General features: G+C 67.0%; 56 protein-coding genes (1 of these 56 running past the window's edge). 16 read left to right on the top strand and 40 right to left on the bottom strand.

Features of this window, described 5'->3' with window-relative positions:
• The 5 genes from VJ673_RS04700 to VJ673_RS04680 form a co-directional block, all read right to left on the bottom strand.
• Window positions 1–2,053, bottom strand: partial view of an efflux RND transporter permease subunit gene (locus VJ673_RS04700; RefSeq protein WP_324124882.1) — the 5' portion only. The gene continues 1,124 nt to the left of window position 1, outside the view; the window shows 2,053 of its 3,177 coding nt (coding positions 1–2,053); the start codon lies at window positions 2,051–2,053; its stop codon lies beyond the left edge, outside the window.
• A 1-nt stretch (window position 2,054) separates the two neighbouring features.
• Entirely contained in the window at window positions 2,055–3,596 is a 1,542-nt protein-coding gene (locus tag VJ673_RS04695) for an efflux RND transporter periplasmic adaptor subunit (protein ID WP_324124881.1), read from the bottom strand.
• Window positions 3,593–4,930, bottom strand: coding sequence for a TolC family protein (locus tag VJ673_RS04690; protein ID WP_324124880.1), 1,338 nt, complete (start codon window positions 4,928–4,930; stop codon window positions 3,593–3,595). The genes VJ673_RS04695 and VJ673_RS04690 overlap by 4 nt, the downstream gene beginning before the upstream one ends.
• A gap of 187 nt (window positions 4,931–5,117) precedes the next feature.
• Entirely contained in the window at window positions 5,118–5,453 is a 336-nt protein-coding gene (locus tag VJ673_RS04685; protein WP_324124879.1) for a copper-binding protein, read from the bottom strand.
• A gap of 45 nt (window positions 5,454–5,498) precedes the next feature.
• On the bottom strand, window positions 5,499–6,056 hold the full coding sequence (locus VJ673_RS04680) for a cupredoxin domain-containing protein (protein ID WP_324124878.1): 558 nt from the start codon (window positions 6,054–6,056) through the stop codon (window positions 5,499–5,501).
• A 153-nt stretch (window positions 6,057–6,209) separates the two neighbouring features.
• Between VJ673_RS04680 and VJ673_RS04675 the strand changes: the two genes are divergently transcribed.
• From VJ673_RS04675 to VJ673_RS04645, 7 genes are all read left to right on the top strand, one after another.
• Window positions 6,210–6,881, top strand: a complete 672-nt coding sequence (locus VJ673_RS04675) for a heavy metal response regulator transcription factor (RefSeq protein WP_324124877.1) — start codon at window positions 6,210–6,212, stop codon at window positions 6,879–6,881.
• The gene (locus VJ673_RS04670) at window positions 6,881–8,368 is read left to right on the top strand and encodes a heavy metal sensor histidine kinase (RefSeq protein ID WP_324124876.1); all 1,488 of its coding nucleotides are present in this window, start codon (window positions 6,881–6,883) and stop codon (window positions 8,366–8,368) included. Before VJ673_RS04675 ends, VJ673_RS04670 begins: the two co-directional genes overlap by 1 nt.
• Complete coding sequence (locus VJ673_RS04665; protein WP_324124875.1) at window positions 8,365–8,829, top strand: DUF411 domain-containing protein; 465 nt, start codon at window positions 8,365–8,367, stop codon at window positions 8,827–8,829. Before VJ673_RS04670 ends, VJ673_RS04665 begins: the two co-directional genes overlap by 4 nt.
• Window positions 8,830–8,863: 34 nt before the next feature.
• Entirely contained in the window at window positions 8,864–9,196 is a 333-nt protein-coding gene (locus VJ673_RS04660; RefSeq protein WP_324124874.1) for a hypothetical protein, read from the top strand.
• Complete coding sequence (locus VJ673_RS04655) at window positions 9,180–9,638, top strand: c-type cytochrome (protein ID WP_324124873.1); 459 nt, start codon at window positions 9,180–9,182, stop codon at window positions 9,636–9,638. Before VJ673_RS04660 ends, VJ673_RS04655 begins: the two co-directional genes overlap by 17 nt.
• A gap of 105 nt (window positions 9,639–9,743) precedes the next feature.
• The gene (locus tag VJ673_RS04650; RefSeq protein WP_324124931.1) at window positions 9,744–10,448 is read left to right on the top strand and encodes an AzlC family ABC transporter permease; all 705 of its coding nucleotides are present in this window, start codon (window positions 9,744–9,746) and stop codon (window positions 10,446–10,448) included.
• On the top strand, window positions 10,445–10,771 hold the full coding sequence (locus tag VJ673_RS04645; protein ID WP_324124872.1) for an AzlD domain-containing protein: 327 nt from the start codon (window positions 10,445–10,447) through the stop codon (window positions 10,769–10,771). Before VJ673_RS04650 ends, VJ673_RS04645 begins: the two co-directional genes overlap by 4 nt.
• Before the next feature lie 16 nt (window positions 10,772–10,787).
• On the opposite strand, the gene VJ673_RS04640 is transcribed toward VJ673_RS04645, so the two are convergent.
• From VJ673_RS04640 to VJ673_RS04615, 6 genes are all read right to left on the bottom strand, one after another.
• Window positions 10,788–11,699 (bottom strand): bestrophin family protein, encoded by a 912-nt coding sequence (locus VJ673_RS04640; protein ID WP_324124871.1) that lies wholly within the window; start codon window positions 11,697–11,699, stop codon window positions 10,788–10,790.
• A 123-nt stretch (window positions 11,700–11,822) separates the two neighbouring features.
• The gene (locus tag VJ673_RS04635) at window positions 11,823–12,284 is read right to left on the bottom strand and encodes a rhodanese-like domain-containing protein (RefSeq protein ID WP_324124870.1); all 462 of its coding nucleotides are present in this window, start codon (window positions 12,282–12,284) and stop codon (window positions 11,823–11,825) included.
• A gap of 107 nt (window positions 12,285–12,391) precedes the next feature.
• Window positions 12,392–13,033, bottom strand: coding sequence for a PepSY-associated TM helix domain-containing protein (locus tag VJ673_RS04630; RefSeq protein WP_324124869.1), 642 nt, complete (start codon window positions 13,031–13,033; stop codon window positions 12,392–12,394).
• Window positions 13,034–13,040: 7 nt separating this feature from the next.
• On the bottom strand, window positions 13,041–15,134 hold the full coding sequence (locus VJ673_RS04625; RefSeq protein WP_324124868.1) for a TonB-dependent siderophore receptor: 2,094 nt from the start codon (window positions 15,132–15,134) through the stop codon (window positions 13,041–13,043).
• 71 nt (window positions 15,135–15,205) lie between these two features.
• Window positions 15,206–17,332 carry a TonB-dependent receptor gene (locus VJ673_RS04620; protein WP_324124867.1) on the bottom strand — a complete coding sequence of 709 codons (2,127 nt, stop codon included), beginning with the start codon at window positions 17,330–17,332 and terminating at the stop codon, window positions 15,206–15,208.
• A 200-nt stretch (window positions 17,333–17,532) separates the two neighbouring features.
• Window positions 17,533–18,156: a nucleotidyltransferase family protein gene (locus tag VJ673_RS04615; RefSeq protein WP_324124866.1), complete on the bottom strand. Its 624-nt coding sequence runs from the start codon at window positions 18,154–18,156 to the stop codon at window positions 17,533–17,535.
• A 295-nt stretch (window positions 18,157–18,451) separates the two neighbouring features.
• Here VJ673_RS04615 and VJ673_RS04610 point away from each other — a divergent pair, with 295 nt between their 5' ends.
• Window positions 18,452–20,566: a TonB-dependent receptor gene (locus tag VJ673_RS04610; protein WP_324124865.1), complete on the top strand. Its 2,115-nt coding sequence runs from the start codon at window positions 18,452–18,454 to the stop codon at window positions 20,564–20,566.
• 35 nt (window positions 20,567–20,601) lie between these two features.
• Here the strand turns inward: VJ673_RS04610 and VJ673_RS04605 are convergent, their stop codons facing one another.
• Genes VJ673_RS04605 through VJ673_RS04595 form a run of 3 tightly spaced genes read right to left on the bottom strand, consistent with a single transcriptional unit; the run spans window position 20,602 to window position 24,319 of the window.
• Window positions 20,602–21,624: an XdhC family protein gene (locus VJ673_RS04605; RefSeq protein ID WP_324124864.1), complete on the bottom strand. Its 1,023-nt coding sequence runs from the start codon at window positions 21,622–21,624 to the stop codon at window positions 20,602–20,604.
• A gap of 11 nt (window positions 21,625–21,635) precedes the next feature.
• On the bottom strand, window positions 21,636–23,849 hold the full coding sequence (locus VJ673_RS04600) for a xanthine dehydrogenase family protein molybdopterin-binding subunit (RefSeq protein ID WP_324124863.1): 2,214 nt from the start codon (window positions 23,847–23,849) through the stop codon (window positions 21,636–21,638).
• A complete protein-coding gene (locus VJ673_RS04595) occupies window positions 23,846–24,319 on the bottom strand; it encodes a (2Fe-2S)-binding protein (RefSeq protein WP_324124862.1) in 474 nt (157 codons plus the stop codon). The genes VJ673_RS04600 and VJ673_RS04595 overlap by 4 nt, the downstream gene beginning before the upstream one ends.
• A gap of 93 nt (window positions 24,320–24,412) precedes the next feature.
• On the opposite strand from VJ673_RS04595, the gene VJ673_RS04590 reads away from it, so the two are divergent.
• Window positions 24,413–25,336: a LysR family transcriptional regulator gene (locus tag VJ673_RS04590; RefSeq protein WP_324124861.1), complete on the top strand. Its 924-nt coding sequence runs from the start codon at window positions 24,413–24,415 to the stop codon at window positions 25,334–25,336.
• Here VJ673_RS04590 and VJ673_RS04585 read toward each other — a convergent pair.
• The 15 genes from VJ673_RS04585 to hemP all read right to left on the bottom strand — a co-directional run bounded on the left by VJ673_RS04585 (window position 25,324) and on the right by hemP (window position 38,454).
• The gene (locus tag VJ673_RS04585) at window positions 25,324–26,727 is read right to left on the bottom strand and encodes a 4Fe-4S binding protein (RefSeq protein WP_324124860.1); all 1,404 of its coding nucleotides are present in this window, start codon (window positions 26,725–26,727) and stop codon (window positions 25,324–25,326) included. The two genes, VJ673_RS04590 and VJ673_RS04585, sit on opposite strands and share 13 nt — an antisense overlap.
• A complete protein-coding gene (locus tag VJ673_RS04580) occupies window positions 26,724–27,533 on the bottom strand; it encodes an FTR1 family iron permease (protein ID WP_324124859.1) in 810 nt (269 codons plus the stop codon). The genes VJ673_RS04585 and VJ673_RS04580 overlap by 4 nt, the downstream gene beginning before the upstream one ends.
• A gap of 30 nt (window positions 27,534–27,563) precedes the next feature.
• Entirely contained in the window at window positions 27,564–27,902 is a 339-nt protein-coding gene (locus VJ673_RS04575; protein WP_324124858.1) for a cupredoxin domain-containing protein, read from the bottom strand.
• A gap of 79 nt (window positions 27,903–27,981) precedes the next feature.
• Window positions 27,982–29,478 carry a carbohydrate porin gene (locus tag VJ673_RS04570; RefSeq protein ID WP_324124857.1) on the bottom strand — a complete coding sequence of 499 codons (1,497 nt, stop codon included), beginning with the start codon at window positions 29,476–29,478 and terminating at the stop codon, window positions 27,982–27,984.
• Between the two features lies 1 nt (window position 29,479).
• A complete protein-coding gene (locus VJ673_RS04565) occupies window positions 29,480–30,025 on the bottom strand; it encodes an iron transporter (RefSeq protein ID WP_324124856.1) in 546 nt (181 codons plus the stop codon).
• Between the two features lie 313 nt (window positions 30,026–30,338).
• Complete coding sequence (locus tag VJ673_RS04560; RefSeq protein ID WP_324124855.1) at window positions 30,339–31,760, bottom strand: efflux transporter outer membrane subunit; 1,422 nt, start codon at window positions 31,758–31,760, stop codon at window positions 30,339–30,341.
• Window positions 31,761–31,765: 5 nt separating this feature from the next.
• The gene (locus VJ673_RS04555) at window positions 31,766–33,751 is read right to left on the bottom strand and encodes a MacB family efflux pump subunit (RefSeq protein ID WP_324124854.1); all 1,986 of its coding nucleotides are present in this window, start codon (window positions 33,749–33,751) and stop codon (window positions 31,766–31,768) included.
• Entirely contained in the window at window positions 33,748–35,028 is a 1,281-nt protein-coding gene (locus VJ673_RS04550) for an efflux RND transporter periplasmic adaptor subunit (protein ID WP_324124853.1), read from the bottom strand. The genes VJ673_RS04555 and VJ673_RS04550 overlap by 4 nt, the downstream gene beginning before the upstream one ends.
• Window positions 35,029–35,252: 224 nt before the next feature.
• Window positions 35,253–35,669, bottom strand: coding sequence for an ExbD/TolR family protein (locus VJ673_RS04545; RefSeq protein ID WP_324124852.1), 417 nt, complete (start codon window positions 35,667–35,669; stop codon window positions 35,253–35,255).
• Window positions 35,669–36,430 carry a MotA/TolQ/ExbB proton channel family protein gene (locus tag VJ673_RS04540; RefSeq protein ID WP_324124851.1) on the bottom strand — a complete coding sequence of 254 codons (762 nt, stop codon included), beginning with the start codon at window positions 36,428–36,430 and terminating at the stop codon, window positions 35,669–35,671. The genes VJ673_RS04545 and VJ673_RS04540 overlap by 1 nt, the downstream gene beginning before the upstream one ends.
• Window positions 36,431–36,433: 3 nt before the next feature.
• Entirely contained in the window at window positions 36,434–37,090 is a 657-nt protein-coding gene (locus VJ673_RS04535) for an energy transducer TonB (RefSeq protein WP_324124850.1), read from the bottom strand.
• 171 nt (window positions 37,091–37,261) lie between these two features.
• Window positions 37,262–37,387, bottom strand: a complete 126-nt coding sequence (locus VJ673_RS04530) for a hypothetical protein (protein WP_324124849.1) — start codon at window positions 37,385–37,387, stop codon at window positions 37,262–37,264.
• 111 nt (window positions 37,388–37,498) lie between these two features.
• Window positions 37,499–37,975, bottom strand: a complete 477-nt coding sequence (gene bfr, locus VJ673_RS04525) for a bacterioferritin (protein ID WP_324124848.1) — start codon at window positions 37,973–37,975, stop codon at window positions 37,499–37,501.
• Entirely contained in the window at window positions 37,972–38,208 is a 237-nt protein-coding gene (locus VJ673_RS04520) for a (2Fe-2S)-binding protein (protein ID WP_324124847.1), read from the bottom strand. The genes bfr and VJ673_RS04520 overlap by 4 nt, the downstream gene beginning before the upstream one ends.
• Window positions 38,209–38,250: 42 nt before the next feature.
• Window positions 38,251–38,454, bottom strand: a complete 204-nt coding sequence (gene hemP, locus VJ673_RS04515; protein WP_324124846.1) for a hemin uptake protein HemP — start codon at window positions 38,452–38,454, stop codon at window positions 38,251–38,253.
• A 162-nt stretch (window positions 38,455–38,616) separates the two neighbouring features.
• Here hemP and VJ673_RS04510 point away from each other — a divergent pair, with 162 nt between their 5' ends.
• A complete protein-coding gene (locus VJ673_RS04510) occupies window positions 38,617–39,333 on the top strand; it encodes a fumarylacetoacetate hydrolase family protein (RefSeq protein ID WP_324124845.1) in 717 nt (238 codons plus the stop codon).
• Between the two features lie 19 nt (window positions 39,334–39,352).
• Here the strand turns inward: VJ673_RS04510 and VJ673_RS04505 are convergent, their stop codons facing one another.
• The 6 genes from VJ673_RS04505 to VJ673_RS04480 all read right to left on the bottom strand — a co-directional run bounded on the left by VJ673_RS04505 (window position 39,353) and on the right by VJ673_RS04480 (window position 46,493).
• Window positions 39,353–39,787, bottom strand: coding sequence for a hypothetical protein (locus tag VJ673_RS04505; RefSeq protein ID WP_324124844.1), 435 nt, complete (start codon window positions 39,785–39,787; stop codon window positions 39,353–39,355).
• 9 nt (window positions 39,788–39,796) lie between these two features.
• Window positions 39,797–40,960 carry a hypothetical protein gene (locus VJ673_RS04500; RefSeq protein ID WP_324124843.1) on the bottom strand — a complete coding sequence of 388 codons (1,164 nt, stop codon included), beginning with the start codon at window positions 40,958–40,960 and terminating at the stop codon, window positions 39,797–39,799.
• Window positions 40,961–41,027: 67 nt separating this feature from the next.
• Window positions 41,028–43,475: an EAL domain-containing protein gene (locus VJ673_RS04495; protein WP_324124842.1), complete on the bottom strand. Its 2,448-nt coding sequence runs from the start codon at window positions 43,473–43,475 to the stop codon at window positions 41,028–41,030.
• A gap of 25 nt (window positions 43,476–43,500) precedes the next feature.
• Window positions 43,501–44,880: a malonyl-CoA decarboxylase gene (locus tag VJ673_RS04490; RefSeq protein WP_324124841.1), complete on the bottom strand. Its 1,380-nt coding sequence runs from the start codon at window positions 44,878–44,880 to the stop codon at window positions 43,501–43,503.
• Between the two features lie 111 nt (window positions 44,881–44,991).
• Window positions 44,992–45,792: a prolipoprotein diacylglyceryl transferase gene (gene lgt, locus VJ673_RS04485; RefSeq protein WP_324124840.1), complete on the bottom strand. Its 801-nt coding sequence runs from the start codon at window positions 45,790–45,792 to the stop codon at window positions 44,992–44,994.
• A gap of 20 nt (window positions 45,793–45,812) precedes the next feature.
• Window positions 45,813–46,493 carry a YceH family protein gene (locus tag VJ673_RS04480; protein WP_324124839.1) on the bottom strand — a complete coding sequence of 227 codons (681 nt, stop codon included), beginning with the start codon at window positions 46,491–46,493 and terminating at the stop codon, window positions 45,813–45,815.
• Window positions 46,494–46,633: 140 nt separating this feature from the next.
• Here VJ673_RS04480 and ilvD point away from each other — a divergent pair, with 140 nt between their 5' ends.
• The 6 genes from ilvD to rhtB all read left to right on the top strand — a co-directional run bounded on the left by ilvD (window position 46,634) and on the right by rhtB (window position 52,214).
• Entirely contained in the window at window positions 46,634–48,484 is a 1,851-nt protein-coding gene (gene ilvD, locus VJ673_RS04475; protein ID WP_324124838.1) for a dihydroxy-acid dehydratase, read from the top strand.
• A 57-nt stretch (window positions 48,485–48,541) separates the two neighbouring features.
• The gene (locus tag VJ673_RS04470; protein ID WP_324124837.1) at window positions 48,542–49,936 is read left to right on the top strand and encodes an EAL and HDOD domain-containing protein; all 1,395 of its coding nucleotides are present in this window, start codon (window positions 48,542–48,544) and stop codon (window positions 49,934–49,936) included.
• A gap of 63 nt (window positions 49,937–49,999) precedes the next feature.
• Window positions 50,000–50,194 (top strand): hypothetical protein, encoded by a 195-nt coding sequence (locus tag VJ673_RS04465; RefSeq protein WP_324124836.1) that lies wholly within the window; start codon window positions 50,000–50,002, stop codon window positions 50,192–50,194.
• Window position 50,195: 1 nt separating this feature from the next.
• Window positions 50,196–50,498, top strand: coding sequence for a cell division protein ZapA (locus VJ673_RS04460; protein ID WP_324124835.1), 303 nt, complete (start codon window positions 50,196–50,198; stop codon window positions 50,496–50,498).
• Between the two features lie 270 nt (window positions 50,499–50,768).
• A complete protein-coding gene (locus VJ673_RS04455; RefSeq protein WP_324124834.1) occupies window positions 50,769–51,575 on the top strand; it encodes a sulfite exporter TauE/SafE family protein in 807 nt (268 codons plus the stop codon).
• An 18-nt stretch (window positions 51,576–51,593) separates the two neighbouring features.
• Complete coding sequence (gene rhtB, locus VJ673_RS04450) at window positions 51,594–52,214, top strand: homoserine/homoserine lactone efflux protein (protein ID WP_324124833.1); 621 nt, start codon at window positions 51,594–51,596, stop codon at window positions 52,212–52,214.
• Between the two features lie 18 nt (window positions 52,215–52,232).
• Here rhtB and VJ673_RS04445 read toward each other — a convergent pair whose 3' ends face one another.
• From VJ673_RS04445 to VJ673_RS04425, 5 genes are all read right to left on the bottom strand, one after another.
• Complete coding sequence (locus tag VJ673_RS04445; RefSeq protein ID WP_324124831.1) at window positions 52,233–53,150, bottom strand: metal ABC transporter substrate-binding protein; 918 nt, start codon at window positions 53,148–53,150, stop codon at window positions 52,233–52,235.
• Window positions 53,151–53,163: 13 nt separating this feature from the next.
• Window positions 53,164–54,033, bottom strand: a complete 870-nt coding sequence (locus VJ673_RS04440) for a metal ABC transporter permease (protein ID WP_324124830.1) — start codon at window positions 54,031–54,033, stop codon at window positions 53,164–53,166.
• Window positions 54,030–54,788 carry a zinc ABC transporter ATP-binding protein AztA gene (gene aztA, locus VJ673_RS04435; protein ID WP_324124829.1) on the bottom strand — a complete coding sequence of 253 codons (759 nt, stop codon included), beginning with the start codon at window positions 54,786–54,788 and terminating at the stop codon, window positions 54,030–54,032. The genes VJ673_RS04440 and aztA overlap by 4 nt, the downstream gene beginning before the upstream one ends.
• Window positions 54,785–55,033 carry a hypothetical protein gene (locus VJ673_RS04430; protein ID WP_324124828.1) on the bottom strand — a complete coding sequence of 83 codons (249 nt, stop codon included), beginning with the start codon at window positions 55,031–55,033 and terminating at the stop codon, window positions 54,785–54,787. The genes aztA and VJ673_RS04430 overlap by 4 nt, the downstream gene beginning before the upstream one ends.
• Before the next feature lie 46 nt (window positions 55,034–55,079).
• On the bottom strand, window positions 55,080–55,520 hold a 441-nt coding region (locus tag VJ673_RS04425; RefSeq protein ID WP_324124827.1), incomplete at its 5' end, for a Fur family transcriptional regulator.

Genomic DNA, 55,520 nt, shown 5'->3' with positions numbered 1-55,520 from the left:
TGGTCGCGAGGTCCTTGCCGAAGACCTTGACGCCGATCGGCGTGCGGATGCCGGTCGAGAGCATGTCCAGGCGCGCCTTGATCGGCATGGTCCACGAGTTCGCGACGCCGGGGAATTTCAGCGCGGCGTCCATCTCGGCGATCAGCTTGTCGGTCGTCATGCCGGGGCGCCATTCGGATTGCGGCTTGAGGTTGATGACGGTCTCGAACATCTCCAGCGGCGCGGGGTCGGTGGCGCTGGTGGCGCGGCCGGCCTTCCCGTAGACGGATTCGACTTCGGGGAAGGTCTTGATGATGCGGTCGGTGGTCTGCAGCAGTTCGCCCGCTTTCGTGACCGACATGCCGGGGAGCGACGCGGGCATGTAGAACAGTGTGCCTTCGTTCAGCGTCGGCATGAATTCGGCGCCGATGCGGCTCGCGGGGAAGATCGTGATCGCCATCGAGATCGCGGCGGCGATCAGCGTGAGCCAGCGATGGCGCATCACCCACGCGATGATCGGGCGGTAGAGCCAGATCAGCACTCGATTCACCGGGTTCTTTGCCTCCGGCATGATGCGGCCGCGGATGAAGAGCATCATCAGCACCGGCACGAGCGTCACCGACAGCAGGGCGGCGCCCGCCATCGAAAAGGTCTTTGTGAAGGCGAGCGGCGAGAACATGCGGCCTTCCTGGCCTTCGAGCGTGAAGACGGGCAGGAAGGAGACGGTGATGATCAGCAGCGAAAAGAAGAGTGCCGGGCCGACTTCCTTGCAGGCGCGGATCATCGCCTCGGCGCGCGCGGATTGCGGCGCGTCGTCGGGGACTTGTTCGAGGCGCTTGTGGGCGTTCTCGATCATCACGATGGCCGCGTCGACCATCGCGCCGATCGCGATCGCGATGCCGCCGAGACTCATGATGTTGGAGCCGAGGCCGAGTGCGCGCATTGCGATGAAAGCGACGAGGATGCCGATCGGCAGCGTGATGATCGCGACCAGCGCGCTGCGCACATGCATCAGGAACACGACGCAGACGACGGCGACGATCAGGCTTTCCTCGAACAGCGTGCCTTTGAGGTTTTCGATCGCGCGCTCGATCAGCGCCGAGCGGTCGTAGACCGGGACGATGGACGTGCCTTCGGGGAGTCCGGCGGCGATCTCGCTGATCTTCGCTTTGACGTTGGCGATGACTTCCAGCGCGTTCTGGCCGAAGCGGGCCATGACGATGCCGGAGGCGACTTCGCCTTCGCCGTTGAGTTCGGCGATGCCGCGCCGCTCCGCCGGCACCAGCTCGACGCGGGCGACGTCGCGCACGAGCACCGGCGTGCCGCCTTCGCTCTTCAGCACGAGGTCGGAGATGTCCTGGGCGCTACGCAGGTAGCCGCGGCCGCGCACCATGTATTCGGTCTCGGCCATCTCGACGACGCGGCCGCCGACGTCGCGGTTCGACGCGCGAATCACCTGCGCGACGCGGTCGAGCGGGATGCCGTAGCTCGCGAGCCGGTGCGGGTCGACCGTGACCTGGTATTCCTTGACGAAGCCGCCGAGGCTCGCGACTTCGGCGACGCCCTGCGCCTTCGTGAGCTGGTAGCGGACGTACCAGTCCTGCAGGCTACGCAGTTCGGCGAGCGAGCGGTCCTTGCCGGTGAGCGCATATTGATAGACCCAGCCGACACCGGTCGCGTCCGGCCCGATCTGCGGCGCGACGCCGGCGGGCATGCGTCCGGCCGCCGACGAGAGGTATTCGAGCACCCGCGAGCGCGCCCAGTAGATGTCGGTGCCGTCCTCGAAGATCACGTAGACGTAGGACGCGCCGAACATCGAGAAGCCGCGCACCACCTTGGCTTTCGGTACCGCGAGGAGCGCCGTCGTCAGCGGGTAGGTGACCTGGTCCTCGACGACCTGCGGCGCCTGGCCGGGGTAGTCGGCGAAGACGATGACCTGCACGTCGGAGAGGTCGGGCAGGGCGTCGACCGGGGTCTTCTTCAGCGCGTAGACGCCGGCCGCGGCGACGAAGAGCGTCGCCAGCAGGACGAGGAAGACGTTGCGGGCCGACCAGTCAATGAGGCGGTTGAGCATGTCAGTGGCCCTGGTGTCCGCTGTGGCCGGCAGCCGGTTCGATGCGTGTGATCGTGAATTCGCCCGGCACGCGTTGTTCGAATTCGAAGTGGATCGATTGGCCCGGCGCGATCCCTTTTGCGGTGTCGGCCGCCGCCAGGCTGAAATCCATCGTCATCGCGGGCCATTGCAGTGCCGGGATCGCCTGGTGGGCGATGCTGACCGTGTTCGAAGAGAGATCGATCGAGTCGATCGTGCCTTCGCCTGAATAGGACTTCGCGGCGGCGCCTGCGTCCTTGCCCGCAGTGAAGCTCGCGAGCGCGGCGCGGAGGTTGCTTTCAGCATCGATCAGGAAGTTGGCCGAGACGACGACACGCTCGCCCTCTGAGACGCCGTCGAGGATCTCGACATGCTCGACGCCGCGGCGACCAATCTTGACCGCCTTCGGAACGAAGCGGCCTTCGTCGGCGGCGAGGAGCACGACCTGACGTTCGCCACTGTCGATCACCGCGGAGGCCGGGACGGTCAGCGCCGAGGCGGCCTTGCCGGTGGCGACTTCGGCGTGCGCGAAGAGGCCGGGTCGTAGGAGCCCGTCGGGGTTCGCGAGTTCGAGGCGGATCTGCGTCGTGCGCGTCGCGGCGTCGATCGTCGGATAGAGGTAGGCGACCTTCGCGGCGAAGCTGCGTCCCGGGAAGGCGTCGAGCGCGACGGTTGCGGGCTGGCCGGGTTTGACGCGGGCGAGGTCGCGTTCGTAGACGTCGGCGAGCACCCAGACGGTCGACAGATCGGCGATACGGTAGAGCGCGTCGCCGGGCATGAAGCGCATGCCTTCGACGGCCTTCTTTTCGAGCACGATGCCGTTGGCGGGCGAGGTGAAGGTGAGCCGCCCGCTGCCGGCCTTGACGCCTTCCGGGAGTTTCATCTGCCAGTTCGACACGCGGGCGCGGGTCGCGTCGGCGAGACGCTTCGCCGATTCGGCGGCGGCGGGGTCGGTGGCGGCGTCGTGTTGCAGGCGTTCGGCGATCTGCAGTTCGGAGCCGGCCGACAGGAGTTCGGGGCTGTATACGGAGAAGAGCGCCTGGCCGCGGCGCACCGGGTCGCCGCTCGCGTTGACATGCAGGCGCTCGATCCAGCCTTCGAAGCGTGGCGCGACGTCGACAATCGTGCGTTCGTTGATCGCGACGCGGCCCACTGCGCGTACCGGCTCGTCGAGGGTGCGCAGTTCCGCGACGGCGGTCCGTACGCCGAGGGTCTGCAAGCGCGACGGGCTGACCGTGACCGCGCCCGCGTCGTCCTGACCGGCACCCGCGCCTTCGCCCTCGTAGACCGGGATGTAGTCCATGCCCATCGAGTCCTTTTTCGGAACGGGCGAGGTGTCTGGTAGGCCCATCGGGTTGCGGTAGTAGAGGATTTTTTTACCGCCGGCGTTGGCCGCAGCTGCCAGTGTGGAGGAGTCGGTCGGCGCCGCAGCGTGACCCGCGTCGCGCGTGCCGGCCCAATAGCCGGCGCCCAGCGCGAGGGCGACCGCGATGGCGGCGATGGAAAGTTGCGCGGCGGGTTTCACAGGGGTTCTCCGACCAGTTTTTCGATTTCGATGAGGGCCATGTGGGATTCGACGTCGGCCTGGAGCAGGCTCATGCGGGTGTCGACGAGCTGGCGTTCGGCTTCGAGCACGGCGTCGAAGTCGACGCGGCCGGTTTCGAAGGCCGCGCGGGTGGCGTCGCGCGTCGCCTGCGCCTGGGGCAGCAAGGTGCCGCGGATCAGGCGTCGGCTTTCCTGGCTGCTCGTGAAGTTCGCGTAGGCGGTGCCGATCTCACCGGCGAGCCGGGCGCCGGTGGCCTCGCGGCGCGCATCGGCGGCGGCGAGCATGTGCTCCGCTTCGCGCTCGCGCGCGCGGCGGGCGGATTGCTGCAAGGGGATCATGACTTCGAACATCAGGTCCCAGGTCTGCGCTTCGCCGCGGATGCGGTTGTTCGTCAGGCCCACGGAAAAATCCGGATAGCGGTCGGCCAAGGTGCGTTCGCGGTCGAGGCGCGCGGCGGCGATGCCGCGTTCGTCGGCGGTGAATGCCGGATTGCGGTCGCGGGCGCGTGTGACCAGGGAGGCCAGGTCCACCGCGGCCGGCACGGCGGGCGGTTCGATCGGTGCGGTGAGCGGCGCATCGGGAGCGCGGGCGAGCAGACCATTGAGGGCCGCGGCGGCGGCGCGCCGGCGTTGTTCGATGGCAACCTGAGCGAGGCGCTGGCTCGTGATCTCGCGTTGAGCGCGCAGCACCGCCTGCTGTGGCGCCAGGCCCTGGCGGTAGCGAGTGAGGGTGGCTTCCTCGAGACCGCCGAGCAGCGTCAGCGATTCACGGGCGAGCGCGGCTTCGCGATCGGCGGCGTAGTAGCGCAGCCAGGCAGTCTTGATCGTCGCAGCAAGGTCCAGCCAGGCGGCGTCGAGGCCGGCCGCGGCCTGATCGGCTTTCGCGGCGGCCGCGCGCGTCTGCAAGTCGCGCTTACCCCAGCCGGGCAGTTGCTGGATCACGCGGTAGCGCGTCTCGCCGACCTGGCCGGGGACCAGCGTTGTGTTGCCGCCGCGCATCCGATTCGTGAAATCCATCAGCTCGACCTGGACGTTCGGGTCGGGCAACGCGCCCGCCGATTCGATGCGCTCGCGCGCCGCGGCCGTTTCGGCGCGCTGGGCGGCGAAGGCCGGGTTGGTCGAGCGCGCGTATTCGAGTAGCGGGCCGAGGCTCGCGCCAAGCGGAGGCTCGGACGTCGCGAGGGCGGCGGGCGGGACCGGAAAGGTCTGTACGCCGTCCTGCGCCTGCGCAGAGGCAGCCGTAAGTGCCGCGGCGACGATCAGAAGTGGAACGCTGAGGCCGGGTCGGAAGGCCTCCGCCGTGGATGAGATCATCGTCGGTATCCCGTAACGCATTTCTTGTTCTTCCACGCGATCAAACCAGACGCGTCAGGCCCGCAGAGCGCAGCCCCCGAGCGGCGGGATTCCGCGCCGAGGCGTCCGCCCCGCGCCAACGAGGCGCGGAATCCCGCCGTTCGGGGGCGGGCCGAAGCTGGACAGAGCCCGCAGCAAACAGCGCCTCTTATTTGGCGACTTCGAGCTTCGTGACGCTGAATACGCCGTCCACACGTTCGGCGACGAAGCGGATCTTGTCGCCGACCTGGACCTTGTCGAGCGTCGCGGCGTCGGCGCGGAAAGCCATCGTCATCCCCGGCATGCCGAGGTTCTCGAGCGGGCCGTGGGCAATGGTGAGCTTGCCGGCTGCCTTGTCGATCTTGCGGACGGTGCCTTCAGAGGGCGTCGCAGGCTTTGCCGATTCCATCGCGGTGGAAGCATGATGGTCGTGGTTGCTCTGGGCGAAGACCGCGGGGGTGGCGATGCAGAAGCTCGCGGCGAGGAGGAGGGGCTTGATGTTCATGATGATGGCCTCGGAATAGTGATGGGGATTCTGCTGGATGCCGGCTTAGCGAACGACGGTCGCGCCGGTCTTGCGGTTGTCGGAAAGTGCGGCCGGCTTCACGTCGATCGTCCCGACCATGCCGGCTTCGTAATGGCCCGGGATCAGGCAGCCGAACTCGAAATGCCCCGCGCGATTGAAGGTCCATACGACCTCGCCCTTGCTGCCCGCCGGGACGTGCGCCATCCAGGGCTCGTCGTGCTCCATGTCCGGGAACTTCTTCATCAGCTCGGCGTGTTCGGCGAGCGCCTCGCGGGTGCCGATCACCATTTCGTGCAGCGTCGCGCCGTCGTTGTGGTGGACGATCCGCAGCGTGTCGCCCTGGCGGACTTCGATGTGGTCGGGCACGAAGCGCATCGCGTCGCTCATGTGTATCGTGATCGTGCGGGCAGTCTCTGCGGCGGACCCTGCGATCCCCCATTCCTGCTGCTCGCGCACGGTCGGCGCATCGACTGCCGAAGCGCTGTGCACGGCGCTGCCATGGGCGCCGGCAGCAGACGACGCGACGATTGCGCCGAGGGTGACGAGCGGAAGCAGGGAGTTGCGGGAGAAGACAGCGCGCATGGCGGATCCTGAGCTTGAGGGAATCTGTTCGGCATGATGCGGGAGGGCGGCGGACGCGAGGCTGACAGCGGGATTACATCTTTGTAATCTTCGGACAGGCGCATCGACGCGCAGGCACAATGCGTCGCGTAAAGTGGGGTTCCAGGGCCGGACATGAAGATCCTGATCGTCGAAGATGAAGTCAAGACGGGCGACTATCTCCGTCAGGGGCTGGTCGAGGCCGGCTTCGTCTGCGATCTGGTGCGCGACGGCACGGATGGCGTGCATTACGCGCTGACCGGCGACTACGACCTGATGATCCTGGACGTGATGCTGCCCGGTCTGGACGGATGGAGCGTGCTGCAGACGGTGCGCCGGGCGGGGCGCGAGTTCCCGGTGTTGTTCCTGACCGCGCGCGATCAGGTCGAGGACCGCGTGCGCGGACTGGAGCTCGGGGCGGACGATTACCTCGTCAAGCCCTTCGCCTTCTCGGAACTGCTCGCGCGCGTGCGAACGCTTCTGCGCCGTGGCAAGTCGAAAGAGCCGGAGGTGCTGCGCGTGGCCGACCTGGAGCTCGACCTGCTGCGCCGGCGGGTGACGCGCGGCGGGCAGCGCATCGATCTCACGGCCAAGGAGTTCGGCCTGCTGGAGTTGCTGATGCGGCGCCAGGGCGAGGTCCTGCCGCGCTCGCTGATCGCCTCCCAGGTTTGGGACATGAATTTCGACAGCGACACCAACGTCATCGAAGTGGCCGTGCGCCGCCTGCGCGCGAAGGTCGACGAGCCTTTCGAGCCCAAGCTCATCCATACCGTACGCGGCATGGGTTACGTGCTCGAGGCGCAGTGATGCCGCGCCTGTCGCTGACGCTGCGCTTGACCCTGCTGTTCGGCAGCGTGTGCGCGGCGGTGCTGCTCGGGCTCGGGGCCTTCATCTTGTCGGCGGTCGAGCGTCACTTCGAGGAAGGCGACCTCGTCGAACTGTACGGCAAGCTCGAACTGGTACGCTCGGTGATGGCGCAGGTGCGCGGCGAGGATGATTTCGCCGGCGTCGCGCAGCAGCTCGACAGCGCGCTCGTCGGTCATCACAGCCTGTCGATCGCGGTCGTGCGCGACGGCGGCGAGATCCTGTTCGCTTCGTCCGGCGCCGGCTTTCCGTCCGCGGTCGTCCGCGACATATCGAAGGCGCAGGTCTACCCCGGCGCGCGCGTGTGGGAGCAGGACGGGCACATCTATCGCGGCATCGTCGCGACCGCCGGGACCGGCATGTCCGGCGTGCCCGAGGTGAAGGTCGTGGTGTCGATGGACATCGAGCACCATCGTGCCTTCATGCGCGAGTTCACTCGTTCGCTGTGGCTGGCGGTCGCGATCGCGATCCTTGCGACCGGTGCCTTGGGAGCGGCCGCGGCCAGGGGGGGGCTCGCACCGCTGCGCAATATGGCGGCCGTGGCAGGGCGGATCTCGGCGAGTCGGCTGCACGAACGTATTCCCGTCGACGAGCTGCCGGGCGAGCTCAGGGCGCTGGGGGCCGAGTTCAACGCGATGATGACGCGCCTCGAAGAAGGCTTCCGTCGTCTGTCGGAGTTTTCGTCGGACATCGCGCACGAGTTGCGCACCCCGGTCAGCAACCTGATGACGCAGACCCAGGTCGCGCTCGGCCGTGTGCGCAGTGCCGACGAGTATCGAGAGGTGCTGTTGTCGAACCTCGAGGAATATGAGCGTCTGGCGCGAATGGTGGCCGACATGCTGTTCCTCGCGCAGGCGGACAACGGGTTGTTGCCGCGACCGGCGGAAACCCTGTCGCTCGCCGACGAGGCGCATGCGCTGGTCGACTTCTACGAGGCGCTGGCCGAAGAGAAGGGCGTGCGGCTGACGGTGACGGGCGATGCGCGGGTGCCGGGCGATCGCCTGATGCTGCGCCGCGCGATCTCGAACCTGTTATCGAACGCGCTGCGCCACACGGCGACCGGCGGGGCGGTGACGATCGTGATCGACATCGCCGACGACGGCATGGCGCGGCTTGCCGTCGGCAACCCCGGCGAAACCATCCCCGCGGAGCACTTGCCGCGGCTCTTCGAGCGCTTTCACCGCGTCGATCCGTCACGCACGCGCCAGGGCGACGGCGCCGGGCTCGGGCTCGCGATCACGCGCTCGATCGTCGAGGCCCACGGGGGGCGCGTCGCGGTCGCGTCGGCGCAAGGGCTCACCACTTTCAGCCTGTACCTGCCGCTTGCCGCGCGGGGTGCGGGCAAGGACCGCGCGGGAGGCGAAGCGGGAAAGTCTTCGCTGGCCGCGCGGCCCGCTAGCATCACTCTGCATCATCCGGAGGAATCGTGAGCACATTGAAGACACGCACCGGCCGTTCGCTGGCGATTCTGGCTGCGTCCGCGGCGGCAGCGCTGATCGCCGTCTCCGCTCATGCGGCGGGTGAGGAAGTGGTCGTCTACAAGGACCCCGACTGCGGCTGCTGCGGCGCGTGGGCCGAGCACATGCGCGCGGCGGGTTTCCGCGTGAAGGAGATCGCCAGTTCGGAGATGGCCGTCGTCAAGCGCTCGGCCGGCGTGCCGAAGGCGCTCGGGTCCTGCCACACGGCGCATGTCGGCGGATACGTGGTCGAGGGGCATGTGCCGGCGGCCGATGTCAAACGTCTGCTGGCGGAGAAACCCAAGGTCGCAGGCATCGCGGCGCCGGGCATGCCAATGGGCTCGCCCGGGATGGAAGGCCCTTACCCTGCGGACCATTACAATGTTGTAAGCTTCGGTGTTAACGGAAAGACCCAGATATTCGCAAAGCACTGACGGAAGGGGCCGCGGGCCCTCGTGGGAGAAGATCATGAACAAGAAGCTGATTGCCACCGTGACGGCGGCGTTCCTCCTGTCGTCGAGCGGCATCGTCTCGGCGCAGCAGACCGAACCGGTGACGGGCGAGCGTGGCTCGGACATGGCCGCCGATCTGCTGATCGTGCGTCCGATCGGCATCATCGGGAGTGTCCTCGGCGCGGCCGGCTTCATCGTCGCGCTGCCCTTCACGATCCCCAGCGGTACGGTCGGCGAGGCAGGGCGTGCGATGGTCGTGAATCCGCTCGAATACACGTTCTATCGACCCTTGGGCGACTTCTATCACTGCGGCCGCGATCGCCACGTCTGTGGTGGCGGCGGCAACTGAATCTGTCGCGCGATGGCGGCGCGCGCTGATCTGCGCGCTGCTGCTGGCGGGCTGCACCCGCGGTGGCGGGATCGACCCGGGCGACACGAAACAGGTCGCCCGCGGAGAGGCGGTCTACCGTGAGCACTGTGCGAGTTGCCACGGTGCTCGACTCGAGGGACAGCCGGAGTGGCGGCAACGCCGGCCCAACGGGCGGCTTCCGGCGCCTCCGCATGATGCCTCCGGCCATACCTGGCATCACCCCGACGAGTTGCTGATCAACATCGTGCGCCAAGGCCTGATTCCGCCCTGGGCGCCCGCCGGCTACGAGAGCGACATGCCGGCCTTCGTAGGTCGCCTGTCCGATACGGACATCTTCGCGGTGCTGGCTTACATCGAGAGCCGCTGGCCGCCCGAGGTGCGCGAGCAGCGCGCCCGCATGCTGGAGCAGGGGAAGCGCTGAAGCCAGTTCGCGCAGCCATGCGGAATTTCCCCCACTGCCTGGTCCGCTCCCCGCTGGTATGCTTGATCGCTTTTGCGGCTTCGGCCGGAAAGGCGAATGAGGTCGATGAACGAATCCTTCATGCGTGGCGCCCGCGAGGGCTTCAAGCTGATGTTGCCGATGTCGATCGGTCTGGTGCCTTGGGCGCTCGTCACCGGCGTCGCGATGCGCTCGATCGGGCTGTCGGCCGTCGAGGCGATGGGCATGAACCTGATCGTCTATGCAGGAACGGCCCAGCTCGGCACCTTGCCGCTGATCGCCGCCGGCGCACCGCTGTGGCTGATCTTCGTCACGGCGATGGTGCTGAACCTGCGTTTCATCATCTTCAGCGCGGCGATCGCGCCGGCTTTCCACGGCCAGGGATGGGCACGGCGCATCGCGTCGAGCTACCTGCTCGTCGACGGCATCTTCATCCTGTGTTCCGAAAGGCTCTTCAAGTCCGATGACCCGCACTGGCGCTGGGGCTTCTACGTCGTGCCGGCCATGTGGTGCTGGCTCGTGTGGCAGACCGGCGCGCTGGTGGGCGTGCTCGGAGCGGGGGCGATTCCGAAGGACTGGTCGCTCGAATTCATGACGACGATCGCGCTGATGGTGATGCTCGCGCCGATGGCGAAGGAGCGCACGATGCTGGTCGCGGCCGCAGCCGGCGGGCTCGGGGCCGTCGCGCTGCGCGGACTGCCGCTGCGGCTGGGGCTCATCGCCGGCATCGCGGTGGGGATCGCGGCAGGCTTTGCCGCCGAGCACTGGAACCGCAAACGGGGGCGTTCATGATCGAAGGTATGTGGCTGTGGATCACCCTGGCCCTGATCGCGTCGACGACCCTGATCACGCGCGGCAGCTTCCTGCTGCTGGGCGAGGGCGCGCGTCTGCCGTCGGCGCTGCAGCGTGCGCTGCGCTACGCGCCGGCTGCGGCGCTCTCCGCGCTGATCGTCCCGGACATGCTGCTCGACGCCGGGGCTTTCGATCCGATCAATCCCAAGCTTGCCGCGGGTGTCGCCGCATTCGTCGTGACGACGCGCTCGCGCAATCCCTGGCTGCCCTTCATTGCCGGGATGGGCCTGCTGCTGCTGATGCGCAAGGGGCTGGGCTGGTAGGTCGGCTCTTACGCGATCAGGTCAGCACGAAGTTTTTATCAGGCTGCGGCGCGGGCGGCGGCGTTTCGCCGAGCATTTCGCGCAGGCTCGCGTCGATGCAGGAGACCATCGCGTCGAGGGCGAGGTCATTGGGCATCGTGCCGAAGGGGTCTTCGATCTCGTCGCTCAGCGCTTCGAGCGCGAAGAAGGTGTAGGAGATGAAGGCGACGATCAGCGGCGTCATCATGCCGATCGTGTCGACGAGACCGAAAGGCAGCAGCATGCAGTAGAGGTAGGCGCTGCGGTGCAGGATCACCGAGTAGGTGAAGGGCAGCGGCGTGCCGGCGATGCGTTCGCAGCCGCCGAGTGCGCCGGAGAGCTCGTTCAATGACTCTTCGATCTGCTGTCCCGCCATGCCGTCGATGAGGCCGGCCTGGCGCCAGCGGTGTACCTGTTCGCCCAGCCACAGCAGGACCAGCGCGGGGGCGAAGCGTGCGCCGCGCAGACGCTCGATCAACCCATCGGGGAGTAGTCCGGCCAGGGCATGGTCGTGCGCCTGGCCGCGAAGCTGGTTCCGCATCGAGGTCGCGAAGCCGCTCAGCCCGAAGATGAAAGGCCGGGCGGTTTCGCGGGTGCCGGGCAATGTCAGCGCCTGGCGTGCGAGATTGCGTGCTTCCACGAGGACTGCTCCCCAGAGCCGGCGCGCTTCCCAGTAGCGCTCGTAGCTGACGTTGATGCGAAAGCCGAGGAAGATTGCCAGCGCGACGCCCAACAGCGAAAACGGGGCGGACGTGAGCGTCACTTTCCAGTGGAAGAGCTGGCCGTGGAAGGCGACCACGGCGCAGGAAAGCAGCAGGATGAAGAGCTGTTGTTGCAGGATGCGGACGACGAGCGAACCGCGGCGGACGAAGAGGAGGCGGATCCAGTGTGGGCGGGGACGGACGATCACGGCAGGGGCGGGTTTGGCCGCAGGGCGGCGGGGGATTTCATTGTCGCAGGTCCCGCCCGCGCGTTGCAGCTTCTTTGTTGCAGTGCAGCGTAAACGCGACAGTCGCCTCTCGTGACCGTGCCGTCAGCAGCTCTTGCAGGCTTCCACCGGCAGGCCGCGCGCGACCCAGCCCGGGCCGCTGGCGCTGCCGCTCATGCCTTCCCGGACGTTGTAGACGCGACTGAAGCCGAGTGCGCCGAGAATCCGCTGCGCCTGCCCGCTGCGGTTGCCGGTACGACAAACGACGGCGATCGGCGCGTTGCGGTTGCCGTCGACGCGCTTCAATACTTCGCGTGCAAAACCCTCGGGGCCTTCGGGCTGGTAGAGGTTGATTCGCGTGGCACCCGGGGCGACGCCGGTCTCGCGCCATTCCTCGGGCGTGCGCACGTCGATGAGCGTGACTTCACCGGCCTTGGCGCGCGCGCTGGCTTCGGCCGGAGTCAATTCCAGGGGCGCCTCCTGCGCGAGCGCGGGAAGCGGAAGCAGCAGCACAGCGGCGGCGCACAGGAAGCTGCGGCGGGTCGGAAGCGGAACTGCGGAAGGCATGACGGACTCCGGTCGGACGAGGTCGGCGAGTGGTCGAAGGACCCTTCATCTACCTGGGAGTTCGCAATTTTAGCATGCGCTTACATTCCGTACGGATTATTACGAAGTCATCCGGCGAGCCATGCGAGGCCGCCCGCGAGCACCAATCCGCCGCTGGCGATCATCCCGAGCTGGCGCCGCGAACCATGCAGCCGTCCCCACAGCCAGAAGCCGGACAGTCCGAGAAAGGCGAGGCCCAGCGCCGCCGCATCCGCCAGCAGCACCCAGCCAGGACCCGCGCCGGTCGACATGTGCAGGCGTGCAAGGTAGAGCCACAGGTTGGGCTGCGTGCGCTTCACCTCGGCCTGGCGGCTGCCTTTCCAGTATTCGATGTGAACCGATTCGGACGGCATGTCCGCGCGCAGCGTCCAGCGTTCGGGCTGGACGATTTGCGCCTCGCTCCAGGCTACTGCGCGGGCAGGATCGATCTTGGGCTTGAGTGTGGCAGCGTCGAGGCCCAGCCCGGGTGCAAGCGCGGCGGCGAGGGCCAGCGGATCAGTCGGAGTCGCCTCCACCGGCATGAGCTGCGTCACTTCCTTGCGGTCGAGTGCCGGGATCTTCATGACCGCGCGGTGGTTCAGCAGGAAGCCGGTCACGGCGAAGAGCAGCAGCATCGCCGAGACGCCCAGCCCGAACCAGGCGTGGATGCGGCGCAGCCATTTCTGCGAGTTGCCGCGTTGGTTTCCGGGACGGGGATGGAGGTGGATCATGGCGCCCTCAGAAACTCAGTTTGGCGGTCAGCCGGAAAGTGCGCGGCATGCCGACGGCGAGCAGCGGACTGTTGGAATTGACGCGGCTGTCGCCCGCTGCGGCCCAGTAGCGTTCGTCGGTGACGTTCTCGACGTTTGCGACGAGGTCGAGCTGCTTGCCGTCGAGCTTCGTGCGGTAGCGCGCGCCAAGGTCGAAGCGGGTGAAGCCGTCGACGAAAGCCTGGTTCAGCGGATCGACCGCGCGCTTGCCGGTGTAGTAGGCGCCGGCCGACAGCGCGACACCCGGCAGGCCGGCGAGCGTGTGTTCGACGAAGAGGCTCGCGGTGACCTTCGGGGTGTTGGCCGGGCGCTTGCCGATGAGGTTCGGGTCGTTCTCGGCTTCGGTGAATTCAGCGTCGAGCCATTGGGCTGAGGCAAAGACGCTCCAGCCCGCCGCGACGAGACCGCCGGCCGAGAGCTCGACGCCGCGGTAGCGGCCTTCGCCGAGACGCCCGTAGACGTTGTCCGCGGCATTGACGCCGTTCATCGGACGATCGATCTGGAAGAGCGCGGCGTTCGCCTGCAGGCCCTGCCATTCGGTCTTGATGCCGCCTTCCCACTGGCGGCTGACGACGGGCTTTTGCGGCTCGTATTCGTTCGCGGTGCCGACCGGTGCCGAGCCGCCATCCTCGAGGCCCTCCAGGTAGCCGGCGTAGAGGTTGGTCGAGAGCGTGAGCTTGTAGACGGCCGCGAGCGTCGGCGTGAGCTTGCGCTGCGTGTATTCCTGCGTCGGGTGATCGTAACCGAACTCGCTCGCACGCAAGCCGCCCATCAACAGCCAGTTGCCGAGGCCGACGCGGTCGAAGGCGTACCAGCCCTTGTCGATCGTGTCGTATCGCGGTTGCGCGGCCGGATAAGTGACAGCCATCTCGGCGACCTCGCGCGGATCGTAGAGGTTCTGGCGGACCGTGACGATGCGCGTTGCGCCGGCCGTCTGGGTCAGCGTGTTCTGCGCATAGCCGAAGGTGAGGTCGTGCGACACGGCGCCCGTTTCGACGCGGCCGGCGAGCTCGGTACGCAGGTTGCGGTTCTCGTATTCCTGGCCCTTGATGCGCGAAATGCGCAGCGTCCCTTCACCGGTCGCGACGTTGTAGTTCTCCATCTGCGAGAAGTTGCGGTCGCGCTGCAGTTCGGCGTGGCCCGCTTCGACGGTCCAGATCCAGCTGTCGTTGAGCGCGAAGTCGCTGCGCACCTGCACGTTCTGCGCCTTGGCGTCGTAATTCGCCCAATCGGGGGCGATCAGATTGCGCGGGTTGGGGATGCGCGGCAGCGTGATCTTGCCGTTGACCGGCGCGAGCGTCTTGATGCTCGACTGTTCGACGACGTCCTTGGCGATGTCCTCGACGTCGAGCTTCAACAGCCAGCGGTCGGTGACCTGCCAGTCGAAGGCGCCGGCATACAGGTCACGGTCCCCGCCAGCGTCGCGCACCGGACTTTCGAGCCGGCCTTCGACGACGTTCGCGCGCGCGCCGAATTCGCCGCGCTCGCCGAAGCGTCGGCCGACGTCGGCGCCGAGGACTGCGCTGCCGTTGTCGTCGGTCGAGAACTGGATCGCCGTGACCGGCGTGTTGCCGGCGCGCTTGGTGACGAGGTTGACGATCCCGGACGGCGGCACGAAGCCGTAGTACAGGCCGCCGACGCCCTTCAGCACTTCGACGCGCTCCTTGTTTTCGAGCGGCAGGTCGATCAGGTTCACGATCGGCAGGCCGCCGTTCAAGCGATAGTTGGAGCGGTTCTCGACGAGGAGTCCGCGGATCGACAGGTTGTCGTAGACGCTCGCGCCGAGCTGCGCACGGGCGACGCCGGCGGTGTTCTTCATCGCCTCGTACAGGCTGTTGGCCTGCTGCGCGTCGAGGAGGTCGCGATCGATGACGTTGACGGTCATCGGGACTTCCTTGGCGGGCGTGTCGCGGAAGGTGCCGACGCCGACGCTGCCGGCATGCCAGCTGCCCTCGGTGGCGAAGACTTCGACGGCGTCGAGCTGTTTGTCCTGGGCGTGCGCGGGGCCGTAGGCGAGCAGCAGGGCGGCAGGGATGAGGCGGGCGAGGGTTTTCGGTTGCATGGGCGGATCGTCGGAATGCAGGAAGGAGCCCGCCGGCGCTTATGGCACCGGCAGGGCAGGGGTGAGGCGGATCAGAAGCGGTAGGTGGCGGTCGCCTGCAGCGTGCGTGGCGCGCCCGGCTGGTTCAGGCCGTTGGCGCTGCCGTGGGCGCTCGCCCAGTACTCGCGGTCGAAGACGTTCTTGAGGTTGAACGCGAGGTCGTAGGTCTTGCTGCGGTAGAGCAGTGCCGCGTCGAACACGGCGAAACCGGGCAGGCGTACGAGGTTGTCGGGGGACGCGTACTGGTGGGCCTGGGCGCGCAGGCCGCCGCCGACGCTCCAGCCCTGGGCGAGTTCGCGCGTGACCCACAGCGAGCCGCTGTGGCGCGGGGTCAGGGCCGCTTCCTTTCCTTCGAACGGGACCGTGACACGGGGCGTGCCGAAGTTCGCGCCGCCGGTCGCGGTCGATTTGACGATCTCGGTGTCGAGGTAGGCGTAGCCGGCGGAGATCTGCCAGCCGGCGGCGGGACGTCCGGTCAGCGATAGTTCGAGGCCGTCGGTGCGCTGTTCGCCGGCATTGACGGTGAGGCGCGTCACCGGGTCGGTGATCTTCACGTCGTTGCGCACGAGGCGGAAGATCGACGCGCCCGCCGATAGGGCGCCGCCGAGGAAGTCCCACTTCGCGCCGATCTCGTGGTTGGTCGTGATCTCGGGATCGGCATCGACGTTGGTCGCGGAGAGCTGGAACTGCTCGCCCGAGGGCTGGAAGGAACGCGACACCGAGACGTAGTAGGACTGGGTCGCGTCGGGTTGCCAGACGAGGCCGGCGCGGGGGCTCCATTCGCGGTCGGTGCGCTCGAAGTCGGGTTTGCCGGGTTCGGTCGTCTTCTGGCGGTAGTCGTCGTAGCGGATGCCGACCAGCGCCTTCCAGTGCTCAGTGAGCGCGATCTGATCCTGCACGTAGGCGGAGGCGTTTTCGAGCGTCGTGACGTTGTCGATCGTGCGCGAGTTCGGCGCGGTCGTTGCGTAGGGTGGGATCGCGCCGCCGGGGTTCAGCAGTGGCACGCGGTCGATGCCGACCCAGTTGTCGATGTCGAGCGACTTGTCCTGGCTGCCGACTTCGAGGCCGTAGAGCAGGGTGTGCTTCATGCCGCCGAGCGTCGCCTCTTGCGTGACTTCGAGCTGGTCGAACCAACCCTGTTCGTCGCGCATCACGTGGCCATGGGTGCGCTGCATGAGGAGCTCGCCGTTCCGCAGCGTGTAGGCGCTGCCGGTGCGGTAGAGCGTGTTCTCGCGATCGAGCTTGAAGTCGTAGTAGCGCAGCACGTTGCGCAGCGACCAGTCGGCGTTGAGGCGGTGCGAGAGCGTCGCGGTGGCGGTGTTCATCGTCGCCGTCGTCATGTCGTCGCGTTCGCCGTTGCCCGAGCCGTAGTAGGTCGAGTGATCGACGTCGAGCGGGCGGCCGTTGTTGTCGGGGATGCCGAAATCGGTCGGACGGCGGTCGCGGTTGTGGCTGAGCTGGAGCAGCAGGCTCGTGTCTTCGCCGAGCTTGAGGTCGAGCGAGGGCGCGAAGGCTTCGCGCTTGATGAAGGATTCGTCGCGGAAGCCGGTCGAGTCCTCGAAGGCGCCGGTGACGCGGAAAGCGTCGCCGCCCGTGCCGAGCGCGCCCGCGGTGTCGAAGCTGAGGCGCTTTTCGCCTTCGGTGTCGAGCTGCACCGTGACTTCGCGGATCGCCTGCGTCGTCGGCAGCTTGCTGACGCGATTGATGATGCCGCCCGAGGAGCCGCGGCCGTAGAGCACCGCGGCGGGGCCTTTCAGCACCTCGATGCGATCGACATTCGACAGGTCGCGGAAGTACAGCGCGTCGTCACGCACGCCGTCGAGGAAGTTGTCGCCGATCGCCGTGAAGCCGCGGATCGCGAACTGGTCGCGCTGGCCGTCGCCCATGTTGAGGGTGACGCCGGGGACGTTCTGCATCGCTTCGGCCAGCGAGCGCACGCCTTGGTCGGCGATCAGCTCGGGCCCGACGACGTTGACGGTCTGCGGAACGTCGCGCAGCGGGGCGGTGCCTTTGGTGGCGGTCGACGACACCAGCGGGTTGTAGGACGTCGTATCGCTTGCACCTGCAGCGGTGACGGTAACGGACGGCAGGGTGGCTTGGGCGAGCGCGAGCGCGGGCAGCGCAGCCGCAATCGCCGCACTCAGGGTGCGAAGACGCATCGGAACTCCGGATGGAAGCGTTGGTGGCTGGCGATCCGGACCGAGGCGGCGGAGTGGCTGGCTAGGGATTGCGGCGATTGTATCGCGGTGTGTAAATACGAATCAATCGCAATTGATGATCACGTGTCGGGGATTCGCAACAGGACGGTGAGTCGCGTTCGAGCTGGCCGCAGCGGGGGCGGGGCGGAGGGAAACGCGACTCAGGGGCCGAGATCAGCCGGCGTGTCGATGTCGCGGAGTACGCCGCGCTCGTCGGTCGGGATCAGCCGGACGACCGCGTCGCGTAGCAGGTCTCGCGCGCCGGCGTCTCCGGATAGTACGGCGAGACGCGCTCCCCAGGCGCTGCCGAAGCCGACCGGATGGCCCCGGCGGCCGTCGCAAGTCGGCGCGACGACGCTTTCCGGCGTGTCGATGCCCTCGGCGATTGCGCGGATCACCGCGGGCGGCAGCCAGGGCATGTCGGCGAGCGCGACGACCCAGCCTGCGGCGGTGGCGCTCGCCTCCACCGCGTGCGCCAGGGCACTGCCCATGCCCTGTTCGGCGGCGTCGGATTCGAGCACTTCGCAGCCGGCCTCCCGCAGCCAGCGCACGCGTTCCGCGCTGCCTGGGCGGACGACGGCGATACTTCCGGGAAGCGCGGCACAGAGGGCATGGGCGCTATGCCACAACACGGGGCGGCCGTCGGCAAGCGGCTCGAGCAGCTTGTCGCGTTGCCCGCTGGCATCGAAGCGCCGGCCGTAGCCGGCGGCAAGCAGGATGCCGCGGATCGGGTGCCCCGGGCGCGGCGACGGAGCCGATCGGTCGTACGGCTTTAAGTGAGTCATCTGCATGCTCGCGGGTGATGGGTGGGATCGGACGCAGTCTCCATGCCGACCAGACTAAAGGATTCGGTCGGGGAGAGCGATGGTTGCTGCATCCCGTTTCCGCGTGGGGAGGGATGTGTCCGAAATGTACTCCGATACATTTTGTTGAGAATGCATATCATTTCGTTTAGGATGCGAATCGTTATCAATTGTGACGTTCGCACTCCGGCCTAGAGCGAGCCCCAAACCCCATTTCGTTCACGGCAAGCCAGGCGACATCTCTCCCAGCCAGCCATCATCCGCAGGAGTCAGACAGATGTCGTTTCGCCCCCGACTGAAGCCAGTCGTTATCGCCGTGTTCGCCGCCACCGCTTGCGGCAATCTCGCTCATGCCGCCGACGCGGTGCTGTCCTCGGTGCTCGTGACGGGCGAAGCCGAACGCGCCGACGGCCCGGTGCAGGGCTACCGCGCGACGCGTTCGGCAACTGTGACGAAGACCGACACGCCGGTGAAGGAAGTGCCGGCCTCGCTGACCGTCGTCCCCGAAGGGCTGATGGAGGACCAGGCGATGCGCGGTATGGCGGACGTGCTGCGTTACGTGCCGGGCGTCACCGTCGCGCAGGGCGAAGGCAATCGCGACCAGATGGTGATTCGCGGCATCAGTACCACGGCCGATTTTTATGTCGACGGCGTGCGTGACGACGCGCAGACCTTCCGTGATCTCTACAACCTCGAGCGGGTGGAAGTGCTGAAGGGGCCCTCCAGCATGACTTTTGGGCGCGGCGGCGCGGGCGGCGTGGCGAACCGCGTCACCAAGCGGCCGACTTTCGGGCGCATCGCCGACGCCAGCCTCACGCTCGGCAGCGACGATCAGCTCCGCGGCACGATCGACGTCGGCAACAAGATCAACGACGCAGCGGCCTGGCGCCTCAACGCGATGGGCGAGCGCGCCGCCAGCTTCCGCGACGACGTGGAGCTGAAGCGTTACGCGGTCAATCCGACCGTCACGCTGCTTCCGGGCGCCGGCACTTCGCTGACCCTCGGCTACGAGCACGTCCAGGATCACCGCACGGCGGATCGCGGCTTCCCGTCCGAGGGCGACCGCCCCTACGATGCGCCTCCGAGCCGCTTCTTCGGCAGTGCCGACCAGAGCAAGGCGCGCTTCACCGTCGATGCGCTGACCGCGGTGCTCGAACACGATTTCGGCGGCGCGCAGCTCAAGAACAGCTTCCGCGTCGCCCGCTACGACAAGTTCTACCAGAACGCCTTTGCCGGCAGCGCCGTGAACCCCGCCAACGACACGCTGCGCCTGTCCGCGTACAACAACGCGAACCAACGCACCAACATCTTCAACCAGACGGACATCACGACGAAGTTCGCGACCGGCGGCTTCCAGCACACGCTGCTGGCCGGCGTCGAATTGGGGCACCAGGACAGCGACAACGAGCGGCACACGGGCTTCTTCGGCTCCTCGACCAGTGCGACCGTGCCGGCATCCGACCCCGTCGCGCGTGTGACGTCCTGGCGTTTCAACGGCACGGACGCGAACAACCATGCGAAGTCCGATACGGCCGCCGCCTACGTTCAGGATCAGATCGCGCTCAGCGAGCAGTGGAAGCTGCTGGCGGGCCTGCGCTACGACCGCTTCCGCGTGAGCCTCGATGACCAGCGGACGACCACCGTGCGCGCGGATCTGTCGCGCACGGACAACGAGTTCAGCCCGCGCCTGGGCCTGATCTGGATGCCGACGTCGGCGCAGACTTACTATGCGAGCTACAGCTACGCCTTCCTGCCCTCCGGCGAGCAGCTGAGCCTCGCGGCGAACACCGAGGACCTCGCGCCGGAAAAGGCGATCAACTACGAGATCGGCGCGCGCTGGGATCTCGCGCCCGAGCTGACGCTGTCGGCGGCGGTGTTCCGCTTGAACCGCGAGGACATGAAGACCACCGATCCGCGTGATCCGTCGAGCGGACGCCTCGTGCAGACCGGCGAGCAGCGCACCGAAGGTGTCGAGATCGGTCTGCAGGGCCGCGTGACGCCGTGGTGGCAAGTATATGCCGGCTATGCGAACCTCGATGGCCGCATCCTCAAGACCACGTCGAGCGCGACCAAGGACGCGAAGATCGGCCTCGTGCCCGAGCAGATGGCATCGCTGTGGAACCGTTTCGACGTCGGCCACGGCTGGGGATTCGGCCTCGGCGTGATCCACCAGTCGTCGAGTTACACGTCGTTCAGCAGCCACGTGAAGCTTCCGGCCTTCACGCGTGTCGACGGTGCCGTGTATTACGCCTTCGCCGATGGCAGGACGCGCGTCGCGCTGAACGTCGAGAACCTGTTCGACAAGGAATACTTCCCGACCGCGAACAGCGACAACAACATCAGCCCGGGGGCGCCGCGCAACGCGCGCGTGACGCTGACGACCTCGTTCTGATTGATGACGGAGTGCCTCGCCCGCGGCACTCCACTTCAGCGCGTCGCGCAGGCCGACAGGGTGCCGGCCGCGACGTCGAGCGCACCCTTCGCGGTCTCGACGTTGAGCACCCGCTCGGGCGCGACGCCGTTCTTCACCGCGACGAGCTCCGCCGCGATCGAAACCGCGATCTCGCCCGGCGTGCGGCTGCCGATATAGAGCCCTGCGGGACCGCGCAGCGCCGCGACCTGCTCGGCGGAGAGGTCGAACTCCCGCAGGCGTTCGCGGCGCGCAGCGTTGTTGCGCCGCGAGCCGAGCGCCGCGACATAGAAAGCCGGCGAGCGCAGCGCTTCCATCAGCGCGAGGTCGTCGAGTTTGGGGTCGTGCGTCAGGGCGACGACCGCCATGCGTGCGTCCGGGCGCATCGCAATCACGACGTCGTCCGGCATCTCGCGCGTCAGCGTCGTGCCGGGCACATTCCACTCCTCGCTCCATTCTTCACGCGGATCGCAGACCGTGACGGCGAAGTCCAGCCCCAGCGCGACGCGCGCGAGGCTCGCCGAGAGCTGGCCGGCTCCGATCAGCAGCAGGCGGTAGCGCGGGCCGAAGACGCTGATGAGCGTGTCGCCGTCGAAGGCCGTGCCCTGTTCGGGGTGCGCCGCGGCGAGGGTGCTGCAGCCACTCGCGAGATCGAGCCGGCGCTCGACGAGCTCGCCTGCGCAAAGGCGCGCAAGGAGAGCTTCAAGAGGCGCCGCGTCGTGCAGCGGTTCGAGGACGAGCTCCATCGTGCCACCGCAGGGTAGGCCGAAGCGGCGCGCCTCGTCCGCGTCGACGCCATAGCTCACGTGCTGCGGGCGCACGGGCATGCCTTCGCGCCGCAGGCGGTCCATCAGGTCGTCCTCGATGCAGCCGCCGGAGACCGACCCGACCGCGCGCCCGTCGTCGCGCAGCGCGAGCAGCGCCCCGGGCGGGCGCGGAGAGGAGCCCCAGGTGCGCACGACGGTCGCGAGCATCACCGCGCGGCCGGCGGCGAGCCACTCGCGGGCGCGCGTCAGGACTTCAAGGTCGAGGCTGTCCATCGCCGTCTCCTTCAGGCCTTCAACTGATCGCCGATCGGCAGCGTACGGATGCGTTTTCCCGTTGCCGCAAATAGCGCGTTCGCGAGCGCCGGCGCGATCGGTGGCACACCCGGCTCGCCGACGCCGGTCGGCTTCTCGGCCGAGGGCACGATATGCACCTCGATCCTCGGCATCTGATCGATGCGCAGTACCTGGTAGTCGTTGAAGTTGGACTGCTCGACCTGGCCGTCCTTGAGCGTGATCGCGCTCGACAGTGCCGCCGCAAGGCCGAAGCCGATGCCGCCTTCCATCTGCGCGCGGATCACGTCGGGATTCACGGCGATGCCGCAATCGACCGCGCAGACGACGCGGTCAACCTTGAACTGCCCGTCGGGCATCACGGTGACGTCCACGACCTGCGCGACGAAGCTGTTGAAGGATTCATGCACGGCGACGCCGCGTCCGCGCTTGCCGGCTTTCGCCGCGGGAAGCGGCCTTCCCCAGTCCGCCTTGTCGGCGGCGAGCTTGAGCACGCCGGCGTGGCGCGGATGCTCGACGAGGAGACCGAGGCGGTAGCCCACCGGGTCCTTCCCGGCCGCTGCCGCGAGTTCGTCGATAAAGACTTCCGTCGCGTAGGCCGTATGCGTCGAGCCGACCGAGCGCCACCATTGCACCGGCACCTTCACGTCGCTGTTCGTGGTGTGCAGCTCGACCTGCAGGTTCGGGATCGCATAGGGCAGGGTCGCCGCCCCTTCGACCGAGGTCGCATCGACGCCGTCCTTGACCATCACCGACTCGAAAGCCGTGCCGGCGAGGATGGACTGGCCGACGATGGTGTTGGCCCAGGCGACCGGTTTGCCCTGTGCGTCGAGGGCCGCACGCAGGCGGTGCAGGTAGACCGGGCGGTAGTAGCCGGCACGCATGTCGTCTTCGCGCGACCACACGAGCTTCACCGGCGCGCGGCCACCGATCGCTTTGACGATGTGCGCCGTCTCGACGAGGTAGTCCGAATGCGGATTGGCGCGGCGCCCGAAGCTGCCGCCTGCGTACAGCATGTTGAGCTTTACCTGCTCCGGCTTGAGGCCGAGGATGCCTGCAACCGTCATCTGGTCCACGGTCTGGAACTGCTCGCCATTCCACACTTCGCACCCGTTCGCGTCGAGGCGCATCACGCAGTTGAGCGGCTCCATCGCAGCATGGGCGAGGTAGGGGAAGGCGTATTCGGCCTCGATCACCTTGCCCGCCTTGCCGAGTGCCGCTGCGGCGTCGCCGTCGTGGCGAGCGACGGTGCCGGGCGTGGCGGCGCGCTTGCGGTAGTCGGCAAGGATCGCGTCGGAGCTGCCGCGGTAACCGGTCGCATCGTCCCATTCGATCTTCAGCGCGTCGCGGCCCTTCTTCGCGGTCCAGTAGTCGCGCGCGAGTACCGCCACGCCGGTCGGGATGCGCACGACGTCGGCGACGCCGGGAACGGTCCGCGCGCCTCCGTCATCGGCGCTCTTCACGGTCGCGCCAAAGCGCGGCGGATGAGCGACGACCGCGACGAGCATGCCCGGCAGCTTCACGTCCTGCGTGAATTGCGCGCGCCCGGTCGTCTTCGCGACGCTGTCCTTGCGCGGCACGTGGCGGCCGATGAAGGTGAAGTCCTTCGGATCCTTGAGCTTCACCTGCTGCGGCACCTGCAGCGCGGAGGCCGCTTCAGCCAACTCGCCGAAGTGCGCCTTGCGGCCGCTCTTCGCGTGGCTGACAACGCCCGCCTTGACGCTGATCTCATCGGCTGGCACGCGCCAGCGCTCGGCTGCGGCCTGCACGAGCATCGCCCGCGCGGTCGCGCCGGCCTGGCGTAACTGCTCGAAGGAGTTGGCGATCGCCGTGCTGCCCCCGGTGCCTTGGGCATTGCCCCAGAAGAGGTTGTTGTAGCGCGCCGCGTCTGCCGGTGAACCCTTCGTGACGACCTGCGACCAGTCGGCATCGAGCTCCTCGGCGACCAGCGTTGCCAGGCCGGTGTAGGTGCCTTGGCCCATCTCGAGGTGCTTCGCGACGACCGTCACGGTGTTGTCCGGCGCAATGCGCACGAAGGCGTTCGGCGCGAATTCGGCAGCACTCGAGGCGGCACCGCCGACGGCGCTCGGCCCGTCCGCCCCCGGCAGCACGGCGGCGCGCGCACCCGGCACGACGACAGCGAGCGTGAGCCCGGCGCCGGCCTTCAGGAAGTCGCGGCGCGAGGTGTTTTCGATGCGGATCGTCATGCTGCACTCCTCGAGGCAAGCGTCCTGGCGGCTTCGTGGATAGCGGCGCGGATGCGCACATAGGTCGCGCAGCGGCAGATGTTCCCGCGCATCGCCGCGTCGATGTCGGCGTCCGTCGGCTTCGGGTTCGACGCGAGGAGCGCCGTCGCCGACATGATCTGGCCTGACTGGCAGTAGCCGCACTGCACGACGTCGAGCTTTTGCCACGCGGCCTGCACCGCGGCGCCCACGCGCGCAGTACCCACCCCTTCGATCGTCGTCACGCGCTTGCCGGCGACCGCGGACACCGGCGTCGAGCAGGAGCGGATCGGCTGGCCGTCCAGATGCACGGTACAGGCGCCGCATTGCGCGATACCGCAGCCGAACTTCGTTCCCGTCATGTCGAGACCGTCGCGCAGGACCCACAGCAGCGGAGTGTCGTCGGGCAGGTCGGTGCTCACCGATTTGCCGTTGAGGGTGAAACGCGTCATCGGTCGTCTCCTGAAGTCAGATCTTCACAGCTTAGACGCTGAGTCTTTTAAGATCGACGTACAAATCGTGTAAGCGTTTTGAAGGAGAACTTAATGATCGAGCCTGCCCTGCTGCCTGCGCTGGCGGCATTCGAATGCGTCGCGCGTCATACCAGCTTCAGCCGTGCCGCCGCGGAGATGGGCATCTCGGCGTCGGCGCTGTCGCAATCCGTGCGCAGCCTCGAAGGCCGGCTCGGCGTACGCCTGCTGGCGCGCACGACGCGACGCGTCGGTCTGACCCAGGAAGGCGCGCGTCTGCTCGAAGGGGTGAGGCGCGGACTCGGCGAGCTCGGCGACGCGCTCGCTACCGTCGACCACGCGCGCGAACAGCCCTCGGGCACGGTGCGCATCACGATGCCCCGCATCGCGTACGCCCAGTATTTCGCGCCGCACGTCGCCGCATTCGCCCGGGAATATCCCGACGTCGGCATCGAGTTCTCGCTCGAAGACAAGCTCGTCGACCTCGTCGCCGACCGCTTCGACGTGGGCCTGCGTCTGACCGAGCAGATCGCCGGCGACATGATCGCGGTCCCCTTCGGTCGCCCGCAGCGCCTTGTCGTTGCGGCGGCGCCGGCGTATTTCGAGCGTCATCCCGAGCCGCTGCACCCGCAAGACCTCGCCGCCCACGACTGCAACCGCTTCCGCTATCCGACCAGTGGTCGCACTGCGCGCTGGAGCTTTCGCCACGACGGCCAGGACATGGAGATGGACGTCACGGGGCGCTTCGTCCTGGACGACCTCGAAGCCGAGCTCGACCTGCTGCGGCGCGGGCTCGGCATCTCGCAGGTGCTCGAATCGATGATCCTCGACGACCTGCGCGAGGGGCGCTTGCGCAAGGTGCTCGACGGCTATGCGTGGCCGATGCCGGTCGCCCACCTGTATTTCCCGAGCCGGGCCCAGATGCCGGCCCGGCTGCGGGTGTTCATCGACTTCTTCCGCGCCGCCAACAACGGCGCGGCGGCCGGTCACCAGACGTAGAACATCACGATCCACGGTATGACCGCGCCTGCCGCGGCGCAGGCAAAGGCGAGCAACGCCGCGCTCTTGCGCGCGCCGCCCACTAGGCCGCGCCGCACGTGCGTTGCCGCGAGCACGAGGCTTGCGGTCGACGCAATCGCGAGCAGGGCACCCCGTACCGCAGGCAGGCTCGTGAGGATCACACCTTCGGCCGACAGCAGTGTCACGGTCAGCCCGGACAGACCCAGAAACACGCCGACGCCGCCCAACGGGATCAGCGCATAGGCGAGTCGCAGATGGCCTTCCGCCTCGCCCAACAGGCGACCCGCGGCGCGCAGCCAGAGGCTGATCCAGCCCCCGATCAGTACGGCCGACAGGCCGATGTAGCCGAGGATCATCAGGCCGTCGAGCCAGGTGAAGACATCGTTTGCCTCCGGGTAATGCGTCAGCACCCACCATGGGATGTCGTCGCCGAGCAGCGCGAAGGCGTCGTGCTCGACCAGCCACTCCGCGGCGGCGAGCTTCGCGCGCACGAACCACGGCGAGGCCGACCACTGGAAGGCGCCCATCGCCGTGCCGATGATGCCGAACACCAGCAGCCGCACTTCCCAGCGGTCCGTCTGCTCGGCGGTGATCTGCGCGACTTCCGAGCCCGGCACGCGAGCGGTGAGGGCGACCGCGTCGCGGTGCCCGCTGCAGCGCCCGCACATATGGCAGTCGGACGCGCTTTCCATGCGGCGGATGTCGACCAGGGGCGCGCAGTTGATCGGAATCACCTTCCTCGCGCCGTGCTCGTTGCCGAACGCCCCCCAGGCCGCGCGATCGGTGCGGAAATGCACCGGCGCGAGCCGCGACAGCAGCCCGAACACGCCATTGACCGGGCACAGATGCCGGCACCACACGCGCTTTCCGCGACCGTAGACCAGGCCCACGGCGATCGCTGCAACGGTCGAGCCGCCGAGCACCAGCAGCGCCGCCTTCGGATACTCATAGACGCTGACGAGCTGGCCGTAGACCGTCGTGCCGAGGAAGGCGACGAAAGGCCAGCCGCCCCACTTGATCCAACGGGGGATCGGCCGACCCAGCCCGAAGCGCGACACCTGCTCGGAGATGAAGCCTTCCGGGCACAGCACGCCGCACCATACCCGCCCCATCAGCATCATCGACACCAGCACGAAGGGCCACCATACGCCCCAGAACGCGAGCTGCGCGAAGAGCGTCAGGTTGTCCCACAGATGGGCGCCCGATTCCGGCAGCGGCAGGAAGGCCGGCGTGACGACGAGGAAGAGATAGAGCGCGAGCACCGTCCACTGGATGCCGAGGATCCAGCCGCGATGGCGGCGCATCAGGTCGCCGAGGCGCGCGAGCCGCGGCGGAGTCGTAGCGGAGGCGGGGACGGCGCAGGTGTTCATGCTGCGGCCCTCTTCGGCAGACGGCCGAGCAGCGCGACCAGACCCCAGTAGCCAAACCACGCAATCAGCACCATCAGCGAGGGCTGCGCGCGATAGCCGGCGAAGGCCGCGGCGATGCCGCCGACGGTGCTGCCATCCGAGAGCAGTGGCGAGCTGTCCCACACCGGCTCCAGCAGCGGCGGCAGCCATTCCATGTTGATCAGCCGCTCGACTCCGGACACCAGCAGCGCCGCGGCGAGCAGGAAGAGGATGATCTCGGTCGCACGGAAGAAGAGCCGGCTCGGCAACCAGCGCGCGCCGCTCTGGATCAGCCAGGCGGTCGCGAGCGCAAGCACGAAGCCGATGCCAGCCCCGGCGAGCATCTGCCGCAAGGCCTCACCGGACTGCTCAACGCCCAGGCCGTACAGGAAGAGCACCGTCTCCGCACCTTCGCGCCCGACCGCGATCGCCGCGAGCAGCGCCGCCGACGCGCCGCCCGCCGCATTCGCGAGCCCGCTCTCGAGCTCGCGTTTCATGTGGCGCCCGTGATGCCGCATCCACAACACCATGTGCGTGATCAGTCCCGCCGCAACGAACACGATTCCCGCCTGGAAGGCCTCCAGCGCATCGCCCGCGAGCTGGCTCTGCAAGCCGAGCATCGCGACCGCGAGCACGCCGGCGAGCAGCAGTCCGCCGCCGACGCCGGCCCACAGATGACCGACCCCGATCCGGTCGTCCCCGCGCGCGCGGATCCACGCATACAGGATGCTGACGACGAGGATGGCTTCGACGCTTTCGCGCCAGACGATGAAGAGTGCGTTGCCCATGATGACTCCGTGAAACTTCCCGAAATTGCGCTACTTCGCGACGATCTGGCCTTTCGCCGTGTCTTTGTGGAATTCGCCGAAGAACGGATAACTGCCCGGCTGCAGCGGCGGGAACACCGTGCTGCGCGTCACCCCCGGCGCGACGACCAGCTCCTTGAGCGGATTCGAGGTCTCGAACTCCTCGGGACCGGCGTTGCGGTTGGTGACCTCGATGCGGAAACGTGTGTTCGCCGGCACCGTGACCGTTTCCGGCGTGAAGCGGCCGTTCTCGGCCACGATCTGGAAGGTCGGCATCTCCGCGCGCGCCGCGAGCGGGGCGCCTAGCATTGCCAGCATCAGCGCGATGCCGGCCGGACGTGTGAAGGACATGGGTAGGAACTCCTCGCCTTGAAAACGCAAAAGCCCCGCCGGGGCCGAAGTCCGGGCGGGGCGGGGAGAGCGTTGGCGCTCAGAACGCATACAGCGCACGCAATCCGACGGTCGTGATCGAATCGGCATCCGGGTTCGCCGCCGCGCGGCGAACGTACTGCAGATCCGGTGTCAGCGACAGCTGCTTGTTCAGGTGCCAGCGGTAGTACAGCTCGGCGACCTGTTCCGCGCCGCGGGCGTCGTAGCCGAAGCCGGTCAGCAGCGGTGCCGCGTCGCGGAAGTCGCGGCTCGAACGCAGCCACGCCCAGGCCATGCCGACCGTGTCGGCGCCACGGCCCCACGCGTCGCCCGTCACCTCGGCACCGACGGTGAAGGCGCGGTCGAACGCGGCCTTGCCCTTCGTCGATTGGCCGTAGCGGGCGAACAGCGTGACGTCCTCGTCGACGCGCTGATCGACGCTCAGGCCCCAGCCGGTCGTCGCGCTGTGCGAACCGTCGAAGCCCTCGTACTGGCCGTTGCGCCAGGCGTAGAGGCGGTAGTTGCCGTCCAGACCGTAAGCCTTCAGGCCGTATTCGAGCTGACCGATCACGAAGGGCTGGTCGAAGCTGCGGCCGAACTTGGCGCCTTCGCCTGCGCCGAACGCGGCGAGCGACACTTGCCACCAGTCGGGCTTGCCGCTTTCGTTGCGATACGCGAGGCGCACGCCCGGTGTGAAGCCGTAGTCGTCAGCGCCGACCGCGCCGCCCGAGTCGAGCAGCGGGTTATGCACGAACACGTTGTTGAGGAACTTCTCGGCCTCGTTGTCGGCGATCGTGTTCTGGTCGAAGAACACGAAGGGATCCATCTTGCCGACGTTGAACTGCAGCGTGTGCGGCGACTTTTCGCCGTCTTCGCCCAAGGGCGTCGACAGCTGGTAGTACGCTTCGGCGACGATCGCGTAGGTCTCCTGCGAGCCGCCGCCTGCCTGGAAGGCGAGGCTGTTGAAGGCGCCGGTGAAGGTCGGCTTCAGGCCGCTGAAGCCGTCGCCCTGGCCGAAGCGCAGATGGGTGAAGAACTCGCCCTTGCCTCCGCCGATGTCACCGGCGGGCAGCGTGATGCCCACGTCTCCGCGCCACGTCAGCACCGACTCGTGCTTGCCCGATTCGCGGGCACCGCCGTTGATGCGCTGTGCGACCGCGCCGACACTGCCTTCAACCGTGATGCCGTCGAGCGCTTCCGCGAGCTTGGAAGGCGAGGCGATGGCGTCGGTCTTCGCTTCGACGGCCTTCAGGCGCGTGACGAGCTCCGGTTCGCGCTCGGTGATGCGATCGCTTTCGAGGCCGGCCGTGAGCTCGTGGTTGGCCTGTTCGAGCGCCTCGATGCGCTTCGTCAGCGCGGGCGAGGGCGCGGTGGCGGCCGCGAGCCGGCTTTCGAGCTCGGCGTTACGCTGTTCGAGCTTTTCGACGCGCTCGGCGAGCCGCTTCATCTCGGCCAGCATCTTCTCCTGCATGCTCGCTGCGGGGGCAGCGTGGCTCGCGGTGGTCGCGCCGAGCACCGCGACCGCGAGTGCGGTGCGGGCAAATCGGACTGCCGCCATCTTAGTAGCCGCCCTTCTTGCCGATGCCGGCGTAGGTGAATTCGTTCTCGACTTCGAAGGGCTTGAACCACGGACGCACGCCGGTCGCGCGGTCGGTGTGGCGGCCGAAGTGGGTGCCGTGCTCTGCGCCCGGCGGCAGGATGGTGTACTTCACCTTGTACTTGCCGGGGCCGGCGAGCTTGACGTTGTCACCGTAGTGCGGGCCGTCGTTGGCGACCATCGGCATGAAGTCGCCGGCGAGCTTCCAGTCGCTGCCGACCTTGGTGATCTCGAACTTGACGGTCAGGTAGGGAACCCAGCTGCCTTCCTCGAAGCCGTTCGGGTTGTTGGCGAGCGCGCGGACGTCGGCCTCGATGTGGATGTCCGTTTCAGACGCCTTCTTCATCATGCCTTCGGGTTCCATTTCGATCGGCTGCAGATAGACCGCGGCGATCTCCATCCCGTTGCGCTGCTGCGGCTTGCCGATCGGGTACTCGAGGGCGTTGGCGGTGACGGCGAGGCCGGCCAGGGCGGCGAAGGCTAGCGGGCGGAGCAGGTTGCGATGCATGAATATCCCTTTGAATGACGAGTTGATGTTCGAAGTCGCGCGCAGAATTGTTATCGCATGGATGCGAATAATAAGTAGAATGAGAAGTATTCGCAAGAACTGCGGTAAAAATTTCGCGACAGAAGGCGAAGCCCGGGGCCGTCAGACAGAACGAAATCCTGAACGCGTCAGGCGTGGCGGGATATGTCGGACTGCGTGTGGAAGGGCTGCGGAAGGCTGGAAGGCACCTCAGCAGAACCGAGTCGCCAACCGCGAAAGCCGCTTTGGCCGCGCGCGGTGCCCCGATCAAGACTGGTTCGGCGGAAGTCGCCGCTCAATCGGCGCGCGCGCTCGTTTCCGCCGTTTGCCAGCCTCCGCCGAGCACCTTGATTAGATCCACCGTGCCGCTCAGGCGGGCGAGGCGGAACTGCGAGAGCTGGTCCTGCGCCTGGAACAGCGTGCGCTGCGCATCGAGCACGGTGAGCAGGTCGTCGGTGCCTTCGCGGTAGCGCAGCTCGGCGAGTCTCAGTCCGCGCGTCGCCTCGTCGCGGATCTGCAACTGCACGGATTCCTGGCGGCGGTTGCGCTCGACGTTGCCGAGTGCGTCCTCGACCTCGCGCAGGGCGGTATGGATGGCGCCGCGATACGTTTCGACGAGCGCCTGACGCCGCGACTGCGCGCCTCCGACCTCCGCACGAAGACGACCACCGTCGAAGAGCGTGTGGCTCAACGATGCCGTGAGCGCGACGGTGTTGGCGGGGTTCGACAGCGCGAGCAGCGTCGTGCTCGCGAGCCCGGCCGAGCCGGACAGCCCGATCGATGGCAGCAGCGCCGCGCGCGCGGCGGCGACGTCGGCATCGGCGGCAGCGAGCCGCGCCTCGGCGCTGGCAAGATCGGGGCGTCGCGTCAGCAGTTCCGACGGAAGCCCGGGCGCGACGGACGGCACTTGCAGCATCGACAGCGTCTCTCCACCGAGCGCAAAGCCCTGCGGCGCCCGGCCGAGCAGCACCGCGAGCGCCGCCTGCGTCTGGCGCGCCTGGGTTTCTAGCGGCAGCAGGGCGGCGCGTTGCGCAAGTACCGTGCTCCGCTGCCGGCTGACGTCGAGCGCCGATGCGGCGCCGTTGCGATAGCGGGATTCGGCGATCGAGAAGACACGTTCGGCAGTCGCGAGGTTTTCGCGCGCGATCTCGATGCGTTCGCGCGCGGACAGCAACTGGAAGTAGGTGTTCGCGACGCCGGTGAGCAGCGTCACGCGAGCCGCCGCGAGGTCGTCGCGCGTGGCGTCGAGCTCGGCCGACGCACCGCGGACGCCCGCCGCGATGCGCCCCCAGAGGTCCACTTCGTAGCTGACCGACAGCGAGACGCCGGTCGATTCGGATTCTCTCGCCGGTCCGTTGCGGCCGGGTTCGACCCGGCTCCATGCGGTGTCCGCGCCCAGCGCCGCACTCGGCAGCAGTGACGCGCCGGTCACCTTGAGGGCGAGTTCCGCCTGGCGCACGCGCTCGATGGCGACGCGGAAGTCGGGGTTGGCGGAGAGGGCTTCGGCCATCAGCGCGTCGAGCTCGCGCGACGCGAAGCCGAGCCACCAGCCCGCGTCGGGGCGTGCGGCGGAGTCGGAGGACGCCCCGTCCCACGCGGCCGGCATCGCGACGTCCGCGCGTGTTGCGGGTTCAGTGACGGCGCAGCCGCCGAGCATCAACGCGAGCGAGAGGGCGAGGGCAGTCCTGCGCGAAGTGGGAAGTTTGGGGGTGGTCATGGGACTCATTCCGACGCCAGCGCGACCACCGGGTCGAGGCGCGCGGCCTTGCGTGCGGGCAGGTAGCCGAAGATCAGGCCGGTGGCGAATGCGCAGCCGAAGGCGAGGAGGACCGGCGACAGCGAATACTGGATCGGCGTGTCGAAGGCCGCGATGATCGCCGCGGCGCCGAGCCCGACGCCGACGCCGATGAGTCCTCCGAGCGCGGAGACGACCAGCGCCTCGATCAGAAACTGCTGCAGGATGTTGCGCATGCGCGCCCCGGTCGCCATGCGGATGCCGATCTCGCGCGTGCGCTCCGTCACGGACACCAGCATGATGTTCATCACTCCGATGCCGCCGACCAGCAGCGAAATCGCCGCCACCGTGCCGAGCAGCACCGTCAGCGTGTTCTGGGTTTCGGTGGCGCTCGCGATGATCGAGGCCATGTTGCGGATCTGGAAGTCCTCGACGCCGCTATGGCGCGCCTGCAGCAGGGCGCGGACCTCTTCCTGCGTCTCGTCGATGCGGTTGACGTCTTCCACCGCGACGATCGCGCTGCGCAGGAAGCGTTGTCCGGTCAGGCGCAGGCTGCCCGTCGTGAAGGGGACGAAGATCACGTCGTCCTGGTCCGAGCCCCACGGCGTTGCCCCCATCGGACCCATCACGCCGATCACCTGGAACACGAGGTTGTTGACGATCATGTAGGCGCCAACCGGATCGTCGTCGCCGAACAGCGCCTTGGCGACGGTCTCGCCAAGCACGGCGACCGCGGCATAGCGGCGCTCGTCCTCGGCGCTGAAGAAGGTCCCGCGCGCGACCGGCCAATTGCGGGCGAGCGGGTAGTCGGCGCCCGTCACCTCCGCCGAGGTGCGCTGGTCGGCGCCCCCGTAGCGGACCGTGACGCCGGTGTTTTGATCGGGAACGGCGGTGAGCACGTTCGGCAAGTCGCGCAGCGCACGCACGTCATCGACCACGAGCGTCGCCGGCGTGTCCCGCCCGCGCTGATTGGGCGCGCCGGGGCGTACGGTCAGCAAGTTCGTGCCCATCGAGCTGATGCGATCGACGACATCGCGCTTGGCGCCATCGCCGATCGCCAGCATCGCGATCACCGCCGCGACGCCGATCACGATGCCGAGCAGGGTCAGTGCCGCGCGGAAGATGTTGGTGCGTAGCGCCCGTAAGGCCGTGCGCGCCGCTTCGATGACGTCGGACAGGGGAGAGGTGCGGTCGATGTGGGGCGCGAAGTCCGGCTCCGGGCCGCTGCGCGGAAGGGGACCGGGGTCGGCAATGATGTTGCCGTCGCGGATCTCGATGATGCGCTGCGCCTGCTCGGCGACTTCGCGCTCGTGCGTGATCAGGATGATCGTGTGCCCGTCGGCCGAGAGCTTGCGCAGCATCTGCATGACCTCCGCGCCGCTGCGGCTGTCGAGCGCGCCCGTCGGCTCGTCGGCGAGGATCACGCGGCCGCCGTTCATCAGCGCACGGGCGATCGATACGCGCTGTTGCTGTCCGCCCGAGAGCTGATTCGGACGATGCTCACAACGCGATTCGAGTCCCAGCATCGTCAGCAGCGAGATCGCGCGGGCGTGGCGCTCCGCCGGCGGCATGCCGCAATACACGGCCGGGACTTCGACGTTTTCGCGCGCGCTCGCGCCGGCGATCAGGTTGTAGCTCTGGAAGACGAAGCCGAAAGTCTCGCGCCGCAGCTGCGCGAGTTCGTCGCGATCCAGCCGCGACACGTCCTGGCCCATGAAACGGTAGGTGCCTCCCGTCGGTCGGTCGAGGCAGCCCAGCACGTTCATCAGCGTCGACTTGCCCGAGCCCGAGCTGCCGACGATCGCGACGAACTCGCCGGGGTAGATTCTCAGGTCGATGTCGTGCAGAACCTCGACGGCGATCTCGCCGTTGTAGAAGGTCTTCCTGACCCCCGAGAGTTCGATCAGCGGCAGGTCCGCCGAGCGTTCATGCAGCGGCGCGACGGCGGCTCCGATGTGCGGTTCGGCTTTCATATGCGTGGTTGGCGCCGCGGCGCCTGGCCAGTCCCCTTGTCGGGGAGCGCGATGCTCGACAGCACGCGTTCGCCTTCGTCGAGCCCGGACAAGACCTGCGCACCGATGCGGCTGGTGACGCCGATCTCGATCTGACGGTCCTCCAGCGTGCCGTCCTCGCGCGCGACCTTGACCAACACCTTGCGCGAGCCGCCCGCCGCCGATCCGTCCGCTGTGGGCTTCTTCGGACGCGGAGACGGCCCGCCTGCGCTGCCGCCTTCGCCGGCAGCGCGCGCCTTCGTCCGTTCCGCCCGCGCCGTCGCGATCGCGGACATCGGAATCTGCAGCGTGTCCTTCACCGACGCGACGACGAAGAACACCTGCGCCGTCATCTGTGTCATCAGCGCGTGGTCCGCGTTGTCCACGTCGAACAGCGCGTTGTAGAGCACCACGTTGTTCTGCACGACCGGTGTGGGCTCGATCTTGCGCAGCTTGCCCGACCAGCGCTTGTTGTTGCTGCCGAGTGTCGTGAAGTAGACGTCCATCCCCAGGCGTAGCCGCGACACGTCCGCTTCCGAGACCTGCGTCTGCACGGTCATCGTCGACAGGTCCGCGACGCGCAGGATCACCGGCGCCTGCTGGCTCGCGATCAAGGTCTGGCCCTGGCGCGCCGTCACCGACACCACGGTTCCGGCGAGCGGCGCGTAGATCCGTGCGTAGTTCAGGTTCGCCTCGTCGGCCCGCAGGTTCGATTCGGTCTGGTCGATCTGCGCCTTCAAGGCCGCGACCTGGGCCTCGGCCGACTGCAGCGTCGCTTCGGCGTTCTGCAGCGCGTCTCTGCTGGTGGCGTCCTCGGCCATCAGGTTGCGTTGGCGCGTCAGCTGCGCCGTCGCGAGCGTGCGGCTCGCCTCACGGTCGAGCAACTGCGCGCGCAGGTTGCGCAGCTGCGCATGGGTCGCGTCGACCTTGCTCTGCAACACGATCGGGTCGATCTCCGCCAGCAGCTCGCCGGACTTCACCTCCGAGCCGACATCGACGTGGATCTTCTTCAGCTGCCCCGAAACCTGGGCACCGACATCAACGTAGTCGCGCGGCTGCAACGTGCCGGTCGCCGTGACCACGTCCTCGAGGTCGCCTCGCGTCACATTCGTGAACTGGTAGCGCGCGGACTCGTCCGGCGCCGCGAAGTACTTCGACCACACGAAGTAGCCGCCACCTCCCAGCACTGCGACGGTGGTCAGGGCGAGCAGCGCGCTGCGCCAGCGGCGGCGCGGTCGGGGCGCGAGGGGACGGGTCATGTCGAGAAATCAGGACGATAGTAGGGTATTGAGCGGCAGTGTCGCGCGGGACGTCGAACTTGGCAAATGGATATCCGCGCGCGTGTTCGGCGCGTGCAGGCGCAAGCCTGATCGATCGTCACGACGCGAAGAATAGGCGAAGCCTCACAGCTGGTTTGTATCGTAATGCAGCCGCGGGTTCCCGGGCGGGAGGGGCGGCCGGGCGCGATACCCGGCCGCGGGCGTCAGCGTTCGGGGACGGTGACGAAGCCGATCTTCTGGATGCCGGCGGTTTTCGCCGCGGACATCACCTCGGCGAGCTTCTGGTAGCGCGTTTCGCGGTCGGCACGCAGATGGAGCTCCGGTTGCACGCTCGCGGCGGCAGCGGTCGAAAGCCGCGTCGCCAGTTCGCCGTCGGCGATCGGCTGGTCGTTCCAGAACATCTTGCCGGCCCCGTCGATCGCCAGCGTGATCGTCTCGGGCTTCTCGTTGCTCGCCTGGCTCGCTGCCGCGGGCAGATCGATCTTGACCGCATGCGTGAGCAAGGGGGCCGTGATCATGAACACGATCAGCAGCACCAGCATTACGTCGATCAGCGGGACCATGTTGATGTCGGCGAGGGGCGCCGAATGCCCCTCGGAATTGAATCCGCCGAAGGCCATTACGCCGCTCCCGCACTGCGCAGATTCAGCGGCGATGAAGGCGCCGCGCCGCGCGGCGCGTCTCCGGCCGGCGCGCTGGCGAGGCGGGTGCCGGTCGTGAACCACGCATGCAGGTCGTGTGCGAAGGCGTCGAGTTCCGACAGCTCCAGCCGGTTCGCGCGCGTGAAGGTGTTGTAGGCGAGCACCGCCGGAATCGCGACGAAGAGACCGAACGCGGTCATGATGAGCGCTTCGCCGACTGGTCCGGCGACCTTGTCGAGGGTTGCTGCGCCGGAGGTGCTGATACCAATCAGCGCGTGATAGATGCCCCATACGGTGCCGAAGAGGCCGACGAAGGGCGCCGTCGAGCCGATCGACGCGAGCACCGTCAGGCCCGATTCGAGCTGCGCCGTGGACAGCGCGATGGACTTGCGCAAGGCACGCGTCACGAACTCGTCCGCATCCAGCTTGCCGCCCAGCGTTTCGCTATGCGTGTGACGACGCAGATGTTCCGCCGCGGCGGCCCCCTGTCGGGCAAGCGCCTCGAAAGGCGAGCCTGCGGCCGTGCGCGACAGCTGCGACAGTCCGTCGTCGAGGTTGGGCGCATTCCAGAACCCTTCCACTGCGTTGTCGAAGCGACGGGCGCGCAGCTGCCGTGCGGCGCGTACGGCGATCAAGTACCAGCTCGCCACGGACATGGTCACGAGCAGGAGCGCGACGAGCTTGATGACCAGGTCCGACTGGCCCCACAGGTGGGAAAGGCCGAAGTTGTCGGTGAGCATTGTTCAGTTTCCTTCGAGTTTGAAGATGATCGGTACGATGACCCCGGCCTCCACGGCGTGGCCGTCCTGCTTGGCGGGCACGAAGCGCCAGCGCTGCACCGCCTCGCGCGCCGCCTGGTCGAGTCGTCCGGAACCGGAACTTTCCGCCACCTCGACCCTCGCAGGCAAGCCCTCGGCGGTGACCTGCACCCGCAGCATCACCTTGCCTTCCTCGCGCATGCGTCGCGACAGCGGCGGGTAGGCCGGGGCCGGGTTGTTCAAGTAGGCCGCGTCGAAGCGCACCGGCGTGACCGGAGCGGGTGCAGGGGCTGCGACCGGAGCAGGTTTGGCCGGTGTCACGGGCTCCGCCGCCGGCGCGGCCCGAGTTTCGGCCGGCACTGGGGGCTGCACCGGAGCCGGTGCGGCCACTGCCGTCGGCGATTCGATCCGCGGCGTCGAGGATGGCGCTGCCCGGCGAGGCGGTGGCGCGACTTTCTTCTGTGGCGCCGGCTTTTCAGGGGCGGGATGTGGCTTCGGAGGCGGCGCCTCCAGCGGCATCGGTTTCGGCAATTCGATCAGCGTTGCGGTGATGGTCGGCGGAGCCGGGGGCGCGGGCGCGGTGACGACCTGCGAAAGGAGGGCAAGACCCGCGACGTGTGCGAGACCGACTCCGAGCAACACGATCCGACGTTCCCACCGCGACACGACTTGCCGCGGCGTCGGTGGACGCCCCGGGGCGGCCGGCACGTTCGCATGGCGCCGCGGGGAGGGTGCCATCTGCGTCGTGGCTTGGACGGCGGGTGGAAGTGCCTGCAAGGCGGGCGTTGAGGCCATGGATGGGATGTGGCCGTTTCAGCGCAGCAACTGATCGAGCAGGAGCGCGGCGAGTACCAGGTAAGTCGTTACGCTGCCGACCGCGAAGGCGACGCCCCGGGACGGCGGATAGGAGTTGAGGCGGGAGGTGGGCGAAAGCTGCATTCTGGCCAGTTCTCCTGGACTGAGGGGCTGGCTGGTTCTGCGGAAGAACGGGCTGGCTGGGTGGTCAAAGGGACGTCCGGCGCTGACGCCGGACGTCGTGTTGCGATGGCTTCAGCTCGATTCACCCATCTGCGACTGCAGGTAGTTTTGCAGGCCGACCTTGTCGACCAGTTCGAGCTGGGTTTCGAGGTAATCGATATGCTCTTCGGTATCCTCGAGCAGTTCTTCGAAGAGCTCCCGCGAGACATAGTCCTTACAGGACTCGCAGTACGCGATCGCCTCGATCAGATCGGCCCGTGCACCCGATTCGAGCTTCAGGTCACCCTGCAGGCACTCCGGCACGTTTTCGCCGATCAGCAGTTTGTTCAGGTTCTGCAGGTTCGGGAGTCCTTCGAGGAACAGCACGCGCTCGATCAGCTTGTCGGCGTGCTTCATTTCCTCGATCGACTCTTCGTACTCGTGGTGTCCGAGCCGACCCAGCCCCCAGTTCTTGTACATGCGGGCATGGAGGAAATACTGGTTGATCGCGGTGAGTTCGTTGGTGAGCTGCTTGTTGAGGTATTGAAGGACTTTCTTATCGCCTTTCATACGGCCTCCGCGGCAAACGAGAACGAGGGCGCGAACGCCGCTACTGCCGGCGTTGCGTTCGATGTCTGCTCTTCGATAGCCGAGCGCAGGCAGTCGCGCGCGCAGCTTGCGCACCGACCGCATTCACCGGCCACGCCCAGGCGCTCGCGCAACTGACGCAGGGTCGATGCTCCCTCGCGAACAGCCTGTCCAATGTGGCGCTCGGTTACCGCGTTACAAACGCAGACGTACATAGTCTAGCCTCGATCTCTCGATTTACCGTGGAAATGACTTGCCTACTTCGTGAGGATCAGTTTCCCGGCGCGTGTTGCGCGCAGGAAGTACTGCGTGCCGCGATGCTCGATCGCAATGCTGCTGCGCCCTTGCAGCAGGCGCACGCTCGGGATTGCCGATTCTTCCGTCTCCGGGCGCAGCGCGCCTGCAGTCGGATCCCGGCTTTCGTCGAGCTTGGCTCCCAGCGGAAAGGTTGCGAGCTTCATTGCGGTCGATATAGCGAATAGGAATGATTCGCATTACAACATCGACTGCTTGAACGGTCAACCCTCCTGTGATGTGATCTCGTCACACGATTCATCAAAGATCGTCACATCCGGCGGTCCCCACTAAACATGCGCCTGCGAACCCAGGCCGGAGCTTCATCGATGACTCTCGATTCCAAGGATTCCTACGTGTTCGAACCGGCGCCGCGCGCCGCCGTGCCGGTCGTCGGCGGCGGGCTGTTTCCCGTGCGCCGCGTCTTCTGCATCGCCCGCAACTACGCCGCCCATGCGCGGGAAATGGGCGGAGACCCGAGCCGCGAAGCGCCGTTCTTCTTCACCAAGCCGGCGGACGCCATACTGCCGATCAAGACGGGAGAGGTCGGGGAATTTCCCTATCCGCAAGCGAGCCAGGACGTCCACCATGAGCTGGAGCTCGTCGTCGCGCTCGGCGCCGGAGGGGTCGATCTGTCCCCGGAGGAGGCCGCGAAGTGCATCTGGGGATACGCCGTGGGCCTCGACATGACGCGTCGCGACCTGCAGGCGGAAGCCAAGGCGAAGGGACGGCCGTGGGATATCGCCAAGGCCTTCGATGCCTCGGCGCCGATCTCGCCTATCGTGCCGGCCGCCGGCGAAGTGCTGCGGGCGGGCGAAATCCGCCTCGACGTGAACGGCGCGCTTCGTCAGCGCGGCGATCTGGCGGACATGATCTGGTCGATTCCCGAGATCATTGCTTTCTTCTCGCGCTACTACTGTCTACAGCCCGGCGACCTGATCTTCACCGGCACACCGGAAGGCGTCGGCCCGGTCGCGATCGGCGACCGTCTGCACGGCGCGGTTGGCGGCGTCGGCGCGTTCGACCTGACGGTCGTGCCGCGCTGATCGCGCAGCGAACTGCGGCTCAGGGCAGGCGCAGCAGGATCCTCACCCGCGAATCGGCCTCCGACGCGGGCAGATAGCCGATCAGATTCGGCCGCACGGCCAGCCACTGGCGTAACTGGGCGACGTCTGCCGCCTCCACGGGGGGCAACGCGCGTCCGGTGAATACCATGCGCGACCAGTGGGCGCGGATCTGGATCGGATTCTTGCCGGTGAGCTTCAGGTAGAACTCGTCACGAACGGGGCCGGTCGGCAAGTCCGCGATCGCGAGCGCGAGCCCGTCAGGAAGGCTATGGGCGCGACCCAGGTAGAACTGTTCGACCTGTTCGCGCGTGAGTTCGTGCACATTGCTTTGCGCGCCAGCGACGACCACGATCTGGGCGAGTGCGGGCGCCGCCGACAGGAGCAGGCAGCACAAGCAACCGAGCGCGAGCAGAGCCTTGCATCTTCTGAGCATCGCCGGGCCTCAGAAACTCAGGTCCAGCGACAGGCTGAACGTCGTCAGCGACTCGCCGCCGATCACGCGCGGCGTGTCGACCGGTCGGGGGAAATAGGATCCCCACGAATCCCGGTCGGGCCGTGCATGCGATATCTCGGCTTTCAGTGCCGCGTGAGAGGCGAGATCCCAGCGCGTGCCGATCGTCAGGCTGTGTTGGGCATTATTGCGGGACGTCAGGAAGCGCTCCCAGGCGGCTGCGAAACGGCCGGGCGGAATATTCGCCTCGGCGAACTGGCGGTCCAGCGACTGCCGGGCCCAGGTCACATAGGGCATCACGTTGCCGAAGCGTCGGCCGAGGCTGAGATACCAGCCGTGAGCGCTCACCACGTAGCGGTCAGCGTGACGATGCGCGTATTCACCGACGAACTGCCAGGTCCCGTCGTCCCACTGCGCGCCGATCGAATTGAAACTCGTTCGACCGTCGGTGCCGGCGAGATCATCGATCGCGTCCTGTTGGCCGATCGCTCGCAACGCGGCCGCGATGGCGTGGAAATTGGCGTCGCCTCGCTCCAGTGTGAAGCGCCCATCGCCGTGGCCGAGATGCAGCGAATAGTCGCCCTGCGTCAGCACCACATTGACGCCCGCGGTCTCCTTGAGTCGAGCCTTGCCTTGCGGGAAATGGATCTCGCCGCGGCCGACATAGGGGTGGATCTCCGCATCGAGTTCGCCGATCCGCGTGTGATAGATCAGGTCGACGCCGTCCAGATCGTTGAACGGATTGAGGCCGTACACCTCGACCGGCGGCCGGACCCACATGTTCGCGTAATTGATGTACAGCGAATCCGACAGCATGAAGAACGGCACCCGCAGCCGTCCGATGCGCATTGACAGTCCTGGCGCCAGCGTCTGACGCAGGAAGGCCAGCGTGACGCGCGGATCCTCCTTCTCGGCGCCGTCCTCACGCGCAACGACCTGCACGGTCACGTCGTTGTACTCGGTCAGGCGCAAGCTTCCCTGAAGTCCGAGCAGCGTATCGGGGCTGAAATCGGGGTCCTTGTTGCCGGGGAAATTGACGCCGTTGCGCGTGAACCAGACGTCCTTGTTGTCCGTCGTCACGGCGCCCAGGGTGCCGAATCCGGACAGCTCGAGCCGGGGCGGGGCGGGCGAGTCGTCCGCGTGCGCGGCGCTCACTCCGCAAATCGTTGCCGCAATGAGTACGACACTCTGCAAAATCCGCTTCATCGGCCCTCTCTCAGGGTCATGCTGCCGCCTCCGCGCCGGTCGCCTTTCCAAATAGAAGTTTTTCTACGGCCGCGTCGTCGAGCGGCTTCGAGAACAGGTAGCCCTGTCCGTAGTCGCAGCCCATTTCTCGCAGCAGGTTGGCCTGCGTCCGCGTTTCGATGCATTCGGCAACGACGAGCATGCCGAGATCGTGGGCGAGCTCGATGCTCCGCGCAACGATGGTGCGCAGCCGTTCGTCGTTCTCGAGCGAGCGCACGAAGGAGCCGTCGAGCTTGACGACGTCGCAGGGGATCGTGTGCAGATAACTGAGCGCCGAATAGCCCGTGCCGAAATCGTCGATCAGCACCGACATCCCCGCGTTCCGCAAGCGCTCCAGGATCTGCGAAGCCGGGCCCTCCGGCTGGGCGAGCACGCTTTCGGTAACCTCGAAGCGCAGCATGTCGGGTGGCAAACCGTGCTGCGCGATCTCGGCGATGATTTCGCCTGCGAGATCGGGGCGTGCGAACTGGGTCGCCGAAAGATTGACGCTCACGCGTGGTACCGCAGCGTTGCCCGCGAGGCGCTGCCACAGCAGGATGCGCTCGCAGGCGCGCTTGAGCACCAGCATGTCCAGTTCATGGATCAAGCCGATGGCCTCGGCAAGTGGGATGAAGATGTTCGGAGGCAGCATGCCTTGCGTCGGATGCCGCCATCTCACGAGCGCTTCGAAGCTGCTGATGCTGCCATCCTCGAGCGAGACGATGGGCTGGAAATGAACCGTCAGGTCCTGCTCGCGCAAGGCCGTGCGCAGGTCGCCTTCGAGGCGCAGGCTCTGTACGGCCTGCTCGTGCATCGATGTGTGGAAGATCGCTACCGCGTCTTCGCCGCGCTTGCGGGTCCGCTGCAGCGCGTTGTCCGCATCGCGCAGCATCGTCTCGGCCGAGCAGGTTTCCGTGTAGTCGGCGCTCAGCGACACGCCGATGCGATACTTGGGATACAGGACCTGGCCGGCGACACTGGTCGGTTCCGCCAGCTTTTCGCGCAACGCCTCGCCGAGGCGCAGCGCTTCGGCAGGATTCTCGATGCGGTTGAGCAGCAGTGCGAACTGGTCCCCGCCGACACGGGCCACGATGTCGCCCTGCCGCAGCGTTTCGCTGATCGTCTGCGCGACATGGCGCAGAAGCTCGTCGCCGGCGGCGTGCCCGAAGCTGTCGTTGACGAGCCGGAAGCGCTGCAGGTTGATCGCCAACACGGCGAAGTTCTGCGAGTCGGCGTGCTGTTGCTGTGCGAGGGCGCTGCGGACATGCTCCAGGAACAGGGCGCGGTTCGGCAGATTGGTGAGCCCGTCGTGCAGCGCATCGTACTGTAGGCGCATCTCGGCGAGCTTGTGCAGGTGGACGTCGCTGATCGATCCGGCCATCCGGAATGCCCGACCATCCGCGCCGCGCAGCGCCACGCCCCGTTTCATCACCCAGCGGAAGCTGCCGTCGCGCTGGCGCGCCCGATACTCGCAACGGAACTGGGCGCTGTATCCCTTCAAATGCTCGATCAGGATGCTGCGGTAATTGCGCAGGTCGTCCGGATGGATGTTACCCGTGACGTCGCTCGGGGCATGGTAGTCGCGCTCGGTCGGCAGGCCCGCGATCTCGGCGCAGCGGGGCGAGCAATAGACTTGGTCGGCCGCGATGTCCCAGTCCCACAGGCCGTCGTTGGCGCCCTGGATCGCGAGCTCGTAGCGCTGCTCGCTTTCGCGCAACTGTGTCGCCGCCTGCTGCAGTTCGCCGACGCGATCCTGCAGATTCGCTGCCATCATGTTGAAGCGTCGCGCCAGCCGCGCGAGTTCGTCGTCGCCCTCTTCGGGCAGGCGATGGTCGAGGCGCCCGGCAGCGATCGCCTCGCTGCCGGCGAGCAGGCGCGTGAGGTTGCGCGTCAGCAGGTAGCCAATGCCCGACAGCAGGACGAAGGTGAGCAGGATTTCCGCGACCGCGATCGCGGCCCCTTGTTCGGTGATCGCCCGGCGCGCTCCGGAGAGGGCCGACACCGAGATGCCGAACTGCATGAAGCCGACCGTGTTGCGGTCCAGAAGGAGCGGACGCCGGACATGGAAGAGGTCGCTCGTGGCGCTGCGGGTGGTTCCGTTGTCGACCTCGGGGATCTGATGCATCTCGGGCATACCCGCGCTGACCAGGATGCGGCCGTCGGGTGAGGCGATCCTGACGTAGACGAGGCCCTCGTCGCCCTCGGACAGCAACTCGCCGAGGACGTCCTGCAGCGCACCGAAGCCGCCGTTGTCGGCGTAGGCCGCCGCCATCGCATGGAGCATCGTCGCGTTCTGGCTCGTCAGTGTCGCGATGCTGGCGCCGATCGCGTCGTTCATCAGGCGCACGCTGTTCGCGAGCAGCAGCGTCAATAGCAGCACCTGCACCACGGTGCTGGCGAGTAACAGGCGGATGCGGATCGAGGTACGGGGTAAGAGCCGTTTCACTTTGCGTTTTCGACGTGCTGCGTTCTCAGCGTCGCGTGAGCCGCTTTACGCCTGGGGCCGCGTCGATGCGGCCTTCGCCGGCAAATGCCTCGACGTTGTCGACGATACGGTCGGGGTCGTACAGGTAGTTCACCATCACGCCCCACGACTGCGCCAATCCCTTGTCGGACGCGTCGGCAAGCCAGTTCAGGCGTTCGACGCGGGCGCCGTTTCCGAGATGGAAGCGTGCGACGGAGTCGAGCGGCTGCATGTCGCGTTTGGCCTGCAGCAGATAGGTCGCCGTCGCTTTCAGCAGCGGCGCGCGCAGTGCTGCCGACAGCGCCGCATCGTGCGTCCAGTCGGTGCTTCCGCCGAGCACGGCTTTGAGGCCCGCCGATTCCGGACCCTCGATACCGGCTGCCGCCAGGCGTTCCCAGTCCGCCTCAGCGAATAGCGCCAACACTTCGTCCGGATTCTTAGTCGCCCAGCGCACGAGGCCCGGGATCGGAGACAAGGTGGCGAAGGTCGTCAATTGCGGGAAGTCGCGCTGCAGATCGTCGACCACCCGCTTCAGCAGGAAATTGCCGAAGGAGACGCCGCGTAGGCCGGCCTGCGTCGCGCTGATCGAATAGAAGATCGCCGTCGTGGCGCGAGCGACGTCGTTGGCCGGGGCATTCTCGTCGAGCAGCTTCTGCACGTTGTCCGCGAGGTCGTCGAGCAGCGCGACTTCGACGAAGATCAGCGGTTCGAGCGGCATGCGCGGATGGAAGAACGCATAGCAGCGCCGATCGGAGCCCAGGCGGTTCTTCAGGTCGCGCCAGGAGCGGATCTCGTGCACCGCCTCGTACTTGACGATCTTCTCGAGCAGCGCTGCCGGCGAGTTCCACGTGACGCGCGACAGCTCGAGGAATCCGACGTCGAACCACGCGGTCAGGCGCGCTTCGAGTTCACGATCGAGCGCCTTCAACTCTTTGTCGTGTTCGAGGAAGCGCAGCAGGTCCGAGCGCAGGTCGACGAGAAACTTGACGCCCTGGGGGATCGCGTTGAACTGCGTGAGAATGCGGATGCGCGAGGAGCGCATCGCCGCGCGCAGATTCGCCTCGGCATCCCACTGCCGCTCGGTGCCGACCGCCGCCTGATAGGCGTCATGGGCCTTCGCCACGCGCTTCGGATCCGGCCCGAACTCGAGCGCAATCATGCGCAGGAACGCAAGGCGTCCCGCTTCGTCGAGCTTCAGGTAGGTGTCGGCGAGGCGTGCGGCACGCAGGCGCGTCGAAACCTCGCCTCCGCGATTCTCGGCGCATTCGTGAAGCTGACGCCTGACGCGCTCAAGTTGTTTTTCGGTCGGTTCGCTACGGCGCCCGGTGGCATTGGCGACAATCTCGCGAACTCGGGAGAGGCTACGCGAAACCAGTCCGGACGCCATCTACTGTCTCCTGCGATTTTCTCATCCGCATCCTGCCAGAAATGAAGCCATCATGTTGCGCAATATTGCACGACGCTTCCGAAGCTGATGCCTCGCGTGCGATATTTTTCCTTATTTTGCAAATGCTTCCGTACGACGAGCGATCGCCAGTAGCCATATCCCTGTAATAATCATGGGTATGCACAACCATTGAGCCGTCGACAATCCGAGTGACAGCGTCCCAAAGATCCCCGGGTCGGGGGTGCGGAAGAACTCGGCGGCAAAACGCAGCACGCCGTACCCGAGCAGGAATGCCGCCGACACCGCTCGTATCGGCCTCGGCTGGCTCGCGTACAACCACAACAGCACGAACAGCAGCAGTCCTTCGCCCGCGGCCTGGTAAAGCTGCGACGGGTGGCGGGGCAGATTGTCGACCCACGGGAAGATCATCGCCCATGGCACATCGGACTCGACCGGCCGTCCCCACAGCTCGCCGTTGATAAAATTGCCGATGCGCCCTGCGGCGAGGCCGGTGGGCACGAGCGGCGCGACGAAGTCGGTCACTTCCCAGAAGCTCTTTCCGAATTTGCGTCCGAAAAGCCACATTGCGACCAGGACGCCGAGGAAGCCGCCGTGGAAACTCATTCCGCCCTTCCAGATGGCAAGGATTTCGGCCGGATGGGTGAAGTAGTAGCCGGGCTGGAAGAACAGCACTTCGCCGAGGCGCCCGCCCAGGACGACGCCGACCATGCCGTAGAGCAGCAGGTCGTCGATCTGCTGCGGCGTCCATCCGAGTTCGGGCCGCCGTTTGGCATGGAGGCGTCCGAGGACGGTGAACAGTACGAACGCGACGAGGTACATCAGCCCGTACCAGCGTACCGAAAGCGGGCCGATGGACAGGGCGACGGGATCGAATTGCGGATGGATCAGCATGGCGGTTGCGGCAACCGCCGTCAGCTGAACTGGGCGCGGAACTCGTCGAACTCGCGACGCAGCGTGTCGAGTTCGTCGCGCAGCCGCCGCACTTCCTCTTCGAGTTCGGCATTGCGTGAGCGCGACCCGGGCGTGCCAGGGCTCGCGGCGTCGGCCAGCGCGGCAAATGCCGCCGCTCCGCCGAGAAGGTGCCCGTAGCGGGTTTCCTTCGTGCCGGGAGCGCGCGGCAGCGCGTCGGCCATCGGCGGGTATTTCTCGGTCAGATGTTCGAGGACCTTTTCGACCGCGGCGATATCGTCGAAGCGGTACATGCGTTCGGCGCGCTGGCGGATTTCGCCGGCAGTCTGAGCGCCGCGCAGCAGCAGCACGCCCAGCACCGCCTGCTCGGCCGGCGGCAGCGAATGGCGCAGGCGCACGAGGTGTTCGTACTTGGCCACGCGCGCGCTTGCCGTATCGCGCCGCGAAACGAGTTTGCGCCCCATCAGGCTGTCGACGGCCGCCTGAACTTCATCGTCGCTCAGATTCATCACCGGGTCGCGCCCGGTCAGCTGGTTGCAGCCGGTGACGATGGCATTGAGCGACAAGGGGTAGGTGTCGGGCGTGACGAAGGCTTTTTCGATCAGTACGCCGAGCACCCGGATTTCCATCGGGTTGAGGTCGAAGCCATCGCTGGCGGAGTCGGAGGACGTCGGTTCGGTCATCGGTCTGCGTGAATCGAAGCATGAGGCTGAGCGGCAATGATAGCCGACTCCCCCGTGTTCCTTCGGTTAGAATCGACAAACCTGATCGAACTGGCACCGCGCCCGCTGGCCGGCGCCGCATCTGCAGAGTCGAGGATTCCATGCCCCAATACCGTTCCCGCACCTCCACCGCCGGTCGCAACATGGCAGGCGCGCGCGCCTTGTGGCGCGCCACCGGCATGAAGGACGGCGATTTTGAAAAGCCGATCATCGCCGTCGTCAATAGCTTCACGCAGTTCGTGCCCGGCCACGTGCATCTGAAGGATCTCGGCCAGCTGGTAGCGCGCGAGATCGAGGCTGCGGGCGGCGTGGCGAAGGAATTCAACACGATCGCCGTCGATGACGGCATCGCGATGGGGCACGGCGGAATGCTGTATTCGCTGCCCTCGCGCGAGCTGATCGCGGACAGCGTCGAGTACATGGTCAATGCCCACACCGCCGACGCGATGGTGTGCATCTCGAACTGCGACAAGATCACCCCTGGGATGCTGATGGCGGCGCTACGCCTCAACATCCCGGCGATCTTCGTCTCCGGCGGCCCGATGGAGGCCGGGAAGGTCAAGTGGGAAGCGAAGGTGATCTCGCTCGACCTCGTCGATGCGATGGTCAAGGCTGCCGACAGCCACTGTTCCGACGAGGAAGTTGACGCGGTCGAACGTTCGGCCTGTCCGACCTGCGGCTCCTGCTCCGGCATGTTCACCGCCAACTCGATGAACTGCCTCACCGAAGCGCTGGGCCTGTCGCTGCCGGGCAACGGCACCGTGCTCGCCACCCATGCGGATCGCGAACAGCTCTTCCGCAGGGCCGGGCGCACGATCGTCGACATGGCGCGCCGCTATTACGAGAAGGACGACGTGTCGGTGCTGCCGCGCTCGATCGCGAGCTTCAAATCCTTCGAAAACGCGATCAGTCTCGACGTCGCGATGGGCGGCTCGACCAACACCGTGCTGCACCTGCTGGCGGCCGCTCGCGAAGCCGGTGTCGATTTCACGATGAAGGACATCGACCGCATCTCGCGCAAGGTGCCCTGCCTGTGCAAGGTCGCTCCGGCGATCGCCGACGTGCACATCGAGGACGTCCACCGCGCCGGCGGCATCATGGGCATCCTCGGCGAATTGAACCGTGCGGGTCTGCTGCACGCCGAGGGGCCGACTGTGCACAGCAAGACCCTCAACGAGGCCATCGCCCACTGGGATGTCATGCAGGCGCACGACAACAGCGTGTTCGACTTCTTCAAGGCGGCGCCCGGCGGCGTGCCGACGCAGGTCGCGTTCTCGCAGAACCGTCGCTGGAACGAGCTCGACATGGATCGCTCACACGGCGTCATCCGCGACCGCGAGAACGCCTTCAGCCAGGACGGCGGCCTCGCGGTACTGTACGGCAACATCGCCGAGAAGGGCTGCATCGTGAAGACGGCGGGTGTCGACGAATCGATCTGGAAGTTCTCCGGGCGCGCCCGCGTGTTCGAGAGCCAGGAAGACGCCGTCGAGGGCATCCTCGCCGACAAGATCGTCGCCGGTGACGTCGTCGTGATCCGCTACGAAGGGCCGAAGGGTGGTCCGGGCATGCAGGAAATGCTCTATCCGACGAGCTACCTGAAGTCGAAAGGCCTCGGGAAGTCCTGCGCGCTGCTGACCGACGGCCGCTTCTCCGGCGGCACGTCCGGCCTGTCCATCGGCCACGCATCCCCCGAAGCCGCCTGCGGCGGCGCGATCGCACTCGTCGAGGAGGGTGACACGATCGAGATCGACATCCCGAACCGTCGCATTCACCTCGCGGTCTCCGACGCGGAGCTCGCGAAGCGTCGTGCCGCGATGGACGCCAAGGGCGACAAGGCATGGAAGCCGGCGAGCCGCCAGCGCGTGGTTTCGGCCGCGCTGCAGGCCTATGCCGCGCTGACGACGAGCGCCGACACCGGCGCCGTCCGCGACGTCACGCAGTTGCAGCGTTGATGGCGCTTCGCGTTATGATGACGTCCTGAAAGGTCTCGCGCGCGGATAGGGAGTCAAATGTTCGGCTGGTTGAAGCGTCTCATCGGCGGCGAACCCCCGGTTTCCCCGGGGGCGTCCGGCATGGGCGGCGCGGTCCTGGCCGAGCCGCCGGAAGTCGAGGCACCGACCCAGATCCCTGCGCCGCTTCCCGAGGTCATCGCCGCGGCGCCCGCGCCCGCGGATCCGGCGTTGGCGCTCCTGTGCCGCGAGGAAATCCTCGATCGCGACCAGAACGCCGTCGGCCAGGCCTTCGAACTGCGTGAGGACATGGCCGGTCGTGTGCGCGCGTCCGGGCGACGCGCGCGCGATTTCATGAACGAGTTGCTGGTCGATCAGATCGACCGCTACGGCCGTGGCGCTGCCCTTCGGAGCCGCCAGGTGTGCCTGCGCGTGTGGGATGGCTTTCTCGGCAATCCCGCACTCAAGCGACTGAAAGGGCTCAATGCGACGCTGCTCGTGCAGCCGGAACTCGCGATGCGCGCGGCGTCTGCGGAGACGGTGGAAAATGCGCGTCGTTTGCGCGAGAGCGGGCTGCGGATCGCGCTCGACCATGCCGAGCTGGGGGCGTGGCTCGAAAGCATGCTGCCCGTCGCGGATGCGGCTGTGTTCCGCATGGGTTTGTGTGCCCCGGAGGAAGTTTCCCTCTTTGCCCGTGGCGTTCAGCGGCTGAAGCCGGGCGTGCATGTGTGGGCTTGGGAAGTGGGAACTCAGGACGATTTCGAACTCGCCCGCAGTGTCGGTTGCATGACTTTTTCCGGCGGCTTCGTGACGCGTCGCGAAGACTGGAAAGGCAACAGCCTGTCGCCGCATGGCCTGCGCCTCGCGTCGCTGCTCAATCGTCTGCGCAGCGGGGTGGAGACGCGCGAGATCGCCGAAATTCTCAAGCACGACCTCGCGCTCGCTTACCGGCTACTGCGCTATGTGAACGCGGCGGCATGGGGACTCAACCATCGCATCACGTCCGTCGAGCAAGCCATCGTGGTGCTCGGGCAGCAACCGCTGGAACGTTGGGTGTCGATGATGCTGATGGGCTGTCATCACGCACCCGGCGAAGCCGTCGTGATGGAAGAGGCGCTCGTCCGCGCTCGCTTCCTCGAGCTGGTCGGAGCCCTGCGTGGCGCGCATGATCCGGCCGCGCAGCTCTTCGTGCTGGGCCTGTTCTCGATGCTCGACGTCGCCTTGCAGATGCCGCTGGAGGACGCGATCAAGCCGCTCAAATTGTCGGAGGCGATGCAGGACGCATTGTTGCACCGCCGCGGCCCGATGGCTCCGTACCTCGAATTGGTACTCGCCTTCGAGCGTGGCGACTCCGAACGCGTCCAGTCCTTCGCGCAGGTGCTGGGCGTCGACGTGGGTGAACTCAACCGCCTGCAGTTCGAGGCGCTTGACTGGGTCCAGGCGGCCGAATCCTGATCGCATTCCGGCATATGCGTCCCCGCCTTGACCCATTGGCGGGCGACCTCTACCATCCGCCGAATGGACGCAGAACTCTATAAGCTCGAGAACCAGATCGAACAGTTGATCGGTCTCTACGAAACCTGCAAGGCGGACGGCCGGGAGTTGCGCGCGCGCCTTGCGCGCCTGGAGGCCGAGAACCGCGTGCTGGCTGACAAGGTCAGGCTGGCGACATCCAGGCTCGAGAGTGTGCTCGAGCAATTGCCGGAATCCTGAAATGCCAAGCGACACTCTCGATATCACCCTTTTGGGCAAGGCATATTCCGTTGCTTGTCGGCCGGAAGACAAGGACGGCCTGCTCGCTGCGGTCGCATTTTTGGACGAGAAGCTCAACAGTCTTGCCAGTCGGACGGGTTCGTCCGGAGAGAAGCTGGCTGTCATGACCGCTTTAAATATTGCCCACGAGTTTTTGCAGTTTCAGCGTGCCGGCGGGTTTGACATGCAGGCCGCAAAGCGTAGAATCGGGCTTGTAAACGCACGCCTCGATGGGATTCTCGCACAGCAGGAAAAGCTGTTTTAACAAGCACTTGCGTGTGGGTTGGGGTGCGGGCAAGGTCAATCCCCGCTGTGTCGTCGAAGTCGTAGATTCCTTGGACCAATGTCGAAAGACTTGGTCGCGGACCAAATGCCGCAGGTGTGCACGCCCCTAGCCGGGTGAGCCTGATGCGGAAGGAAAGCGACCTCCCTGAACCCTAGGTTCAGGATGCCGGCGGAGGCGACACAGGGGGGGCCAGTTGAGAAGGCGCGGATTCCGGTCCGCGCCTTTTTTTGTTTTTGGAGTGGCTGCCGAATGACGTTCGACGTGTGGTGGCTGAGCTATCTCGTGCTCGGCGGATTCGTGGGATTTTTTGCCGGCCTTCTCGGCGTGGGGGGCGGCGGCATGATGGTGCCGGTACTGACGTCGCTGTTCGTCGCCCAGGGCATGCCCAAGGACAATGTTGTACACGTCGCGCTCGGCACCTCGATGGCCGCCATCGTGCTGACTTCCTTGTCTAGCCTGCGCGCGCATCACAGCCACGGCGCCGTGCGCTGGGATGTTGTCCGGTACATCGCGCCGGGCGTCATCGTCGGCACTTTCCTCGCGACCTTCATCGCTTCGCGTCTGCCGACGAAGCCGCTCGCGATCTTCTTCGCGTGCTTCATGGCCTACGTTTCCTTGCAGATGCTCGCAAACATCAAGCCCAAGCCCTCGCGCGAGCTGCCCGGCCCGGTGGGCATGAGTGCCGTGGGCGCAGGTATCGGCGGTGTTTCCGCGCTGGTCGCGATCGGCGGCGGTTCGCTGTCCGTGCCATTCATGACGTGGTGCAACGTCAAGGTGCATCACGCGATCGGCACCTCCGCGGCGATCGGTCTGCCGATCGCGCTCGCCGGGACGGCGGGATATTTGATCAATGGTTTCGGCCATACCGACGTGCCGCCCTACAGCATCGGTTACATCTACCTGCCCGCACTGGTGTTGGTGAGCCTGGTGAGCACCGTTGTCGCGCCCTTCGGCGCGCGGCTCGCACACCAACTGCCGGTGGCGACGCTGAAGAAGATCTTCGCCGGCGTGCTGATGGTGCTGTGTGCGAAGATGCTGCATGCCATCTTCTTTTGACCGATTGGAGGTTCGACGATGAGCTCGAGCATGTGGCTCGCGTTTCTGGCGGCGGCTGTCGTGATCGCCGTGTCTCCCGGGCCGGGAGCAGTCCTGAGCATGGCGACGGGCTTGCGCCACGGTTACCCGGTTGCCTTGCGGGCGATCGCGGGCCTGCAGACTGCGCTGGTGATCCAGCTTGCCGTGGTGGGCTTGGGGCTCGGCGCCGTGCTGGCAGCGTCGAGCGTGGCATTCACGTTGCTCAAGCTCGCCGGCGCGGCCTATCTGATCTGGCTGGGCGTCAAGAAATGGCGCTCGCCGGCGGTGGCGAACGGGGACGCGGCCGAGGTGGCTGCAGGCGCTCCGGGCAGCCCTTATATACAGGGCCTGTTCGTTAACCTGAGCAATCCGAAGGCGATCGTCTTCATGGTCGCCCTGGTGCCCCAGTTCATCGATCCTGCCGCGCCGCAACTGCTGCAGTTCGCGATCATCGCACTGACGATGTCCACCGTGGATACGCTCGTTATGTCGGGCTACGCGCTCCTCGCGGGACGTTGCCGCGGTTGGCTGAGCAACCCACGAGCGCTCCGTGCGCAGAACCGCGTCTTCGGCGGCATGTTCGTCGCGGCAGGCTCCCTGCTCGCCGCGTCATCGCGCTGATCGTCGTCGGGCCGTGCTTCAGTTGGCGGCGAGGGCGCCGACGAGCGTGCGAAGGTTGTAGCGCATCATCTCCAGGTAGGTCTTCGCCGGGCCGTCCGGGCCCGACAAGGCGTCCGAATACAGCGTGCCGCCCATCTGCGCGCCGCTTTCCTTCTGGATGCGCGAAATCAGCCGTGGATCGCTGATGTTCTCGACGAACACGGCTGGCACCTTTTCCTGGCGCAGCTGACGGATCAGCTTCGCGACGCCGGAGGCGGACGGTTCGGACTGGTTGCTGATCCCCGCGGGGGCGAGAAAGCGGATGCCGTAGGCGTGGGCGAAGTAGCCGAACGCGTCGTGCGAGCTCACGACCTTACGCCGTTCGGGCGGAATGCGCGCGAGCGTGCCGCGGATTTCGTCATCCAGGGTCTTCAGCTCTGCGATGTAGCGCTTGCTGTTGTCGCGGTAGGTCGCCGCGCCGGCCGGGTCGATCTGGGCGAGCGCGTCGGCGATGTTGGCGACATAGCGCTGGGCGCGGGTCGCATCCTGCCAGGCGTGGGGATCGACCGTGTCGTGACGCTCCCCGTGCACCGGTGCATCCGCTTGCTCGTCCGGTGCCGCGATCGGTTCGATGCCGGTGCTTGCGACCAGCACGCGCCCCTTGTATCCGGCGGTCTGCGCCAGGCGCTCGAGCCAGGGATCGAAGCCCAGCCCGCTGGCAACGGCGAGCTGGGCTGAACGCAGCTTGCGGGCGTCAGAGGGACGGGGTTCGAAGTTGTGCGCATCTTCGCCGGGGCCGACGAGCGTGGTGACATGCACGCGCTCGCCGCCGACCTGGCGCACGAGATCCCCGAGGATGCTGAAGCTCACGACGATTTCGAGCGGCGCAGCAAGCGCGTTGAACGGAATCAGCGCAAGGGTGAGCGCCGCTCCGAGGACAAGACGGAGAAGTGACATGGAGTGGGCTGTGTCAGGATTCGAAATGGGGACGACGGTCGAGCCGGGAGCCGAGCATCCCGCCCGGCGCGAGGGCGAGTGAAGCGATGTAAACGAGGCCGGTCACCAGGATGATCGACGGGCCCGCCGGGACGTCGAGATGGAAGGACACCAGCAGGCCACTGACGCCGCTGACGAGCGCGATGAGGACGGCCAGTCCGATCATCGCGGGCAGCTGGCGCACCCATAAGCGTGCTGCTGCCGCTGGCAGGATCATGATGCCGACCGCCATCAGCGTGCCGAGCGCATGGAATCCGCTGACGAGATTGAGGACCACCAGCACCAGGAAGCCGTAGTGCGCGATCGGGCTGGCGGCCGACACGCCCCGCAGGAAGGCGGAGTCGAAGCATTCCAGCACGAGCGGACGGTAGAGCAGCGCCAGCGCAAGGAGGCTCAGCGTGGAAATGCTGCTGATCAGCATGAGGGAATTGTCGTCGAGCGCGAGCACGGAGCCGAAGAGCACGTGCAGCAGGTCGAGATTGCGTCCCCGCAGCGACACGATCATGACGCCGGTGGCGATCGAGAGCAGGTAGAAGGCGGCGAGGCTCGTGTCCTCCTTCAGGATCGACGAGCGTGCGACGAGTCCGGCCGCGAGCGCGACGACGAGTCCGGCAATGATCCCGCCGATGGTCATCGCGCCGAGCGACAGCCCAAACGCGAGGTAGCCCAGCGCCGCGCCCGGCAGGATCGCGTGCGCCATCGCATCGCCCATCAGGCTCATGCGCCGCAGCAGCAGAAAGACGCCGACCGGGGTGGCGCCGAAGGCAAGGGCAAGGCAGCCGGCGAGTGCGCGGCGCATGAATTCGAATTCGGTGAATGGTGTGATGAGGCTGCTCTCGATCATGCCGCCTCCGCTTCGGGTCGGTGGCAGATCGGCGCGGTGGCGTCGAACTCGCCGGCGAGTCGCCGGGCGGTGGCGAGATTCTCGGGCGTCAGCACGTCGGCTGTCGGGCCGAAGCCGAGCGGTTCGCGGGCGAGCAGCAGGCATTCGGGGAAGTGGCGGCGGACGAGTTCGAGATCGTGCAGCACGGCGAGGATCGTACGCCCTTCGGCGTGCCAGCCGAGCACCAGCGTGATCAGATCCTCGGTCGTGCGGGCGTCGATCGCGTTGAAGGGCTCATCGAGCAGGAGCAGCTCAGCGTCCTGAAGCATCATCCGGGCGAAGCGCGCACGCTGCAGTTGCCCGCCGGACAGGGCGCCGATCTGCCGCCTTTCGAAGCCGGACAGCCCGACCGCGGCGAGTGCCGCACGGACACGCTCGGCCTGCTGCCGGCTCAGGCTGCGGAACGGGCCGATTTCGCGCCACAGCCCCATCGAGACCATGTCGAACACCGAGACGGGGAAACTGCGGTCGAGTTCGCTTTGTTGCGGAAGATAAGCGATGCCGCCGGGGCCCGTGTCGAGCCGGTAGCCGCCTTGCAGGGGCGGCAGTTCGCCGGTGAGGGCCTTGAACAGTGTCGACTTGCCGGCTCCGTTCGGGCCCACGACGGCAACCAGGGAGCCGCGCGCGACGATGCAGTTGAGATGGTGCACGGCCGGGTGCCGATCGTAGCCGATGGTGAGATTTTCCAGGCGCAGGACGGGGCTGTGTGGCTTCATGCGAGTGCCCATCCGACGATGATCCACAGCAGCGTGGCGGCTGCGGCGGCGACGGCGATACGGGCGCCGGCGCCCAGGACGAGTGCTGTCGCCGGGAAGGGGGGCGCGGCGTCGGAACCGTGCCGTAAGGCGGCGGAGGGAGCAGTGTGCGCGTGCGGCTGGGTATGCGCGTGTGCGTGCAGATGTCCTCCATGCGCATCGTGCTGATGCATCGGGATCGGAGGACGGTGGCTGATGGGGGGCATATCGGGGGTCCGTTGCCTAGTGGCAATCATTTGTTGTTGTGGGGGCTCAGGCTTGACTGGCCCGCGTCCGCCCGCAATCGGCGCAGGTGCCGTGGATGACGAGTTCGGCGCGTTCGGTGCGGAAGCCTTCAGGTAACCGGACGCTTTCGTCGGGCGGGATCGATTCCAGGCAAACGACGTGGCCGCAGCGGTTGCAATGGAAGTGCGCATGCTCGCCGCCGGCATTGCGGCCTGCCTTGAAGCGGCGAGCCCGGTCCGGACCGATGACGCGGTGGGCGAGTTCGTGTTCGACCAGCCAGTCGAGGATGCGGTAGACGGTGACGCGGTCGTACGGTAGGTCGCCGGCTGCCAGCGCGGCGGCGATCTCGTCGTGATTCAGAGAACGATCGCTGGTCTGCAACACATCCAGCACCGCGACACGCGTGCGCGTGACGCGGCCGCCGCGCGCTGCGATCAGCTCGGCGGCAGCATTGAGTGTGTGGGGAGC

The sequence above is a fragment of the Aromatoleum sp. genome (assembly GCF_035254505.1).
Lineage (GTDB): Bacteria > Pseudomonadota > Gammaproteobacteria > Burkholderiales > Rhodocyclaceae > Aromatoleum.
Note: the sequence above shows the minus strand (reverse complement) of the source record. Positions and strands in the feature narration are given on the sequence as shown.

Bases quoted from the DNA above. Each gene is read 5' to 3' on its own strand.
- VJ673_RS04690 (WP_324124880.1), bottom strand. From the start codon at position 4,930: ATGATCTCATCCACGGCGGAGGCCTTCCGACCCGGCCTCAGCGTTCCA.
- VJ673_RS04685 (WP_324124879.1), bottom strand. From the start codon at position 5,453: ATGAACATCAAGCCCCTCCTCCTCGCCGCGAGCTTCTGCATCGCCACC.
- VJ673_RS04680 (WP_324124878.1), bottom strand. From the start codon at position 6,056: ATGCGCGCTGTCTTCTCCCGCAACTCCCTGCTTCCGCTCGTCACCCTC.
- VJ673_RS04675 (WP_324124877.1), top strand. From the start codon at position 6,210: ATGAAGATCCTGATCGTCGAAGATGAAGTCAAGACGGGCGACTATCTC.
- VJ673_RS04670 (WP_324124876.1), top strand. From the start codon at position 6,881: ATGCCGCGCCTGTCGCTGACGCTGCGCTTGACCCTGCTGTTCGGCAGC.
- VJ673_RS04660 (WP_324124874.1), top strand. From the start codon at position 8,864: ATGAACAAGAAGCTGATTGCCACCGTGACGGCGGCGTTCCTCCTGTCG.
- VJ673_RS04650 (WP_324124931.1), top strand. From the start codon at position 9,744: ATGAACGAATCCTTCATGCGTGGCGCCCGCGAGGGCTTCAAGCTGATG.
- VJ673_RS04645 (WP_324124872.1), top strand. From the start codon at position 10,445: ATGATCGAAGGTATGTGGCTGTGGATCACCCTGGCCCTGATCGCGTCG.
- VJ673_RS04635 (WP_324124870.1), bottom strand. From the start codon at position 12,284: ATGCCTTCCGCAGTTCCGCTTCCGACCCGCCGCAGCTTCCTGTGCGCC.
- VJ673_RS04630 (WP_324124869.1), bottom strand. From the start codon at position 13,033: ATGATCCACCTCCATCCCCGTCCCGGAAACCAACGCGGCAACTCGCAG.
- VJ673_RS04625 (WP_324124868.1), bottom strand. From the start codon at position 15,134: ATGCAACCGAAAACCCTCGCCCGCCTCATCCCTGCCGCCCTGCTGCTC.
- VJ673_RS04620 (WP_324124867.1), bottom strand. From the start codon at position 17,332: ATGCGTCTTCGCACCCTGAGTGCGGCGATTGCGGCTGCGCTGCCCGCG.
- VJ673_RS04615 (WP_324124866.1), bottom strand. From the start codon at position 18,156: ATGACTCACTTAAAGCCGTACGACCGATCGGCTCCGTCGCCGCGCCCG.
- VJ673_RS04610 (WP_324124865.1), top strand. From the start codon at position 18,452: ATGTCGTTTCGCCCCCGACTGAAGCCAGTCGTTATCGCCGTGTTCGCC.
- VJ673_RS04605 (WP_324124864.1), bottom strand. From the start codon at position 21,624: ATGGACAGCCTCGACCTTGAAGTCCTGACGCGCGCCCGCGAGTGGCTC.
- VJ673_RS04600 (WP_324124863.1), bottom strand. From the start codon at position 23,849: ATGACGATCCGCATCGAAAACACCTCGCGCCGCGACTTCCTGAAGGCC.
- VJ673_RS04595 (WP_324124862.1), bottom strand. From the start codon at position 24,319: ATGACGCGTTTCACCCTCAACGGCAAATCGGTGAGCACCGACCTGCCC.
- VJ673_RS04590 (WP_324124861.1), top strand. From the start codon at position 24,413: ATGATCGAGCCTGCCCTGCTGCCTGCGCTGGCGGCATTCGAATGCGTC.
- VJ673_RS04585 (WP_324124860.1), bottom strand. From the start codon at position 26,727: ATGAACACCTGCGCCGTCCCCGCCTCCGCTACGACTCCGCCGCGGCTC.
- VJ673_RS04580 (WP_324124859.1), bottom strand. From the start codon at position 27,533: ATGGGCAACGCACTCTTCATCGTCTGGCGCGAAAGCGTCGAAGCCATC.
- VJ673_RS04575 (WP_324124858.1), bottom strand. From the start codon at position 27,902: ATGTCCTTCACACGTCCGGCCGGCATCGCGCTGATGCTGGCAATGCTA.
- VJ673_RS04570 (WP_324124857.1), bottom strand. From the start codon at position 29,478: ATGGCGGCAGTCCGATTTGCCCGCACCGCACTCGCGGTCGCGGTGCTC.
- VJ673_RS04565 (WP_324124856.1), bottom strand. From the start codon at position 30,025: ATGCATCGCAACCTGCTCCGCCCGCTAGCCTTCGCCGCCCTGGCCGGC.
- VJ673_RS04560 (WP_324124855.1), bottom strand. From the start codon at position 31,760: ATGACCACCCCCAAACTTCCCACTTCGCGCAGGACTGCCCTCGCCCTC.
- VJ673_RS04555 (WP_324124854.1), bottom strand. From the start codon at position 33,751: ATGAAAGCCGAACCGCACATCGGAGCCGCCGTCGCGCCGCTGCATGAA.
- VJ673_RS04550 (WP_324124853.1), bottom strand. From the start codon at position 35,028: ATGACCCGTCCCCTCGCGCCCCGACCGCGCCGCCGCTGGCGCAGCGCG.
- VJ673_RS04545 (WP_324124852.1), bottom strand. From the start codon at position 35,669: ATGGCCTTCGGCGGATTCAATTCCGAGGGGCATTCGGCGCCCCTCGCC.
- VJ673_RS04540 (WP_324124851.1), bottom strand. From the start codon at position 36,430: ATGCTCACCGACAACTTCGGCCTTTCCCACCTGTGGGGCCAGTCGGAC.
- VJ673_RS04530 (WP_324124849.1), bottom strand. From the start codon at position 37,387: ATGCAGCTTTCGCCCACCTCCCGCCTCAACTCCTATCCGCCGTCCCGG.
- bfr (WP_324124848.1), bottom strand. From the start codon at position 37,975: ATGAAAGGCGATAAGAAAGTCCTTCAATACCTCAACAAGCAGCTCACC.
- VJ673_RS04520 (WP_324124847.1), bottom strand. From the start codon at position 38,208: ATGTACGTCTGCGTTTGTAACGCGGTAACCGAGCGCCACATTGGACAG.
- hemP (WP_324124846.1), bottom strand. From the start codon at position 38,454: ATGAAGCTCGCAACCTTTCCGCTGGGAGCCAAGCTCGACGAAAGCCGG.
- VJ673_RS04510 (WP_324124845.1), top strand. From the start codon at position 38,617: ATGACTCTCGATTCCAAGGATTCCTACGTGTTCGAACCGGCGCCGCGC.
- VJ673_RS04505 (WP_324124844.1), bottom strand. From the start codon at position 39,787: ATGCTCAGAAGATGCAAGGCTCTGCTCGCGCTCGGTTGCTTGTGCTGC.
- VJ673_RS04490 (WP_324124841.1), bottom strand. From the start codon at position 44,880: ATGGCGTCCGGACTGGTTTCGCGTAGCCTCTCCCGAGTTCGCGAGATT.
- lgt (WP_324124840.1), bottom strand. From the start codon at position 45,792: ATGCTGATCCATCCGCAATTCGATCCCGTCGCCCTGTCCATCGGCCCG.
- VJ673_RS04480 (WP_324124839.1), bottom strand. From the start codon at position 46,493: ATGACCGAACCGACGTCCTCCGACTCCGCCAGCGATGGCTTCGACCTC.
- ilvD (WP_324124838.1), top strand. From the start codon at position 46,634: ATGCCCCAATACCGTTCCCGCACCTCCACCGCCGGTCGCAACATGGCA.
- VJ673_RS04470 (WP_324124837.1), top strand. From the start codon at position 48,542: ATGTTCGGCTGGTTGAAGCGTCTCATCGGCGGCGAACCCCCGGTTTCC.
- VJ673_RS04465 (WP_324124836.1), top strand. From the start codon at position 50,000: ATGGACGCAGAACTCTATAAGCTCGAGAACCAGATCGAACAGTTGATC.
- VJ673_RS04460 (WP_324124835.1), top strand. From the start codon at position 50,196: ATGCCAAGCGACACTCTCGATATCACCCTTTTGGGCAAGGCATATTCC.
- VJ673_RS04455 (WP_324124834.1), top strand. From the start codon at position 50,769: ATGACGTTCGACGTGTGGTGGCTGAGCTATCTCGTGCTCGGCGGATTC.
- rhtB (WP_324124833.1), top strand. From the start codon at position 51,594: ATGAGCTCGAGCATGTGGCTCGCGTTTCTGGCGGCGGCTGTCGTGATC.
- VJ673_RS04445 (WP_324124831.1), bottom strand. From the start codon at position 53,150: ATGTCACTTCTCCGTCTTGTCCTCGGAGCGGCGCTCACCCTTGCGCTG.
- VJ673_RS04440 (WP_324124830.1), bottom strand. From the start codon at position 54,033: ATGATCGAGAGCAGCCTCATCACACCATTCACCGAATTCGAATTCATG.
- aztA (WP_324124829.1), bottom strand. From the start codon at position 54,788: ATGAAGCCACACAGCCCCGTCCTGCGCCTGGAAAATCTCACCATCGGC.
- VJ673_RS04430 (WP_324124828.1), bottom strand. From the start codon at position 55,033: ATGCCCCCCATCAGCCACCGTCCTCCGATCCCGATGCATCAGCACGAT.